At 48.7% G+C, this 57671-nt stretch carries 41 protein-coding genes, 1 pseudogene and 1 riboswitch (2 of these 43 cut by a window edge); of the genes and pseudogenes, 23 read left to right on the top strand and 19 right to left on the bottom strand.

Annotated elements, in window-relative coordinates; genetic code table 11:
- The 6 genes from BLS44_RS03850 to BLS44_RS03820 all read right to left on the bottom strand — a co-directional run.
- Positions 1-1422, bottom strand: the 5' end (the start) of a protein-coding gene (locus BLS44_RS03850; protein WP_090388731.1) for a choice-of-anchor Q domain-containing protein. The gene continues 1500 nt to the left of window position 1, outside the view; only the first 1422 of its 2922 coding nucleotides appear in the window; it begins with the start codon at positions 1420-1422; its stop codon lies off the left edge, out of view.
- Positions 1423-1573: 151 nt separating this feature from the next.
- Positions 1574-3298, bottom strand: coding sequence for a tetratricopeptide repeat protein (locus tag BLS44_RS03845; RefSeq protein ID WP_143019650.1), 1725 nt, complete (start codon positions 3296-3298; stop codon positions 1574-1576).
- A 67-nt stretch (positions 3299-3365) separates the two neighbouring features.
- Positions 3366-4442, bottom strand: a complete 1077-nt coding sequence (locus BLS44_RS03835) for a hypothetical protein (RefSeq protein ID WP_090388728.1) — start codon at positions 4440-4442, stop codon at positions 3366-3368.
- A gap of 12 nt (positions 4443-4454) precedes the next feature.
- Positions 4455-5438: an SPFH domain-containing protein gene (locus tag BLS44_RS03830; protein ID WP_090388727.1), complete on the bottom strand. Its 984-nt coding sequence runs from the start codon at positions 5436-5438 to the stop codon at positions 4455-4457.
- A 204-nt stretch (positions 5439-5642) separates the two neighbouring features.
- Entirely contained in the window at positions 5643-8381 is a 2739-nt protein-coding gene (locus BLS44_RS03825; RefSeq protein ID WP_090388726.1) for a choice-of-anchor Q domain-containing protein, read from the bottom strand.
- 314 nt (positions 8382-8695) lie between these two features.
- On the bottom strand, positions 8696-9868 hold the full coding sequence (locus tag BLS44_RS03820) for a helix-turn-helix domain-containing protein (protein ID WP_090388725.1): 1173 nt from the start codon (positions 9866-9868) through the stop codon (positions 8696-8698).
- Between the two features lie 307 nt (positions 9869-10175).
- Between BLS44_RS03820 and BLS44_RS03815 the strand changes: the two genes are divergently transcribed.
- A complete protein-coding gene (locus BLS44_RS03815) occupies positions 10176-10373 on the top strand; it encodes a hypothetical protein (protein ID WP_090388724.1) in 198 nt (65 codons plus the stop codon).
- Between the two features lie 34 nt (positions 10374-10407).
- Here the strand turns inward: BLS44_RS03815 and BLS44_RS03810 are convergent, their stop codons facing one another.
- The 3 genes from BLS44_RS03810 to odhB are packed head-to-tail and all read right to left on the bottom strand — an operon-like array spanning position 10408 to position 13111.
- Positions 10408-10566: an AAA family ATPase gene (locus BLS44_RS03810; RefSeq protein ID WP_218127687.1), complete on the bottom strand. Its 159-nt coding sequence runs from the start codon at positions 10564-10566 to the stop codon at positions 10408-10410.
- 55 nt (positions 10567-10621) lie between these two features.
- Positions 10622-11818, bottom strand: coding sequence for an RsmB/NOP family class I SAM-dependent RNA methyltransferase (locus BLS44_RS03805; RefSeq protein WP_090388723.1), 1197 nt, complete (start codon positions 11816-11818; stop codon positions 10622-10624).
- A 39-nt stretch (positions 11819-11857) separates the two neighbouring features.
- Positions 11858-13111, bottom strand: coding sequence for a 2-oxoglutarate dehydrogenase complex dihydrolipoyllysine-residue succinyltransferase (gene odhB, locus BLS44_RS03800; protein ID WP_090389155.1), 1254 nt, complete (start codon positions 13109-13111; stop codon positions 11858-11860).
- 344 nt (positions 13112-13455) lie between these two features.
- Between odhB and BLS44_RS03795 the strand changes: the two genes are divergently transcribed.
- Complete coding sequence (locus BLS44_RS03795; protein ID WP_090388722.1) at positions 13456-14103, top strand: response regulator transcription factor; 648 nt, start codon at positions 13456-13458, stop codon at positions 14101-14103.
- Positions 14104-14169: 66 nt separating this feature from the next.
- Here the strand turns inward: BLS44_RS03795 and BLS44_RS03790 are convergent, their stop codons facing one another.
- A complete protein-coding gene (locus BLS44_RS03790) occupies positions 14170-16911 on the bottom strand; it encodes a 2-oxoglutarate dehydrogenase E1 component (protein WP_090388721.1) in 2742 nt (913 codons plus the stop codon).
- Between the two features lie 234 nt (positions 16912-17145).
- On the opposite strand from BLS44_RS03790, the gene rpsT reads away from it, so the two are divergent.
- The gene (gene rpsT / locus BLS44_RS03785; RefSeq protein ID WP_090388720.1) at positions 17146-17406 is read left to right on the top strand and encodes a 30S ribosomal protein S20; all 261 of its coding nucleotides are present in this window, start codon (positions 17146-17148) and stop codon (positions 17404-17406) included.
- Positions 17407-17476: 70 nt separating this feature from the next.
- On the opposite strand, the gene murQ is transcribed toward rpsT, so the two are convergent.
- Complete coding sequence (murQ, locus tag BLS44_RS03780) at positions 17477-18304, bottom strand: N-acetylmuramic acid 6-phosphate etherase (RefSeq protein ID WP_090389154.1); 828 nt, start codon at positions 18302-18304, stop codon at positions 17477-17479.
- Positions 18305-18332: 28 nt separating this feature from the next.
- Positions 18333-19175 carry an N-acetylglucosamine kinase gene (locus tag BLS44_RS03775; RefSeq protein WP_090388719.1) on the bottom strand — a complete coding sequence of 281 codons (843 nt, stop codon included), beginning with the start codon at positions 19173-19175 and terminating at the stop codon, positions 18333-18335.
- Between the two features lie 157 nt (positions 19176-19332).
- Here BLS44_RS03775 and BLS44_RS03770 point away from each other — a divergent pair, with 157 nt between their 5' ends.
- The 3 genes from BLS44_RS03770 to BLS44_RS03760 all read left to right on the top strand — a co-directional run bounded on the left by BLS44_RS03770 (position 19333) and on the right by BLS44_RS03760 (position 22852).
- The gene (locus tag BLS44_RS03770; RefSeq protein ID WP_090388718.1) at positions 19333-20922 is read left to right on the top strand and encodes a S41 family peptidase; all 1590 of its coding nucleotides are present in this window, start codon (positions 19333-19335) and stop codon (positions 20920-20922) included.
- Position 20923: 1 nt separating this feature from the next.
- A complete protein-coding gene (locus tag BLS44_RS03765) occupies positions 20924-22282 on the top strand; it encodes a pyridoxal-phosphate dependent enzyme (RefSeq protein ID WP_090388717.1) in 1359 nt (452 codons plus the stop codon).
- 138 nt (positions 22283-22420) lie between these two features.
- Positions 22421-22852, top strand: a complete 432-nt coding sequence (locus BLS44_RS03760) for a hypothetical protein (RefSeq protein WP_090388716.1) — start codon at positions 22421-22423, stop codon at positions 22850-22852.
- Positions 22853-22859: 7 nt separating this feature from the next.
- On the opposite strand, the gene BLS44_RS03755 is transcribed toward BLS44_RS03760, so the two are convergent.
- Together BLS44_RS03755 and BLS44_RS03750 are read right to left on the bottom strand one after the other, a co-directional pair.
- The gene (locus tag BLS44_RS03755; protein WP_143019649.1) at positions 22860-23459 is read right to left on the bottom strand and encodes a DUF922 domain-containing protein; all 600 of its coding nucleotides are present in this window, start codon (positions 23457-23459) and stop codon (positions 22860-22862) included.
- Positions 23460-23634: 175 nt separating this feature from the next.
- A complete protein-coding gene (locus tag BLS44_RS03750; RefSeq protein WP_090388714.1) occupies positions 23635-25347 on the bottom strand; it encodes a hypothetical protein in 1713 nt (570 codons plus the stop codon).
- A 342-nt stretch (positions 25348-25689) separates the two neighbouring features.
- Here BLS44_RS03750 and BLS44_RS03745 point away from each other — a divergent pair, with 342 nt between their 5' ends.
- Entirely contained in the window at positions 25690-27051 is a 1362-nt protein-coding gene (locus BLS44_RS03745) for a dihydroorotase (protein ID WP_090388713.1), read from the top strand.
- Between the two features lie 118 nt (positions 27052-27169).
- The gene (locus tag BLS44_RS03740; RefSeq protein ID WP_090388712.1) at positions 27170-28486 is read left to right on the top strand and encodes a MutS-related protein; all 1317 of its coding nucleotides are present in this window, start codon (positions 27170-27172) and stop codon (positions 28484-28486) included.
- A 1416-nt stretch (positions 28487-29902) separates the two neighbouring features.
- Here BLS44_RS03740 and yihA read toward each other — a convergent pair.
- Positions 29903-30535, bottom strand: coding sequence for a ribosome biogenesis GTP-binding protein YihA/YsxC (yihA, locus tag BLS44_RS03730; protein ID WP_090388710.1), 633 nt, complete (start codon positions 30533-30535; stop codon positions 29903-29905).
- 10 nt (positions 30536-30545) lie between these two features.
- Positions 30546-31568: a GntR family transcriptional regulator gene (locus BLS44_RS03725; protein WP_090388709.1), complete on the bottom strand. Its 1023-nt coding sequence runs from the start codon at positions 31566-31568 to the stop codon at positions 30546-30548.
- A 147-nt stretch (positions 31569-31715) separates the two neighbouring features.
- On the opposite strand from BLS44_RS03725, the gene BLS44_RS03720 reads away from it, so the two are divergent.
- The 10 genes and pseudogenes from BLS44_RS03720 to BLS44_RS26765 all read left to right on the top strand — a co-directional run.
- Positions 31716-32750: a DUF6600 domain-containing protein gene (locus BLS44_RS03720; protein WP_143019648.1), complete on the top strand. Its 1035-nt coding sequence runs from the start codon at positions 31716-31718 to the stop codon at positions 32748-32750.
- A gap of 156 nt (positions 32751-32906) precedes the next feature.
- Positions 32907-33467, top strand: coding sequence for an RNA polymerase sigma factor (locus tag BLS44_RS03715; RefSeq protein ID WP_090388707.1), 561 nt, complete (start codon positions 32907-32909; stop codon positions 33465-33467).
- Positions 33468-33522: 55 nt separating this feature from the next.
- On the top strand, positions 33523-34572 hold the full coding sequence (locus tag BLS44_RS03710) for a FecR family protein (RefSeq protein WP_176954307.1): 1050 nt from the start codon (positions 33523-33525) through the stop codon (positions 34570-34572).
- A 234-nt stretch (positions 34573-34806) separates the two neighbouring features.
- Positions 34807-38382 (top strand): SusC/RagA family TonB-linked outer membrane protein, encoded by a 3576-nt coding sequence (locus BLS44_RS03705; RefSeq protein WP_090389153.1) that lies wholly within the window; start codon positions 34807-34809, stop codon positions 38380-38382.
- Between the two features lie 24 nt (positions 38383-38406).
- The gene (locus BLS44_RS03700) at positions 38407-40350 is read left to right on the top strand and encodes a RagB/SusD family nutrient uptake outer membrane protein (protein WP_090388705.1); all 1944 of its coding nucleotides are present in this window, start codon (positions 38407-38409) and stop codon (positions 40348-40350) included.
- A 170-nt stretch (positions 40351-40520) separates the two neighbouring features.
- Complete coding sequence (gene ubiE / locus BLS44_RS03695; protein WP_090388704.1) at positions 40521-41264, top strand: bifunctional demethylmenaquinone methyltransferase/2-methoxy-6-polyprenyl-1,4-benzoquinol methylase UbiE; 744 nt, start codon at positions 40521-40523, stop codon at positions 41262-41264.
- A 158-nt stretch (positions 41265-41422) separates the two neighbouring features.
- Positions 41423-42151: an ABC transporter substrate-binding protein gene (locus BLS44_RS03685; protein WP_090388702.1), complete on the top strand. Its 729-nt coding sequence runs from the start codon at positions 41423-41425 to the stop codon at positions 42149-42151.
- Between the two features lie 105 nt (positions 42152-42256).
- Positions 42257-43237 carry a hypothetical protein gene (locus BLS44_RS03680; protein ID WP_143019647.1) on the top strand — a complete coding sequence of 327 codons (981 nt, stop codon included), beginning with the start codon at positions 42257-42259 and terminating at the stop codon, positions 43235-43237.
- Positions 43238-43398: 161 nt separating this feature from the next.
- Positions 43399-43947, top strand: a complete 549-nt coding sequence (locus tag BLS44_RS03675) for a DMT family transporter (RefSeq protein ID WP_218127686.1) — start codon at positions 43399-43401, stop codon at positions 43945-43947.
- Between the two features lie 15 nt (positions 43948-43962).
- Positions 43963-44169: pseudogene (locus BLS44_RS26765) on the top strand (hypothetical protein); the annotation flags it as partial.
- Here BLS44_RS26765 and BLS44_RS03670 read toward each other — a convergent pair.
- Together BLS44_RS03670 and BLS44_RS03665 are read right to left on the bottom strand one after the other, a co-directional pair.
- Positions 44166-45929 (bottom strand): RagB/SusD family nutrient uptake outer membrane protein, encoded by a 1764-nt coding sequence (locus BLS44_RS03670; protein WP_090388700.1) that lies wholly within the window; start codon positions 45927-45929, stop codon positions 44166-44168. The pseudogene BLS44_RS26765 and the gene BLS44_RS03670 overlap by 4 nt on opposite strands.
- An 18-nt stretch (positions 45930-45947) precedes the next feature.
- Positions 45948-49217 (bottom strand): SusC/RagA family TonB-linked outer membrane protein, encoded by a 3270-nt coding sequence (locus tag BLS44_RS03665; RefSeq protein WP_090388699.1) that lies wholly within the window; start codon positions 49215-49217, stop codon positions 45948-45950.
- Positions 49218-50010: 793 nt separating this feature from the next.
- A riboswitch (SAM riboswitch) is annotated at positions 50011-50114 on the top strand.
- Between the two features lie 147 nt (positions 50115-50261).
- Here BLS44_RS03665 and BLS44_RS03660 point away from each other — a divergent pair.
- From BLS44_RS03660 to BLS44_RS03640, 5 genes are all read left to right on the top strand, one after another.
- A complete protein-coding gene (locus BLS44_RS03660; protein WP_090388698.1) occupies positions 50262-51431 on the top strand; it encodes a trans-sulfuration enzyme family protein in 1170 nt (389 codons plus the stop codon).
- Between the two features lie 347 nt (positions 51432-51778).
- Positions 51779-52309 (top strand): DinB family protein, encoded by a 531-nt coding sequence (locus BLS44_RS03655; RefSeq protein ID WP_090388697.1) that lies wholly within the window; start codon positions 51779-51781, stop codon positions 52307-52309.
- A complete protein-coding gene (locus BLS44_RS03650) occupies positions 52310-53227 on the top strand; it encodes a hypothetical protein (protein ID WP_090388696.1) in 918 nt (305 codons plus the stop codon).
- Positions 53224-53904, top strand: a complete 681-nt coding sequence (locus BLS44_RS03645) for an ABC transporter ATP-binding protein (protein ID WP_090388695.1) — start codon at positions 53224-53226, stop codon at positions 53902-53904. Before BLS44_RS03650 ends, BLS44_RS03645 begins: the two co-directional genes overlap by 4 nt.
- 1321 nt (positions 53905-55225) lie before the next feature.
- Positions 55226-55810 carry an alpha-ketoglutarate-dependent dioxygenase AlkB family protein gene (locus BLS44_RS03640; RefSeq protein ID WP_090388694.1) on the top strand — a complete coding sequence of 195 codons (585 nt, stop codon included), beginning with the start codon at positions 55226-55228 and terminating at the stop codon, positions 55808-55810.
- A 175-nt stretch (positions 55811-55985) separates the two neighbouring features.
- On the opposite strand, the gene BLS44_RS03635 is transcribed toward BLS44_RS03640, so the two are convergent.
- Positions 55986-57671, bottom strand: the 3' portion of a protein-coding gene (locus BLS44_RS03635; protein WP_090388693.1) for a M13 family metallopeptidase. 363 nt of this gene lie beyond the right edge of the window; 1686 of the gene's 2049 nt are visible here — the last part of the coding sequence; the start codon falls outside the window, past its right edge — the gene reads right to left on this strand; its stop codon occupies positions 55986-55988.

Genomic DNA, 57671 nt, shown 5'->3' with positions numbered 1-57671 from the left:
CACATCGTAATTGCCTACAGCCACAAATACCTTCTGCACACCAATGGTATTGATGGCTCCCTGCAGATCACTGGTGGCGTCATCCCAGCTGGTACCATCCCCATTACCGGTAGCAACCGGTTTTACATATATAATAACCTCGGCGCCGGGTGTATAGGGACTCTCATAGGCTCCCATATCGATTACACCGGAGCCGGCATAATCAAATACTCTTACATAACCGGCAAGGTCTTTGGTGCCGGCATTCAGACCGGTAAACAGGTCATTGCTGCCTTTATTAACAGCAGGAGAAGTGCTTAATAACCGGTAATCCCCGTTTGCCGGGTTGGCGAACAAAGGGTTTGCGCCCACCAGATTTGTGGGATCTGCTGAACCATATACCTGCACTATGCTGTTCTTAAGTACCGTATTGGCTCCCTGTATATCCGCGCCGGGCGTGGTTGCACTGCCACCTGCAGTATTGGCCCATATAATGCTGTTGTAAATGCTTGCATAACCGGCCAAAACGTACACACCGCCTCCGGCGGCGGCGGCGTTATTGCTGATTGTTACATTGATCAGTTGTGGTACGGCCGCGCCGTAATTGGCAGTATAAATGCCGCCTCCCCTGCCCGATGCGGCTGTAGCACTGTTGGTGATGATCAGTGCGTTGGTAATGCGTACGCTTGTGGTTGCGGTCTGTCCGCTTTCGATGGCTATTCCGCCGCCATAAGAGGAAGTAGCCGTGTTGTTACGAACGATCAGCTCGCTTATGTCTGCGGCCGAATTGTAGGTATACAATCCGCCACACTGATTGCCGCTATTGCCATCAATAATGAGCCCGGTAATTTTAGGTGCACTGTTTTTTATATTCATTCCCCCTCCCTCGTACCGGGTGATGCCTTCCCCGTTAACAGTTAACAGGGAAGTACCGCTGGCATTTCCGCCGGTAATGGTAAACCCGCTCAATTCGGCCGTACCGGCCGCGCCCGCGACAATAACAACATGGTAAGCATTGTTGCTAAGGTTATTGTTGCCATCAATATCTCCGCTCAGCGTGGTAACTGCGATGCGGGGGTTCCGGGTGGCGAAAGTACCCATCTGGTTATCCGGATCAAAGCCGCCGTAAACTTTTACATTTTGAACCAGTACAAAGGAATTATCGCGGTCGGCCGGGTTTGCTCCACTCAGATTATTGGCCCGGTAGAGGGGCTTGTAAGTGCCTTTGGCCACCCATATCTCTTTAATATTTGTGTTGGTCTTTGCAGCTTTCAGCGCATCGGCCAGTTCCGAAGTGGGCGATGCCCAACCGCTGCCATTGCCCCCGGCATTCTTTTTCACATACACGATGCCATTGGCATCGGGTGTTTGAGCTGCTGCAAAAAAACGGAACAGGATCAACGAAGCAAGGAAGCATTTGCGCAAAATAGATGTATTGTTCATTTGAGAGGGAGTTGTTTTGTTGCCCTTCAAAATAAACCCGTGCAGCTCATTAATGCCCTAAACAGAGCGTCACAAAAACGTCACAACAAAAAATAAAACTGATAATGAACACATTACAACTACAAAACAACCCATCGCCGGCACAGGGTGTTTAAACATTGGCCACCAGTTCATCCACATTCAGCGATTCGGGCAGGTCCAGTTTTTTCCGGATGCGATACCAGTTGGTCCGGATACTCTGGGTAGAAACCCCCAGTGCCGCCGCCATTTCCCTGGTGGAAAAACGGAGCTTGGCCAGCGTAAGATAGCGGATTTCGGCGGGAGAAATTTCGGGGTACTTTTCCCGAAGCCGAAGCAGGAAACCGGAATGCACCTGCTCAAAAAGTGTTTTGAACCGCATCCAGTCGCTGTCTGTCAGGATCGTAGCCTGGTGCAATTGCTGCAACAGGCTGTTGTCCGTACCCGGGTGCTGCTCCAGCTTTTCTTTCATGTCGGCTACCAGTTTCGATTTCTCCTGGATCTGTGCAGCAAACTCATTCAGTTTTAGTTCGGATAGTTTCAGGTGATGCGCTGCTCTTTCAAGCCGGGCCCGCAGCAGCACCTGCCGGTTCCGGAAAATAAGCAGCGATAGGATGAAGAGGACCACCAATGAAACGATGATCATATTCCGCACCCGGCGCTGTTGCTCATGTGCCAGCTCTTTTTTTTGAAGCGCCACTTTTGACTGCAGCAAGGCCAGCTTGCCCGATGCCATTTCTACCTGCAGTGTATTGTATTTCTGATCCCGGATCCTTTCGGCCTGGTGCAGGCTGTCCGCATATAACAACGCTGTTTTATAATCGTTGCATGCCAGGTAATACCGGTAACCCAGATCATAATAATTCAGTTTGGCCAGCTCCAGCAATTGCTGGTTCCCAAAAGTTGTGGTCTTTGATTTGGGGAGGAACTGCCCGGTCAGCTGCAGGTAATAGTGGGCTTTATCCAACATATTCAGCCGGAGATAATTTTTAGCCAGGTTCACACAGATATTTTGCTGCACGTCCGGGAAATCGCTGTGGATATTGAACCGGTAATCTTCCAAAAAATAGCGCAGCGCGCGCTGGTATTCGCCCTTTGCATACAGCACTTCGCCTATATTGCCGGCGCTCAGGCCTATCCAGAAACTGTCTTTATACCCGCTGGCTTTTTGATAGGCCGTATCTAGGTACCGGTAGGCGCTGTCCAGCCGATCCAGCTTCAGGTACGACATGCCCAGTGTATTGTAGCGCTGTATATCAAGATTATCGTTGTACCCGGGCAACTTTACAGATTCCTTCATATACAGGATCGCTTTGTCATATTCCCGGAAAAAGAAATAATCCAGTGCAAAATCATGCAGGTACTTTCCTATTTTAGGTACCTGTGCATATCCTAATTTTTTGAAAATTTCCGCGGCCTCCAGCAGGTTTTCAAAAGCGGCTGCGTATTGCTCATTGGCGAACTGTATCTGACCTATTGCCACCAGGCAATCTCCGACATGAAGCCGGTCATTCTTCCGCTGGTAAGCTTCCTGTGATCTTTTGATCAGCGCTATTCTGGTTTCGCTGTCCTGTTCTTTAAAAATGGGGATGCCATTTATTAAATAATTGGCCTCGTCCAGCAATAATGCGTCCTTTTTTTTCTCCGCAAATACCTTCACCTGGTGAAGGAAGGAATCGAACCGGGGCGTATTGACAATATTTTTCACTTCTATATACCCGCTCACATAGCGAACGCGCTCAGGCGGAGAAAGAGGAGCCAGCAAGGTTTCAAGATCCTGCGCCCCGCAGTGCGTAAAAGGAAGCAGGTTAAAGAAGAGAAAACAAAAGAGAAACTTAAACGTTATTGTTGGTTGCACGCAGGTGAAGATACCTATTTATTATTTTGCATGGCAAAAATTATCGGGTGCATTGATGCCCTGACCGTCATCCTGATCTTGTGAAAAAATATATCGCTGCAATGATCAGAACGGCAATCACAACAGCTGTTGCTATTTTGGATACCGACAATGGTTTGGTACCGCTGATGACCCCGGTCTGCCCGTTGATGATGAACTGGTATGTTTTCCCCTTGAACAGGTACTGGCACAACCAAACCGGCAGAATGATCTGTTTAAAGGTTTCCCCGGAATAGTCTGTTTGCACCCGCAGATCGCGATAGGTATCCTCTGCCAGCCGGGAAATGGCCTCCTGTTCTATTTTCCGGTCCATGATCGTCCGCGCCAGCCGGTACGTTTCAGACAGGTCCTTATCATATGCCCGGGCATTCCAGCCAAGCAGGTATTCATCATTAAAGACCACCACATCATTTAAGAGATAGGGATATATATCATTGATCCGGTCCTGGGGGATGGCCTTGTTACCGCAGACCAGCACATCGTCAAAAAAAAGTTCAAAAGATCCGGTACGCCAGGTCCAGTTGGTATGCCGCACCTGTTCCGTTACTTCCTCGCCGCTGGCATTCCTGCGGCGCACGGTTTCGTAATAATACCTGCCGGAGTAACCGCTCCATTGATTACCGGTCTGGCAATCGAAGGTCCAGAACGGCACATAATGCCCTTCCAGTTTATCGGTCAGCGAAAGTTTTTTCAGATCGCTGTCATTCCAGAAGCCTTTGCCGATCCACTGCGCAAACCGGTCCAGCGCATCCTGCTTTGATATTTTAAACGGGATGATGCCGGCGGGGCTGATGCTGCGGGTTGTATAGGCCGCAGGGTTGACCACATTATTGCCACAATTGCGGCATTCAAAAAAAGCCACATCCCCTGCTTCCTGTGTTTCCTGCCCACACTTGCTGCACCGGTATACCGCAACCTGTATGGGGGCAATAGGGATCGTTTCCGCATCCTTAAAAATGCTGATATTGCGCTCCTCGATCACCTCCGTACTTTTCTGGATGGCGAACACCGCACCACAATGGAGACATTTTAAACTGCTTTTGGCTGCATCATAGTTCAGCTCCGATCCGCAGTTGGGACAGGGATATTCTTCAAACGCCTGCATAAAATATTTTGATTACAGCCGGGCCAGGATGTCTTTTTTCTTTTCGGCAAACTCTTCCTCGGTGATGATCCCCTGCGCTTTCAGCTCTCCAAGCTGCTTTAAAACATCCATCAGGTTTGTTTTATTTTCTGCAGCAGGTTGTTGCGGCTGTGTTGCCTGGGTCATGAGGTTGGTGAGCACCACGCCTGCACCCACGCCGCCCATATTGCCGGCCGCATCGTTATTCGAAAGATTTTCCAGTGCTATACCACCCTGCATCTGGTTAAACTCATTCAGGTTGCCTTTGAGAATGTTCAGTTCGGTCTTCTTGTCGAGGATCTTCTCCACTTCTTCCGGAAGTGAAATATTCTCAATAAAGAACTTCTCCAGTGAGAGCCCGTAGCTATCGAGCTCTTTCTGGAACTCCGGTTTTAACTGCTCGCCCAGCACCTGGTAATTGGCCGCCAGCTCCAGTATCGAGATCTTTGCCTTGGCCAGTACTTCGGCAAAACGGCTGGAAAGGATCCCCTGTAAAACTTCCTCCACTCCTTCTGCACGCACAAAAGGATTGGTACCGGCAAATTCGGTAATGAATTTCCTGGCATCTGCAATACGGATCGCAAAATTACCAAATGCCTTCAGCCGCACCTGTCCCAGCTCCGCATCGCGGATCAATACAGGACCGGAAGTGCCCCATTTAAGATCCGTAAACTGACGGGTATTAACAAAGTAAATATCAACTTTGAACGGCGACTCAAACCCATATTTCCAGGACTTTAACGTGGTGGTAATGGGCATGTTGCTGGTAGAGAGGGTATGCAATCCCGGCTGATATATATCTCCGAACTCGCCTTCATTCATCAGCACCACCACCTGGCTTTCCCTTACCGTTAGCTTTGCGCCATTCTTAATATTGTTCCCTTTATCCTGAAATTTCCATACCAGGGTGTTCGCAGAAGTATCCACCCATTCAATAACTTCAATAAATTCGTTCTTAATAAAGTCAAATAGTCCCATGAGGTTTCTGTTTTATTTATTGAAATTAAGGGAAAATCGCTATATCAGCTATGACTGTTTTTAAGGCTCCCGACATTGGTGGGTGAAAATTGATTATTGAGTATGTCAACTGTTGGCTATTTTATACAGAGCAGCAGAATATTCAATAGGCAATGTTCAATATGCAATATTCATTGAAAAGCCATCATTCAACTACTTTCAGCCCTACTCCCGCACCACCTGTATTACTTTTGATACTTTTTCTGTACCATCTTTATCTACCTGTACAATGCGTAGGAACAACTTACCATTTTCTATATTTTTGAAGATATCCTGCCTGCTGCAGGAGTAGGCCAGCACACTCATGGCAACCACGGCTATTGCAAGAACATATCCATAACGGCGGCGGCCGGCCATTGCACCCAACAGTAAAAATCCCGCACCAAGACTTAGTCCCGTTAATGGGATCGCGTTACTATAGTTCAGTCCGGTATTGCTGTTACCGCCCGGGGCCTTGCTCTGTACGGTTTCCACGGTTTTCCAGTTGTTACCGTCAACAGAAACCTGTATTAAAAAGTGGTCATTGTTGGTTTCGGTTTCGGTGGTCCAGTTTACCATTAGTTGCCCGTTTTTGATCAGGGCCGATAACGAGTTAAGCGTAACAGGTAGCGCCTCTGCACCCTGGTATTCGTAAGCGCCTAAATCAATAGTGCTGTTAAAAACACGAGGGTTTCCGGCCAAATCTTTTGAATTGGCAAAATCGGCAAAGTAGCTGTTGCCGCCCGCATTAATAGCGGGGCTACCGGTTTTGAGCGTATAATTGCCCGCGGCATAATTCACGAAAACATCCCATTCTTTCAGACCGTAGGAATCCACATTCTCAACCTCCACCACTATTTCGCTGATTTGTTTGATAAGGCAATTGTAGAAATTGGCAGCATAGCTATGGTTCACAATCAGGTAATCCCAAAAAATGGTGTTTCTAAATGCATGTTGTGGCGCACCAACTCCTTCTTCTGTATAGAAAAATGATTCGCCGTTATTGGCAAGTGTTGAATTTAAAAAATACAAACTCCCATATGCGGCTTCAATACCATTAATACCGCTGACAGCATCGTTATCTGTAATGGCGCAATTGATGAAACTGGCATAAGTGCCGTAGGTGTAAATGGCCCCCGCTGCCTTCGCTATATTCTTGGTAATTGTACAATTTTGAAAAATAGTCCTGAAATCTCCCCCAGTGCCGTTCCAATACATGCCGATTGCTCCGCCTTGATTACCGTAATTTTCTTTTATAATACAATTATTAACTGTCATGCTACCCATGTGTACCATGATAGCCCCGCCAGTTCCATCCCATATGTATTTGTTGCCATTTACTGTTTTATATACTTCATTTTCTACTCCTGTGTTATAGGCCCCTTTAATCGTAAATCCATCGAGAATGGCATTTTGCGTACTACCTACCCTTACCACCAGGTGATTAGCATCTCCATTGGAAAATGTATTGCTATTGTCAAGATCGCCACTTAGTATGGTTTCATTTACTTTCCAGTTTCTTGCGCCAATACTGCTTTCTCCCCCGGCAAAGCCTCCATATATCTTCACGCCCCGTACAATTAGGAATGCATTTTCGGATCCTTTATCAACACCGGTATTGTCATCTTCATAACTATACATAGGTTTGTAGGTTCCCGCAGCCACCCAAATTTGTTTAATTTCCGTATTTGTTTGGGAAATTCTTACTGCATCTGCCAGCTCACCCATGGCGTTAGCCCAACTGTCGCCTGCGCCCATACTGCCCTTCTTTACATACATGATACCGTTTGCCGACACAGCAAATGTTTCTGCAGCGCCTATATCTATTGTTTCAGATATTAACCTGGGGCTGCCCCAGAAATCACGGTCGCTGCCCGGGTCGCCCCCATATATAGTGTAAGGGGTAGTTGCAGCCTTGTTTATACAGGGGCTTTTCAGCTTCAGACGGTAATCAACATGAGTTTCTTCACCAGGCGCAGTGCTAATGGGCATGGCCAGGGGTAATTCAAATAATGGATTCGTAGTATTTCCGTTCAGGTTGCCGTTGCTGGTTGAAGTAAGCCCCTGCACCAACGAGGTGGAAATAACAGGCGCAGCACCATCGTTATTGGCAATGCCACCATCGTTACCATAAATAATGGTATTGGCAATAACCGGATCCGAATTTGAATTGCGCATACCCCCACCGCCGTGATTATCGTGGTTGCCCGAAATGGTACAGTTAATATAGCGGGTATGTGCGTTAGCGTAGTTAAAAGCTGCCCCACCGTAATCGGCGTAATTGCCCCAAAAAACACAGTTCATAAATAGAGGCACAGAGGCCTGGATGTACACCCCGGCGCCGGTATTGCCAGCGTAATTCGCAGCAATTTCACAATTGCGGAAAATAATTTTTTCCAGGTTGGCATTCCCGGAAATAGCAATGCCGCCGCCCGAATTATTGGGAACAGATACGCCATTGTAACTAAAATTGGCGCTTCCATCGGCTCTTCCGGCCCGAAAGGTAAAGCCGCTGATCTCTACCGCTCCTGCATTGGCGGGTAACCCGGCAATGACCATTATATGATAGAGAGACCCGGCGCCTGCCAGTACCGAGGTTTGCCCGGGTACAGGAGAAGCCGATCCGCCCGCAGCAAACCCCCCGGTTAGTTTTAATCCGCCTCTCGAAATCAAAAAAGTATGATTGACATTGCCGGAAGGCGGACTGTAGGAAGCCCCCGTTGCGCCACCCGCCACCCGGATTTCCTGTATAGCAGTATTTGCGTTTGCCGCATTCAGCGCATTGTATAGGCTTTTATAAGCAGTTGCCCATGAAGCGCCATCTCCGTCAGCCGGCCTGGTTGCATCTACAAACAAAGTTTGTGCATTTAAAAACAAGATCCCCGATAAAAATAAGAAAAAAAGCAGTATGGTTTTTCTATACATGTCGTTTTGATTTATAGCCTGCAATCTGATAAACGGTCGTCGATTAACGCGGGTAAGAGTAAAGTTTAGTTCAAGGCAAACATAGCTGTGAGCGCCGTAATTACCTCTCTGGCAACCCTAAAATTTCTATAACCGTTGAATCGTTATAGAAATTTGTGGGGGTTTTGAGCTCTTTTTCCACAAAAAGAAAGATAAAGCCAAAATTGATAGCCTTTCGAAATAGCATTCAGCAACCATTTTCTGATGTACCTGAAATAGGATAGGGGCGCGGAGATACGGCGGATAGAGATGATTTCTACTATTAAATATATTTTTTATTCGGCCAGAATATGTTCAAAATACGTTTTTGGCATGTGGCCGGTTTCTTTTTTAAATGCATTATAAAAGGTAGTAATATTTCTAAAGCCCGACTGAAAAGCTGCGGCTTCGATCGTTATTTGATCATTGGCCAAACGGTACAATTCAATAAAATGCCGAACCCGGTATCCATTCAGCCAGTCGCGAAAGTTTCTCCCAAAATGCTGGTTAATGGTTTGCGAGCAGTGATGCACCGGTATCTGAAGGGTTTGCGCCAGGTGTATGATCTGGTAATCGGCCGACAAAAAAGGTTGTTCCACTTCCATCAGCCGGGCAATAGCATCTGCATGGGTTGCCTGATTGGCAATGCTTAATTTGGCTGCGGGTGCGGCAATTTTTTTAGATACGGATACTTCTACCTCTATTGGCTCTTTGGTTGTACCGATTTTCTTATTGATTAAAATATACCCATATAAAATGCCGGGCTGGTACAGTACAAAAGTCATCATAAATAAAAGTACCAGGCAACTTATAATAAGAAATACAGGGTTGTTTACATAGGCTATCCCCCTTATTTTTAACAGCACTGCAGCAAATCCCAATAGCTTAAAAAACGAGGAGCTCGACAGATAAAAGAACAACCATCGTTTATGGGCGTTCCATTTACTTTTTCTAATTATACCCGATGACGATACTATATACCAGGAGGCTATTAAGTAACCGGCAACCAGCACGGCCAGTCCATAGCTATAAAATGCGGCGGGGAAAAAGCCGGTGCTTTCGGTTACTGAAAAATGCCCACCGGCTATAATTTCGTCAGAAACAATATGCCAGTTTACAAACTTGACGGGTAGCAGAAGGTGAATCAGCGCCAGCAAAAATGGGATAAAATGAATGGCATCTGATTTCTTTAGCTTGTTTTGCGCCCGTACAAAGCAGCGTACATATAACCAGGAGCAGGCCGGAGCTACAAAAAATAGCGGTGTAAATACGACCTGGAAAAATGGATAGACATGATTGTAACCCGAAACAATGAGCAGGAAGATGCAGATCTGTCCGAACCGCATGAGCAGCGGAACCGACAATAACCTGTTCAGCAATAAGTTTCCCTGCCGGGCATAAAGAAGATGGCAGGCAAAGGCAAGCAGCAAAAAAGCAATGGCACTAAGCAAAAAGTTGAACACCTGCATATCGTTTGCAATATAAATGTTTATTAGGGAAATGGCAACGGAAGCTGGAAGTCAAAAGGTTGGGAGGGTTGATGTATACAATGCCTGATGTAAGATACCTGACTTAGCAACCTCTCACTACTTCCTGCTCGCCAACCGCGAGGCCGGTAGAAAAGCCCTGCCGCCGTTACCCGTTTAGGATGCGCAAACTGGTAAACAAAAGGGGGGGTGTGACTTTTTATTTTTAGCCACTGGGGCTATAAGGCAAGAAGTTATTTATTTTGACATTCCCGCTTATTTAGCTAATTTTTCACAAAATTAATGCGTGATGAAAAAATGGCTGCTGCTTGCTACTTTTAAAACTGCTTTTGTGGTCTTTTGTTTTTCGCAAACAACTTTCCCTGTCAACGGTGTTGCAGATGTACCTAGTAAATACTATGCGTTTACCAATGCAACCATTGTAAAGGATGCCGAACATACAGTTTCCAATGCCACGCTGATTATAAAGGATGGAAAAATTGTGTAGGTAGGCAGCGCCTCGCCACCTGCGGAAGCGGTGGCTATTGATTGTGATCGGCCATCCTCGACAACAACAGCAACGCATCAAACAAATTGCTTTTGCCCGATGCATTTGCTCCCGCAATAATCGTAAAAGGTGTAAATTCCATTTCAAATTTGTGAAATGACTTAAACCCATTTATCTTAATATAAGTAATCATTTTAACCAGTCATTTATAGCACGAATTCAGATCATAATATAAAACAGAAACACTTTTATATAAAGTTAGCTTTTTTTTGCAGCAATGCCCCGAACATCGTATCTGCTTTCAGCTTATATCCTTCCAGCACCTGCTGATCCTTTACCACCCATCCCCGTTGTTGCAGCCATGCTACCTGGTCTTCATTTTCAGCACGGAATACTGAACAGGTAATGTAAAGAAAAAAACCGCCCGGCTTTACAGACTGTGTTACATTGGCCAGGATTCTGCGCTGTAATCCTGCGTAGGTTTTTATTTCATCCGTACTGAAATAATGCAGCCGTTCCGGTGTGCGGCTCCAGGTTCCGCTTCCGGAGCAGGGTACATCTGCTATTACAAGATCAAAGCGCTCACGGGAAAGCTGCCCATCCGGTTTTGTGGCATCAGTCACCAGCGACCGGAAATTTTTTATACCGGCCTCATGAAAGCGCTTTTTTAAATTGGCAATAATGGAGGGCCGTATATCCGAAACCGTCAGCGTGATGGTTCCCAGCACATCCGCCGCCAGGATCGATTTACCACCACTGGCCGCACAACAATCCCATACTGAGACCCGGGATCCCGGTCCCGGAACATCGGGGGAGATCTGAGATACATCCAAGGCCAGGGACTTAAACCTGTGCAGGAAACCTGCTATTCTTTGTGAGCTCAGGTCCTGGATAACGGCCTCTGAATTCAATGCAAGCACTTCTCCTGCTTTCGCAGTGTTGGGCAATCTTAATGCATCGCCCTCCTTTTGAAAAGGAAGGGCAGCCTGCTCCAGTTTTTTGATAACGGGCGCTTCATTTCCCGGGCGGATGCGCAGGAACAGGTCCGGCTGCACAAAAAAGGAATGCTCAAAAGCAGCCGGATCAATACCACCGCTGAGCTGGTCTTTCCAGGGAAAAACGGCCCCGGAAAAGGTTTCCGGTACCTTATAAATGGCCAACAACGCATTCCATGGAGCAGCGATCTCTTTTGAAGAAAGGCGCAACCCCAGTAATACCCGTTGTTCAAAAGAAAGGTCTGCAAAATCCTTTCCCAGCCGGTAATAGGCGTAGCATAGCTGCGTTACCTGTTTACGGTCGCTGCCACCATACTTTTTTTCCCGGGAAAAATAGTTTTTAAGAAAATGCGCCAGCGGCTCATGGCCCTGGTATGAGCCGATGATCTTTACAGCGCTGTTCAGGTAGGAGTAGTAGCGCCCTAATCCTTTTTGCGGATCTGGTAACATCGTTAACCAGATCTGTGAGCTTTTAAAAACCTCACAGATCTATAGCTCCAGTAATGTTTTTATCGGATCCTGTTGAATCAGCAACAGGGTCGGGTTTTCCAGCAATTCTTTTACCCGCACCAGGAAGCTAACCGATTCCCGTCCGTCCACGATCCGGTGATCGTAGCTTAACGCAATGTACATCATCGGGCGGATGACCACCTGCCCGTTCTCTGCAATGGGGCGCTCCACGATATTGTGCATACCAAGGATAGCGCTTTGCGGCAGGTTGATGATCGGGGTACTGATGAGAGAACCAAACACACCACCATTGGTAATGGTAAAAGTGCCCCCGGTAAGATCTTCTGCCGTTAATTTGCTGTCGCGTGCTTTTTTAGCCAGGTCCAGTACGGCTTTTTCTACTCCGGCCATGCTCAGGCTCTCCACGTTGCGGATCACCGGAACGGTGAGCCCCCGTGGTGTGCTTACTGCAATGCTGATATCAGCATAGTCATGAAAAAGGATCTGGTCCCCATCAATATATGCATTAACGGAAGGCCATTCTGCAAGCGCAACGGCACAGGCTTTGGCAAAGAAGCTCATAAAGCCCAGGCCTACGCCATGCGCCTCCTTAAACTTGTCTTTGTATTTGGCCCGTATATCCATGATCGGCTTCATGTTCACCTCGTTAAAGGTGGTGAGCATGGCCGTGGTATTTTTTGCTTCCACCAGGCGGCGGCTGATGGTCTTGCGCAGGCTGGTCATTTTCTGCGCCCGCTCGTTGCGGCTGTATAGTTCACCACCGGCAACAAAGGCTTTGCGCCCGGGGTTGGCCAGGGCGGCGAGTACATCCTCTTTTACGATCTTTCCCGAAAAGCCGGAGGGAGTTACATCTTTAGGGTTTACACCCTTATCCGCAATAATGGCCGAAGCTACCGGGGTGGCTTTTACGGCCGGGGCTCCTGCATTACCCGGGGTAGCCGCCGGTTTTGCCTTTTCAGGATCAGGCGCCGGTTTCTTTGCTTCATCAGGCACTTTATCGGTGGGCGCCTGCTCCGGCGCAGCCTCCGGTTTAGCGGCGGTATCGTCAATGGAGGCAATGGTATCACCTATATTTAACGTATCCCCTTCGGCAACATTGGTGGTTAATACCCCCGCTTTTTCCGCATTCACTTCAAAAGTAGCTTTCTCGCTCTCCAGTTCTGCGATCACCTCATCCCGTTCTACATATTCCCCTGTATTTTTTACCCATTTCAGCAGGGTCACTTCACTAATCGACTCCCCTACAGTGGGAACTTTTATATCAATTGCCATAAAAAAATGCTTTTTAAAAAGGTATGGCAAAGTACGGTAAAAAATTGTAAATTCTGAAGGCTGATCTGAGATTTGAGCGGTCTGGTTTGAGAATTGGGACCTGAGCATTGAGAATCCGGATTTCAGAATCCAGAACCGGGCGCTCAGCATCCGGTTTTTAGTGCCAGCATTCCTGTTGGCACTAAAGCTCCCTGCCTGCACAGGTATCCCATACCCTGAACGTCGTATGCCCGGACCAGGTGCCTCCTGCCCCAAAATCTCAGATCCGGATCCTCGATGCTCCCCTCCAAAATATCACACAAATTGGCGATAGGCAACTGTTTTTAATACCTTAATTTTATAATATGAATATAACAACCATACGTGTGGCTGTTTTTGATGATAATGCGTACAGGAGGGACAGTTTAAGTATGTTGATCAACGCATCGCCCCATATGACCTGCACGGGAACCTTTTTTGATTGCAGTAATGTGATCACGGATGTGCGGAAAGCCGATCCGGATGTTGTATTGATGGATATTGATATGCCCAACGTAAACGGGATCGAGGGCGTAAAGATCATAAAGGTCAATTTCCCGAAGATACAGGTGCTGATGCAAACGGTTTATGAGGACGACAATAAGATCTTTGCTTCCATTTGTGCCGGTGCTTCCGGTTATATTCTGAAGAAATCACCTCCGGCCCAGCTGCTTCAGGCCATCGAGGATGTATATAACGGGGACGCAGCCATGACTGCTTCTATTGCCAAAAAAGTATTAACTGCTTTTCAGAAAAACGTCTTCTTTGAAAACAATGAGGAGCTGGAACTAACCGGAAGGGAAAAGGAGATCCTCAACCTGCTGGTAAAAGGTTATACCCGTAAAATGGTGGCTTCAGCCTGTAACCTGAGCATCCATACGGTAAATACCCATATCAAGAACGTGTATGAAAAGCTGCAGGTGAATTCTGTTTCAGAGGCTGTTGTAAAAGCACTGAACCAGAAACTCCTATAAACGCTCATGTTTAGTTTTGAATAGATAAAAAAAGGGCGGAATTTCTATTCCGCCCGCTATTTCCTGTTACATTGAAAAGGCGGTATTGATGATCTCTTCCTGTTCCGCTTTATGTACTTTCATAAACCCGGAAGCCGGTGCTGCACTGGGCTTGCGGCCAATGATACCATAGTTAATATCTTTCAGGTTCATCTGGAGGAATGAGGCAGCGCCCATGTTCAATGGCTCTTCCTGCACCCAATACCAAACAGCATTCTTGTATTTTGCATACAGGGCATCCAATTGTTTTTTGGGAAGCGGGTATAATTGCTCCAGGCGGACAACCGCTACATTCTTCCGGTTGTCTTTCTGTTGTTTTTCCGCCAGGTCAAAGTAGATCTTACCGGAACAGAACAATACGGTCTTTACCGCCACGGGGTCATCCGCATACGCATCATCGATCAGCTCCCTGAATTTCCCGTCTGTAAACTCCTCTTTTAAGGAATAACTGCCGGGATGCCGCAGGTTGGCCTTGGGGGCAAAATTTACCAGCGGTTTACGGAACGGCCATTTTAACTGCCGGCGCAAGGCATGAAAATAGTTGGCCGATGTAGTAATATTGGTTACCACGATATTCATCTCTGCGCAGGATTGTAAAAATCGCTCAATGCGGGCGCTGCTGTGCTCCGGCCCCTGCCCTTCAAAACCATGCGGCAATAACATTACCAGCCCGTTCATCCGGTTCCACTTCTGTTCTGCGCTGGTAATGAACTGGTCGATCATGGTTTGGGCGCCGTTCACAAAATCACCAAACTGGGCCTCCCAAAGTACCAGTACATTGGGCGATGCCAGGGCGAAGCCGTATTCAAAACCCAGTACCGCGTACTCGCTCAGCAGGGAATTAAAGATGCGGAATTTTTTATCGGTGGGTAAGTCGCTCAACCGGTTATATGCGGTATCCGTAACCTCATCTCTTAATATGGCGTGGCGGGAGCTGAAGGTACCGCGCCCTACATCCTGACCGGTCATACGCACATCAAAACCATCCATCAGCAGGCTGCCAAAAGCCATTAATTCACCGGTAGCCCAATCCACCTTCTGCTCCGTTTCGAGCAACTTCACTTTATCCTGCAGCAGCTTGGCTACTTTTTTTAATGGGGTAAATCCTTCCGGGATGGCCATGAGGCCATCAAATACGGTTTTAAACAACTCCTTGCTGATAGCAGTATCCGGGCTTTCATCAAAATCGGTGCTGGTTGCTTTCCGGAGACTTTTCCACTGAAGCTCCGGTTCCTGGTACGTATAGGGCAATGGCTTCTGCTTTACCTCATCCAGGCGATCCTGGAGATCGGCCCAGAACTTTTTCTCCATTTCTTTTGCCAGTTCCTTTGCATCTTCTTCGCCGTTATCCAGCAAATATTTTACATATACTTCCCTGGGGTTGGCATGCTTATCGATCAGGGCATACATGGCCGGCTGGGTAAACTTGGGATCATCCCCTTCATTATGGCCATGGCGGCGGTAGCAGACCATATCAATAAATACATCTGCATGAAATTCGTTCCGGTAACGGGCGGCAATCTCTGCACATTTTACCACAGCCTCGGGATCGTCTCCGTTCACATGCAGCACGGGCGACTGTACCATCGCCGCCAGGGAAGTGCAATAATCTGCGCTGCGGGCATCGGAGAAATCGGTGGTGAACCCGATCTGGTTATTGATCACAAAATGGATCGTTCCTCCTGTATAAAAGCCATTCAGCTTTGACATCTGCAGCAGTTCATATACCACACCCTGCCCCGCTACTGCCGCATCTCCATGGATCAGGATCGGCAACACGCTTTCATAACGCTCGTCATGCAGGATATTGGCGCTGCTCCTGGCAAAGCCCAGTACCACAGGGTCCACAGCCTCCAGGTGCGAGGGATTGGGCATTAATTTCAGATGTACGGTTTCTCCATTGGTGGCCTGGATCACACTTCCAAAACCGAGGTGATATTTTACATCCCCGCTTCCCATGGTTTGGTTAATTTCACCCGTACCTTCAAATTCACTGAAGATCTGCTCGTAGGTCTTCCCCAGGATATTGGCCAGCACATTCAGCCGTCCGCGGTGCGCCATACCGATCACTACTTCTCTTACCTCCAGGGTGGCCGCCTTGTTAATAATGGCATCCAGGGCTGCAATAGTGGTTTCGCCCCCTTCAAGCGAAAAGCGCTTTTGCCCTACATATTTGGTATGAAGGAATTTTTCGAACATTACCCCTTCATTCAGTTTTTGCAAAATGCGTTTCTTCTGCTCCAACGGAAGCGGATTGGTAAACTTCTTTTCCATTTCATTGGTCAGCCAGTCTACCTTTTTCTGATCACTGATATATTTGAATTCGATCCCTACATGACCCGCATAGCATTTTTTGAGGTGCAGCAGGATATTCTTCAGCGTTGTTGTGCCCAGGCCGATCAGGTTACCGGCCTCATATTCCGTATCCAGATCCGCCTCGGACAGGCCAAAAAAAGGCAGGTCCAGGTTGGCTCCGCGGTCTTTCCGCTGTTTGATCGGGTTGGTATCCGCCAGCAGGTGACCCTTATTCCGGTAACCTAAGATCAACCGGTATACAGCTATTTCCTTTCTCCAGTCAGATCCCCCGGTTGCTGATGCGGCGGCAGGCGCTCCGTTCTTTTGAGCCAGGCCGTTTCCCACTGCAAAATCAAAACCCTCAAAAAATTTTTTCAACTCGGTGTCTACGCTATCAGGGTTGGTCACAAACTCCCTGTACATGTTTTCAATAAATTCAGGCGAGGAGCTTGTAATGTACGAAAAATCCTTCATTGTAAATCAGCTATTTATATATTATTTATCTTATTATACCTTTACCGGAAAACCTTTCAAAAATTGCCCCACAAGATACGCAATATTTACGCAATCCCCGTGCTCTATTTTTCCAATTTTAAGGTATGTTTAGAGATTGGCCGGCCTGTTCCGGTATTTCCGGAAAGAAAAAATGAAGATTTTGCCGATAATTGATTTATTTCCGTTACTTTTGCCGTCCAAAAAAAGAGATCAATGGCGAATCATAAAGCTACAAAGAAACATGCACGTCAGGCCTTAAAGCGTCGCGACAGAAACAGATATTATGGTAAAACCACCCGTAATGCCATTAAAACCCTGAGAGCGGCAGAAGGTAGTGCAGCAAAGGAGCAATTATCCTCTGTTGAAAGCATGATCGACAAATTGGCCAAGAAAGGGGTTATTCACCGCAATAAGGCTGCCAATTTGAAAAGCAAGCTGGCTAAGAAAGTAAACGCTGCTACAGCGGCTGCTTAATTAAGATATTTCTTTTAATAAGAAAAGGAAGAGCATCCACTCTTCCTTTTGTCGTTATGATAAAGATCTTTTAGTGCAGCTCTGCCCGGCTATAGGCCATTACGGCATTCTTTACACTTTTGTTTTCCAGCAACAGCTGTTTGGCCCGCTCATAATCCTGCAACCCGGTTTTTTCCATTACCATTTTTGTACCCCGGTCTACCAGCTTCTCGTTTGTAAGCTGCATGTTCACCATCCGGTTCCCTTCTACTCTTCCCAGCTGGATCATTACGGTTGTGGAGATCATGTTCAGCACCAGCTTTTGCGCGGTACCGCTTTTCATCCGGGTACTGCCGGTAACAAATTCAGGCCCCACGATCACCTCCACCGGGTAGTCGGCAACAGCGCTTACCAGTGCATTAGGGTTAGAGCTGATGCTGCCGGTAACGATCCCCCTTTTCTGACATTCGCGCAAAGCACCGATCACATAGGGCGTTGAGCCGCTGGCGGCAACCCCTACCACCACATCTTTTTCATTCACGCCATGCGCTTCCAGGTCTTTCCAGCCCTGCTCTTCGTCATCTTCCGCATTTTCAACAGGAGTGGTAATGGCTTTCCAGCCACCGGCAATAATACCAATAACGACACCTGCCGGTAACCCGTAAGTAGGCGGTATCTCACTGGCATCCAAAATACCCAGGCGCCCGCTGGTGCCGGCACCAATATAAAACAGGCGTCCGCCGCCAATCATATTTTCAACGATCGCCTCAATCAGTCTTTCTATATCGGGGATCACCTTCTGCACGGCTAAGGGCACCGCCTGGTCTTCACTGTTTATAGAGGTCAGCAATTCCTGTACGGACATTTTTTCAAGGTGATCATATCTGCTGGCCTGCTCCGTAATCTTTTCTCCTGCCATATAGCCGATTAATTTCTTTTTAAAATTTTCAGGAATGATACTCAATAAGCCCCTTCATAGGCTTTTGAAGCACCTTACCCAGCTCAAAACTGTAGCTGCTGCAAAGTTCCTTTAATACATCTTTAAAACCAAATGCAATACTTCCAACGAAGCTGATCGGGTATTTCCAGGCTTCCTGGAATTTGCAAAGGTGCGTAAAAAAGAAATCATTTAAACCATCTTCAATAATATTCTCCACCATATAATGCCCCCGGTTGTCTGCCAGGAACTTTGCAAAGCTGGCCAGGTACCGGTTCGGCAGGGGTTGCTTGTATACCCGCTCCAGTATTTCGGTAGCGTTGGTCACATAGGCGGCATCAAAGCGGGCACGCAGGTCCTCATCAAATGTATTGTAGAGAAAGTACTGGATCACTTTCCGGCCCAGGTAGGCCCCGCTTCCCTCATCGCCCAGCACATAGCCCAGGCCGGGACTGTTCTTCTGAATTTTTCGCCCGTCGTAATAACAGGCGCTGGCGCCTGTGCCCAGGATGCAGGCAATGCCTTTGGTGCGGCCGCAGAGCCCGCGGGCAGCGCCCTCCACATCATGCCATACCTGTATTTTTGCCTCCCTGAACAAACGGCGCAGGCTTTTCTGCACCATTTTCCGGTTATCCGGGTTCAGGCAACCGGTTCCGTAGTAAAAGACCTCTTCGATGACCACATTTTTCAGCTTCGGAAGCAGCGCTGTTTCCAGCAATGTTACGATCTGGTCACCGTTCAAAAAATAAGGGCTCACCCCGCTGGTCAGAACTGTTTTCGTTTTCCCGTTGTTTAGAAGACACCATTCTACCTTCGTAGACCCCGCATCTGCGATAAGTTGCACTTTTGACATTTGGACAGGAGTTTAGTACTGATCGTTACCAGGAGAGCTTTCCTCCCCGATATACGTATCAAAAATAGCTTATTTATAAAATAATCAGAAAATGATTTGATTTCTAAAATAAACAGTAAAGATTGGCTATTTTGCAGACCTGGCATAAATCATACGAATGAAAAAGAAATTTGAGGTCTGGCTGCCCTTGTTATTCTCCCTGGTAATGATTATTGGAATGTTTATCGGTTATAAACTGCGGGGAGCACAACCCAATGGAGGTTTTGCAAAATCCGGCCGCAGCACCTCACTGGAAGAAGCGCTGGAGATCATCCGCCAAAAGTATGTCGATTCTGTAAAGATCGACACCCTGGAGGCCAACGCAATCCGGGAAATGATGAATGAGCTGGACCCACACTCCATATACCTGCCCCCCATTGATCTGAAGGAAGCCAACGAAGAGCTTTCAGGGAAGTTTGAAGGCATCGGGGTTGAGTACAACCAGATCCGGGACACTGTAAACATCACTTACGTATTAAAGGACGGCCCCAGCGAAAAGGCCGGGCTTAAAATAGGCGACCAGATCATCCGGGTAAACGACTCCCTGCTGGCCGGTAAAAAAACGACCAGCGCCACGGTCCGCAACCTGATCCGGGGCGAAAAAGGCACAACCGTAAATCTCCAGATCCTGCGCAACAAAGCCCTGCTTACCGTTCCGGTGGTCCGCAATAATATTCCCACACCTACACTGGTTGCATCCTATATGATCGATCAGAAGGCGGGTTATATCAAGCTGGATAAATTCGGCTCCAATACCTACCGCGAGTTTATGGAAGCGATGGAGCAACTAAAAAAACAGGGCCTCACGGAACTGGTACTGGATCTGCGGGGCAATGGCGGCGGCTATATGGACCAGGCCATCCAGATCGCCGATGAATTCCTGAGCGGTGATAAGCTGGTGGTCTTTACACAAGGAACCAACAGCCCCAAAAAAGAGTACCGCTGCAAACGGCCGGGAGTTTTTGAGACCGGCCAGCTGACAGTGCTGGTAGATGAGCTGTCGGCAAGTGCCAGTGAGATCCTGACCGGTGCCCTGCAGGACTGGGACCGTGCTACCATCATTGGCCGCAGAACTTTTGGCAAGGGGCTGGTGCAGGAGATCTTTCCGCTGAGCGACGGCGCCGCATTAAAACTGACCGTATCCCGCTATTACACGCCGCTGGGCAGAAGCATCCAGCGCCCTTACAATAAAGGGAAGAAAGTGTATATGGATGATATCTGGGAACGGTATGCCAACGGCCAGGCTTATTTTGCAGACAGCAATAAGGTCAACAACGGCAAGCAATATAAAACCCCTTCGGGGCGCATCCTTTACGGAGGCGGAGGCATTATGCCCGATATCTTTGTAGGCCTGGATACCTCGCGGATCTCCAAGGAGGTTAACCGCTTATTTTTTAATGGAGCCGTTACAGATTTCGTATTCCATTATTACCTCGATCATCAAAAAGTAATGGAGCCCTATACATCGCCCCGCTCTTTTTCCCAGGATTTTGACCCCGGAAAAACCATGTGGCCGCTGTTTGTAACCCGGGCTCAAAAAGATACTGTAAATTTAACCCATATTCCGGAGGCTGAAAAGCTGCGGGTATCCAACCGGATGGAAGCCTACCTTGCCCGTTTCAAATGGAGGGATTCCGGGTATTACCAGATCCTTAACCTGACCGACTCCATGGTACTGAAAGCCGTTGATCATTTAAAAACAAAATAAGATGGAGATTAAAAATAATATACTGGAAACCATTGGCAATACGCCTTTAATCCGCCTGAACCGGATCACAAAAGCATTACCCTGCACCGTGGTTGCCAAAGTAGATTATTTTAATCCCGGCAACAGCATTAAGGACCGTATGGCTATTAAGATGATCGAAGTGGCAGAAGCTGAAGGTCATTTAAAACCCGGAGGAACCATCATTGAAGGCACCAGCGGCAATACAGGGATGGGACTGGCCCTGGGTGCCATCGTAAAAGGGTACAAATGTATTTTTGTTACCACAGACAAACAATCCAAGGAAAAGGCAGACGTGCTGAAGGCCATGGGTGCCGAAGTGATCGTGTGCCCCACCAACGTGGAACCGGAAGATCCGCAGAGCTATTACAGCGTTGCAGCGCGCCTGGCAAAGGAAACACCCAACGCTTATCATATGAACCAGTATGATAACCTGGCCAACCGCCAGGCGCACTATGAAACCACGGGGCCTGAAATATGGCGGCAGACGGAGGGAAAGATCACCCATCTCGTATGCACAGCCGGAACGGGTGGCACCATAACCGGTACGGCAAAATACCTGAAGGAGCAAAATCCCAACATCAGGGTATGGGCCGTAGACGCTTACGGATCGCTCCTGACCAAGTATTTTAATACGGGGGAAGAGGATCTGAATGAAGTATATCCCTACTTCAGTGAAGGGTTTGGCGAAGACTTTGTACCGAAGAACTACGACATGAGCGTGATCGACGCCTTCACCCAGGTAACTGATAAAGATGGCGCCGTAATGGCCCGGAAGCTGGCGAAAGAAGAAGGACTGTTTTGCGGGTACAGCGCCGGGAGCTGTATCAAGGGACTGTTACAGTTAAAAGACAGCCTGACCAAAGACGATCTTGTGGTATGCATCTTCCATGACCATGGCAGCCGGTATGTAGCCAAGATCTATAACGACCAGTGGATGATGGAACGCGGCTTCCTGGAAGTAAAAACATTTAAGGACATTATCAGCAGCCGCAAAAACCGGCAGCTGGTGACCATACCTTCAACCGCCGCCGTATCTGAGGCCGTTGAGCTGATGCGCAAATATGATATCGAGCATATACCGGTGATGGACAATGGAGCCGTTGTGGGCGCGGTAAGCGAAGGGGGCCTGTTCCAGAAGATCTTTTCGGATCCGAACATTAAAAACGAAAGTCTGCAGAACATCCTGGAGCCCGCCTACCCCATCGTGGCCTTCGATACACCGGTAGAGCGCATCGGATCGCTCATCAGCAAGGCAAACGGAGCTGTGCTGGCGCAGGATGAAGCAGGGAATTATCATATTGTTACCAAGTACGACATTGTGCAGAGTGTGGCCAAATAAATACGGTACTTTTATAAGATGAAAATAAGCAGGCAACAGGATGTATAACAACGGGGTCATCCTCAAACTTTAAAGCGCTAACCCAAAACCTTAACGGGAAACCCCTACCTTTGGCATCAAAATTAAAAATCACTTTGTATGAAAATTGCCAACCCCACCGGGAAAACACTGGAATCTCTGTTCGATCATCTGTTGCCCCACTATCCCGGCGCTAAAATCAGGAAAGCTGTTTTTAACCTCTTCGGCCCGCAGCACCTGATCCTCCCCTCTGGTAATATGAAGCATATTGTACGGCCTGTAAAAAATAATACCCTGATCATTACCGACTTTATTCCTCCCGTTCTCATTACCATTGCAGCCCTCGTGGCAAGCGTCCTTATCATTTCACTGATCTTTACATTGATCCTTGGAGTACCGGTAATAGGCGGTGTTGGAGGACTGGGCTTTATCCTGCTATTCCTCCTGATAAAGGCCCTTTACAAATCGGCCAATAAACAAAAGTTTGAGCAATTCCATACTGATCTGAACATGGCCCTGGCAGGCTCCAGCCAGCCCGGGTCTATCTTTTAACCCCGCATCAGCGGTACCCAGAAAGCATATAATCCTTTGCAGCATAGGATTCCAGCGCCTTTAGCCGCTGCGCAATAATAGCGTTCCAGTGTGCCTGCATTGCTTTGTTGCGGCCATTATTGGTTGCAGCATCGTACTTTTTTTGAAAAGCATTAAGCTCCGTAAACAGCCGGTTTGCTTCTTTGGTGATGTGGTCCATTGTTGGGTTGCCCCGTGACTGTGTCCGCAAAAAGCGCGATAGCTCCCGGGCATAGATCTCCGAAATATCAAAGTGCTTTTGTTCATGATTGAACAGGTATGCGCGGTCTGCAGCGTCTCCTTTTATCACTTTTTCCAGGATAAAGGAATGTGCAGGATCCATCTGCGCGTAAATGCGGATCATCACCGTTCCTTTACCGGTGCCGGAGCCCCGGGTAATGGAATAAACAAACCCGGTACGGGTTACGGCCATATTGCGGCCCAGGCTGGGCGGGCGCGGGCGGCCTGCTTTTACGATCGCAAAATCTGATACACGCAATACACGCGATGGCGACCACCGGATCTCAGCAGTTTGCGCCCTCACGGGAAGCATCCCAAACCAAACAATCGCCAGCAAGAGTATTCTCATAACTCAAGATAATATGAATCCGGCAAATCGTTTTGCTAAAAAACCCGATGCAAAACTTCTTTTCTCTGATCTCCTGCTGGTTGCGCAAAAGCCGCGCCGGCGCTCCGTTCGGCGGCATTCCATCAGCCCCACCGGCCAATATTGAGCCCGGCCCGTTACCCCTGGTACCTGCGGGTTAGAATACAAAATCGCGGCGTGCCATATTCCACCGCAACCCAACGGAGAGCCATTTGGTGGTATTATCCGGCACTGTTGCTACCTGGTACTTACGATACATACCCGTTACGTCAAAAAACAGGTTTTGCAGGATCTCATAGGAAACCGTCAGTGAGCCGATCATAGCCTTGTTGCTGATCCCGCCTCCGATATAATATCCGTCTTCCTGTTCACGGCCGTCCGAATAATTCCGGAAAAGATCCCCCCCATAACTTGGAGAAGCCCAGGCGGTATTATAATTGGTAGTATCCAGCCCTTTGTTATAGAGTACCAGCATCGCTTTCAGGTACAGGCGTGGAAGCGGCTGATAGTTGGCGATCCCGACAAACTCCCTGAAGTTGGCCCCCAGCGGATGTGCCAGAGGCTGGTTATAATGTATGAAATTATTCTGGGCCCATTTATCCGTGTAGGTAAACGGACGCACAAAATTGCCTTCAACCTGCAGGTCCAGGTTCCTGATAGTAAAGGCATCGGCATATTTGGCCCCGACCTGGTAACCAAATTTATTTACCCAGGGTCCACCCGACTTAAACGCTTTGCTTACCACAAATTCATTGATCAGCCATTGCCCGTAGGCCTGGAAATGTTTTGCAAAATTAGCCTTCACATCCAGCCCGATGCTGGATTTGGCGCTGTTACCTGTATACGAGGAATACGCCCGGTTAAACATCGATGGGTTCAGATAGCCTACCTGTAATCCGCCATTCTTTTTGCTGTTGTACATGGTGCTTTCAAAAAAGCCCAGCTTCAGCCAGTTGGTAGGCTGCCAGGTAAGGTAGTGGAACATCATGTAGTTCCGCGGGCGGGTGGAGTCACTGCCGAAGTATGAATTATCAAACGGGGCGATCGTTTGCGCGGCCACGGATGTCAGCTGGAAGTTCCCGGCCTGCACACCCAGTTTTAAGAATGGGTAGGGAGCGCTGAAATCACTGATGTAAAGCGTGCGGTAGCCATCGCCGATGAAAAATTTATCATGAGCGATCTGGAAATCGATATACTTCCCGGCATGAAAGGTTACGCCGCCGCGTACATCCCAGTAGTCAAATCCATCTCCTTTAAATCCCTTGTAATAGCCAATGCCCGGTACACTCACATGCGCTTTATTGTAATCCTGCACATACAGGGGATCCCGCTCCTGGTTCTCGGAGAAATACAGGTAATAACCTACCCGCTGATCGATCTGCCCGCGAAAACGGACCCCTCGTGTATTCACAAAGGTTTTGGTACCCGTAGCTTTACCCAGTTCAAAATTGATCACAGGATCTATGATCAGGCTGTACTGATCACGTTTATCTACCGAATACAGATGCGCAGGATTCTTAAAAAAAGCGCCCAGGATGGGCTTCCGGTGAAAAGAGTCGGCATAGTTCGTGGTCCAGTCCGAGTTATTCATCATCATGCTCCGGATATTATACCGGTCGATGGGGGTCAGTACACCCTCCAGCCCCCCGGCTTTATCCAATGAATCGATCCGCTCCACCCGCTCTGTTGCGCGCTTGCGGCCATAGGGTTTTACGGTGGTGAACTGCAATACAGAATCGCCCCGGAGCTTGATATCCAACCGGTCGATCAGCCGGTTCTGCTTGTCGCTCAATTCAATGTTATCAGTTTGCGCACTTCCATAAAAAGGCAGCAGGATCAAAGCAAGCTTCAGGAGATTTTTGATTTGCATAAAAATCAGATAATGGTTTAATGATTTCTTTCCAGCCGGTGAAGCCGTTTAAAATTCAATTCATAAAAAACGCGTAATAAACATTAAAGGCTTCAAAAAACCTGCCCGGATGATCGTTCAGGCGGGCATAAAAAAATTAAGCTCCATTTAGAACTGCGACCTCCGGGTTATTTCTTTATACCTCAATGTTTTTTTACTAAATCTGCTTTTAAACGGCTTCTAATAGTAGCAAAGATAAGGCCATCCATAAGTTTATTATAACAGGATTGCCGCCAAATGATTAATTTCGAACGATTTTAGGGAAATTTCACCTACTATATTGTTGCACTCAATTCAAAAACCATGCAAACATTCCTGATCAGGAACATAAACGTTGTAAATGAAGGTAAAACAGTAGCTGCGGATGTGCTGATCCGGGATGAGAAAATAGAAAAGATCGCAGGCGCTATTACTTTCAACGGCAGCACAACCGAAATAAACGGGGAAGGGAAATACCTCCTTCCGGGTGTGATCGATGACCAGGTCCACTTCCGTGAGCCCGGGCTGACCCATAAAGCTACCATTTATACAGAAAGCAAGGCTGCGGTGGCCGGCGGCGTTACCAGCTTTATGGAAATGCCCAACACTGTTCCTCCCGCCTTCACCCTGGAGCTGCTGGAAGAAAAGTATGAAACAGCGCGTCAAACATCCCTGGCCAACTACTCATTCTTTATAGGTACCAACAACCAGAATGCGGCCGATGCACTGGCTGCCAACGCCTATAAAGACCGCATTTGTGGCATTAAGGCTTTTATGGGATCCAGTACAGGCAACCTGCTGGTAGATAACCCGCTGGTACTGGAAAAGCTGTTTGCGGAAAGCGAAATGCTGATCGCCACACACTGTGAGGATGAGCGCATCATTAAAGCCAATATGCAGGCGGCTGTTGAATCGGGAAGAACGCTCACCGCGGCCGACCACCCGGTGATCCGGAACGCAGAAGCCTGTTTTGAATCCTCCTTCTATGCAGTGCAGCTGGCCAAAAAACATGGATCCCGCCTCCATATCCTGCACATCAGCACAGAAAAGGAACTACAGCTGTTCACCAATATGCTTCCGCTTAAAGATAAACGGATCACGGCCGAAGTCTGTGTGCACCACCTGCATTTTACGGCGGCAGACTACACCGTTCAGGGTAATTTTATCAAATGCAATCCCGCTATTAAAGCCCCCCACAACCGGGAAGCGCTCTGGAATGCGTTGCTGGATGACCGCCTGGATGTGATCGCCACTGATCATGCCCCGCACACCCTTGCAGAAAAACAGGAGCCCTACCTCAAGGCACATGCCGGTGTACCCCTGGTACAGCATTCCTTACCGCTGATGCTTTACTATGTAAAACAGGGAAGGATCAGCCTGGAAAAAGTGGTGCAAAAAATGAGCCATGCGGTAGCCGACTGTTTCCAGGTCAAAAACCGCGGCTATATCCGTGAAGGGTACCAGGCCGACCTGGTAATTGCAGATATGCAGGCACCCCTTGCCGTAAAAAAAGAAAATATTTTATACAAATGCGGCTGGAGCCCTTTTGAGGACATAGATGGCAAAGGCACTCCCTTTGAATTTCCGGCAAGCATTACCCATACCTTCATCAACGGAAATTTAGTTTATGGAAAGGGGCAGTGGAATGAGTCTGTAAAGGGACAACGATTATTATTTGACCGGTAAGGGTTAAAGGGTTGAGTCAAACTTGAAAACAGAAGCATGGGAACAGAACAGTAAGCCCACCGCGGCGGGATCCGAAATCCAACGTTAAACCTGAAACCGGGAACCATAAACAAGAACTATGCAGATCGACGGTATCTCATTTAACGACATCGCCATCTTTCACCAGGAAGAGGATTACTCCATTTTTCATAAACTGAACTTTACCCGCACTTTTGGCGGAAGGGAATGGCTCCGGCATTTTTTTTCCCACCCTTTTTCCGATATCGACAAGATCCGCGGCACTCAAACCATTCTCCGGAAGCTCATCCTCCATATAGACGAATGGCCGGAAGATATCACCAACGGCACCATACTGGTAATGGACCGTTTCCTGGATTACGCGCTGGACCGGGTAAGCAACAGCCCCAATGTGGTAGATGCCGCCATTTACAGGGTACTGCACCACGCTGATTATACGATGGTCCGTTTTTCCATCAACCACTTTGCCGACTTTTTCAGGAGCATGCGGCAGATCGCAGTCCTGCTGAAAGAAGTGGAACTGCCTGCAAGCTTTGCCATCTATCTCGAGCGGATTGAACAGCTGCTGCGTATTGAAGCATTTGACCAGCTGTCGGAAACGGTAAAGGACCAGCCCTTTTCCATGAGCAGGAACCTGTATTTTGCCGGCCAGCTGCGGGAAGTGCACAAGCATGCGGTGCAGGAGTTCATGGACATCTACAGCAGGCTGGACGCCTGGTATTCCATGGCTATGGCCATAAAGCATTATAACCTGTCCTTCCCGGAGTTTACAGCAGAGGCCGCACCGGTTATTGAAGCCGAAGGACTCTACCATATTTTACTGCAGGCCCCGGTACCCTATGATCTTAAGATCAACCAGGACAATAATTTCCTGTTCCTTACCGGGGCCAATATGGCCGGGAAAAGCACCCTGATCAAATCTGTGGGAGCCGCTGTATTCCTGGCCCATATCGGCATGGGCGTGCCGGCCGCATCCATGAAGCTTACATTGTTTGACGGACTGATCAGCAACATCAATGTTGTGGACAATATCATCCGGGGCGAAAGCTTTTTCTTTAATGAAGTACAACGCATCCGGAACACCGTTGAAAAAGTGAGCAACGGTCAAAAATGGCTGGTGCTTATCGATGAATTGTTTAAAGGCACCAATGTACAGGATGCCATGCGTTGTTCGCTGGCGGTGATCAAAGGGCTGCTCAAAGTAAAAACCTCGCTCTTTGTACTGTCTACACACCTTTACGAGATCGGCGAAGATCTTGCGGAGGAAAAAAGTATTGCCTTTAAACATTTTGAAACAACGGTTAATGGTGATACGCTTTCCTTTAGCTACCAGCTGAAAGAAGGCATCAGCAAGGACCGCCTTGGGTATTTTATTTTAAAAAAGGAAAAGGTGATCGATCTGCTGGAACGGTTGTAGTATCGCTTATGATCTTTTGAAGCAACTGGGGAATGTGGGAATATGAAAATATGGAAATGTGAATCCCGATCCCGAAGCTTCGCACGCGCGTCAGGATAAAAAACAGGTTTATTGCCATAAAATGTAGTATGAATAAGCCTTTGGAGGCAAAAAAAGACCGGATCTTTTGATAACAAGCAGGCGATGGCAACAGGAACTTCCAGAAACTTGCCCGTAGCCGCAGCGCGGCGGGAATCTTTTCGGGGGAGGCTTATATTACCGGTGCGCTGCACCTCCATTCCGTCTCCTGTTCGTTGCTAATAAGCGCAACGCTGCGCTGCAGCTTTTGCTTTTGACGACTATTCCTAAAATCAACCTGACGCGCATGCGGTAACTATTGGGACTCAAAACCGAATGCTAAAACTGATCGCGCTGATCGGCAAAGAAAGTGTTTCTGGTCTACTGTTTAAAGTTTGATGTCAGATCTGTTTTACGCTTAGTGTAATGTCCCGCCCCGGTAACTATCGCATGCGCGTCAGGATAAAAAACAGGTTTATTGCCATAAAATGTAGTATGAATAAGCCTTTGGAGGCCGAAAGGGACCTCATCTTTTGATAGCAGGCGCAGCGCGCCGCAAATAATGGTAACAGGAACTTCCAGGGACTTACCCGTAGCCGCAGCGCGGCGGGAATCTTTTCGGGAGAGACTTATATTACCAGTGCGCTGCACCTCCATTCCATCTCCTGTTCGTTGCTAATAAGCGCAACGCTGCGCCGCAGCTTTTGCTTTTGACGACTATTCCTAAAATTAACCTGACGCGCATGCGGTAACTATCGGGACTCAAAACCGAATGCTAAAGCTGATCGCGCTGATCGGCAAAGGGGGGTGTTTCTGGTCTACTGTTTAAAGTTTGATGTCAGATCTGTTTTACGCTTAGTGTAATGTACCGCCCCGGTAACTATCGCATGCGCGTCAGGATAAAAAACAGGTCTATTGCCATAAAATGTAGTATGAATAAGCCTTTGGAGGCCGAAAGGGACCTCATCTTTTGATAGCAGGCGCAGCGCGCCGCAAATAATGGTAACAGGAACTTCCAGGGACTTACCCGTAGCCGCAGCGCGGCGGGAATCTTTTCGGGAGAGAATTATATTACCGGTGCGCTGCACCTCTGTTCCATCTCCTGTTCGTTGCTAATGAGCGCAACGCTGCGCTGCCGCTTTTGCCTTTGACCACTATTCCTAAAATTAACCTGACGCGCATGCGGTAACTATCGGGACTCAAATAAAAGAGTAATCTATGAGAGGTGAAACACAGATCTGAAACTGAAACGTTGAACCTGAAACAAAAGAAAACTCATTGAGTAACAAAACAGGCCTAACTGAAACATTGAACGTTAAACCTGAAACTACTTCTTAGAGAAACAACATCGCCTTAACCTTACACCTCCCCGTTAAGCGTTTGAATATATGCCAGCACCTCCTCCCTTCCGAGCCGGTCCATAGCGGAGGTAATAAAATGCGGTGGCAGTGCTTCCCAGCTCTCCTTCAGTACATCCAGGACAGCATTTACATTCCGGGTAGTGGCGCCCGGCTTATTCTTGTCCGCCTTGGTAAACACCAGCGCAAAAGGGATGCCCCATTCCCCCAATTGATTGATAAATTCAAGATCGATCTTCTGTGGCTCATGCCGGCTGTCGATCAGTACCAATAAGCTCACAAGGTTTTCCCTTTTCAGGATATAGCGCTCGATCATCATCGACCAGCTTTTCCGCTGTTTTTGTGAAACTTTTGCATAGCCATAACCGGGAAGGTCTACCAGGTACCAGGAGGATTTGACCATTTTCCCCGCTTTATCGCGCCTACCGGATGCTATTTCAAAATGATTGATCAGTTGTGTTTTCCCGGGTGCCGCCGATGTTTTGGCCAATGCCTTTTTATTGCACAGCATATTGATGAGGGACGATTTTCCCACATTACTCCGGCCGATAAATGCAAATTCCGGCCGGTCGGCTTTGGGGCATTGCGTATATTCAGCACTGCTCTTTACGTACGCCGCAGATACAATTTCCATAACTGCAAATTTACAGGGAAGGGCGCAATCGAAGATGAAAAGGTACCGGCACCTGCTGTTTCTCGCCGCTGAGCACCAGCTTTGCCGCTTCCTCGCCCATGGCGGCAAAATCGGTGGAAAAGGTAGTGATCCCCTGCAGGATCAATCGTTTCAGGGGTGTTTCGTTGTAGCTGATCACCCCCACATCCCTTCCGATCTCCAGCCGGGCCGCCATGATCTTATCCACCAGGGTCACCAGGTCATCCTCCATCAGGCAGATATAAACTTCCTTGGAAGCTACCTCCTCTTTCCGAATATGATGCACGATCTCGCCGTTAAAGGCATACTGCTGGCAGAAGCGCTTAAACCCTTTTGTGATCTCCACCGGGAAATAAGAATATTCCGGCAAAATGAGCTTCAGCGTTTCATAGTGTTTCAGGCGCTCCAGCGCTTTTTCGAGCGACTGGTAGATATCTTCTTCAAAATTCTCATACACTGCGCTGAAATCGCCGGTGACCCCCGGCACCAGTTTATCCAGCAGGATCAGTTTCTCCTTGGGCAGGGCGTTAATGACCTCAGAGGCCCCCTCACCTCCTTCCAGGAAATGCGTAATGATCACAAAATGCGTGTACTGTTTTTCGATACCGGAGGTCAGCTTTTTAAACAAGTTGAAATCATTGTTATAAATATAAAAATCGATCAGGGCCGTTGGTCCCAGCGTTTTTACAAATGCATCATAAATGATCTTTTTATGCGTGCTCAGTTTATTAAATAACAGGAATATTTTCAGTGAACTCTGGAATTCGCCGGCTTTTACAAAATAGCCCTTACCGGGTACGGACCCCAGTACGCCCATCCGCTTCAGATGTTTATAGGCCTTCTCTGCTGTGTCGCGTGAGATCTCGAACTCATAGCTCAGCTCATTAATAGACGGTAGTACCTCATCCTTGCGGAGAGTGCCATCGGCGATAGCGTTGATGATGGATTGGGCCAGCTGCTGGTATTTAGGCGTAGCTGATAAAACGTCCAGTTCAATATGCTTTAAAATGCTCATTTCAGTAATCGATAACTTGGCAAATAAAAGTAGGGAAAATCTATAACATTTCCTTCGCATTAAAGCCTCCCCCCGCACGAAAGATTTACAAAGCAATCACCGTCAAGTATAGTACAATGCATTTCAAACCCAATTAAATGTATGAACATGAAAACAAAAAAAATCCAGGCATTCATAAGGCTGCTGCTGCTTGGAATCCTGTTTAGCAGCTGCGCCACCGCCTACCGGACCCAGGCACAGGTGGCATCCCCAGCGGGCCCCATCACCTACCAGACATTTTATGATGATCTTGCTCCCTATGGCACATGGATCAACTATCCCGGCTACGGGCAGGTATGGCATCCTTCCCTGGCTGCCGATTTTCGCCCCTATGCTACCGGTGGTCACTGGGTCTACTCAGATGAGGGATGGGCCTGGGCATCGGACTATGGATGGGGATGGGCTCCTTTTCACTATGGACGCTGGCTGTATGACGATCTCTATGGCTGGCTTTGGATTCCGGGCTACGACTGGTCGCCTGCCTGGGTCACCTGGGGTTATACAGGCAATTACTATTGCTGGGCACCTCTTATGCCGGGTATCGCGGTAAACGTAGCCTTTAATACCTGGCGGCCCCATTCTGTTTACTGGAACGTTGTTGAACGGGGACATATTTATGACCGGAACCTTACGGGGGCCATACAGCGCCCGGCGGTGGTCAGCAATATCCACAACAATATTACGATCATCAATAACTTCAACACCACCAGGGCCCACAATAATTATTATTCACGGGGACCGGAAGTGGCCGACGTACAAAAATATACCAGTACACAGATCAGCCGCGTATCCATCCGGGAGATAGCCAAAAACAACAGGAGCGCTGACAACAGCCGTAGTACGGGCTACAACAGCGGTACCGCCCATAGTACGCCCGGGAAAGGAAACAGGGGCAGCCGGAATAGTAATATCCCTCAAAAAGGAGCATTGAACGTTTACAGGCCCGTGGTACAACAGCCTCAAACCGGCAGGCAGCCCCAGCCCAGGGAATTCAAACAGGTGGAGCGCAATAATACCCGCCCGGTACAGTCCGTCAATGATGGCATGATCGGGCAGCGGCAGGAACAAATGACAAATGTAAACCGGCTGCCCCGCCAGGCAGGTATGCCGGCCGGCCGGGGTGGAAGAAGAGCCCGCCGTTAAATGATCTGCTTTTGCAGCTATCTTTGAAGCGGATGCAGAGAGCAGCATCCGCTTTATTATTTCATCTGCGCGCAATCGATCGCGCAGCAATTCGCAACGAGGTTCCCTGATAAATTGTTAATTTGCCTAAATCTTCCAAAAACAAACCGAAGGAGTATGGACAAAGTGCACTTGTTATACCTGCAAAACCGCGTGGCTTACGCAAGGGATCAGGCTGCATACAAGAAGCTTTACCTTTATTTTCATCCCTCCGTTTATAAATTTGCAGCAAGCATTGTTGGTGACGACAGCCTGGCCCAGGAGATCGTTTCCGATGTAATGATCAGTATCTGGACAATGGATAACAAGCTTGCTTATGTAGAAAACCTGAAGTCCTATGTGCTGACGGCAGCAAGAAATACGGCCCTCACCTACCTGAAACGCAGGAAAATCATTTTCCGGGAGATCAGTGAAACAATCAGCGACGGCGGACTTTCCCAAATGCCGGATGACCATTTAATAACGCTTGAAATCTCAAGGATCATAAAAATGACGGTTGCCGGCCTGCCTCCAAAATGCCGGCAGGCTTACCTCCTGGTAAAAGAAGAAGGGCTCTCCTATAAAGAGGCCTCCCAGATCCTCCAGGTCTCCCAAAAAACGCTCGAAGCGCATATCTCAGCCGCTCTGAAAACACTACGCCGGGTGCTGGACGCCTATCTTTTGAAAAAAAAGTCGTGAATCCACTAAGGGTCCTTCCATTTTTTGTAGTCTTACAGGATGGATGGACAAAAAGATGGAGCATAGATTGATCAGGTTACTGGGCCGGAAACTATCCGGCGACGCCTCTTCTGAAGAGCTGGAAGAGCTGGAGTCGATCCTGAACCGGCACCCTGAGCTTCAATTCTTCTATGATGAGATGATCAAACCGGCACGGCTGGAAGAAGAGGAAAAGGAGCTGGCTGAACAATCCTATTTATCCGATCTCATGCATATGGAGCTCAGGGGATTGAGGCTCCATAGCCCGGCATCGCCTGCCCGTCAGGAGCGCCTCAAGTCACCCCGCCTGGCATACAGGATCGCCATTGCAGCCCTGTTCATACTGGCTGCAGGGCTTACATTTGTGACGTTGCGGGGCAAAAAACAGGCAGTCCCCACCGGCAATGAAACTGCTACGGCAAAGGGGTCCAAATCAACCGTAAAATTACCGGACGGTACGGTCGTAATGCTGAACACCAACAGCCGGTTGAAATACGATGAAAATTTCAAAAAGGATCAACGGGAAGTGACCCTGGAAGGTGAAGCCTACTTTGATGTGGCGCACGATGCGGAGCACCCGTTTATCATTCATACCAATACCGCGGATATTACCGTTCTGGGAACCGTATTTAACGTCCGGTCATTCCGGGACGGCTATTTTGAAACAGCCCTGATAAAAGGAAAAGTATCCATACACCTTAAGGATGAGGCAGAGGGGAATTTTGTGTTAAAACCTGGACAGAAGCTCGTAGCACAGCACCAGGAAATTAAACACAGGGACAAACGCGGTGCAGAAAATAAAAGCAGCACTGTAAAGATCGATTCGATCACGGTAGTAGACAGCCTCGTTGCTGAAACTTCCTGGATTAAAGACCGGCTGGTTTTTGCCGATAAACCTTTTATTGAAATAGCGAAAGAGCTGGAGCAGGTCTTTAATGTGACCATAGTATTTAAGTCTGACAGGACCAAGCAATACCGCTATAACGGGGTCTTCAGCGATGCAGATCTGAATGAGATCCTGAGGATATTGGACCTGTCAAAACCCATCGACTACTACCGGCAGAAGGATTCCATCTTCATCCGGTAACTGCATAATGATTCGTGAATTAAAAAATAAAAAATATATGAATAAAAACAAATAAGGATCCTAATAAAGAAGAGAGGAGAATATAGAACATTCTCCTCAGGTAATGCCCGCGGAAGCGCCAACTTCCAGGGGGTTGTTTCATCAACTCAAAACAAATATATGCAAAAAAGTACTTGCCATCAAGCGCGGGGTGGAAGCCGTATGCACCTGCGCTTGGGGAAAACCCTATTGATTATGAAGTTATCTCTGGCCTTTTTACTTCTCGGATTACAGCTGTCTGCCACAAATTACGGGCAAAACACGATCAGCCTGAAGGAGGAGCATGTGTCGCTGACCGAGATATTCAAGAAAATTGAAAAGAGATCACCCTACCGTTTTTATTTTAGCAGCGATGTGGTGCCAAAGCGCTACTTCACCTCCGTTTATGCAAAAGATGCCACTATCAGCGAGGTATTGAACAAAGTGCTCCAGGATGCCGCCCTTGCCTGGAAACAGCTCCCCAACAACCGGATCATTGTTATAGCCCGCGAATCCGGCGCGGATAGCACAGCTGTTGCCAAACGCACCATCACCGGTGTGGTAAAGGATCCTGCCGGTTTACCGCTGGCAAACGTTTCGGTAACGATCAAAGGCACTGCAAACGGCGTAACCACTTCGGAAACCGGGCGTTTTTCTGTTAGTGCCAACCCGGGTGATGTACTCGTATTCTCTATTGTAGGATACGAAACAAAAGAAATAACCATTGCAGACCAGGACAGTTTCGATATCATACTTGCCCCGGTGGAGAATAAACTGGAAGAAGTGGTAGTGGTAGGATACGGCGTTCAGAAAAGGGTCAACCTGACCGGCGCTGTTGCCACAGTGTCTGCAGATAAGCTGGAAAGCCGCGCCACCATGAATTTATCTTCGTCCCTTTCGGGGTTGGCCTCCGGGGTATCCGTTAACCAGGGATCGGGGAAGCCCGGCAGCGATGGGGCCAGTATCCGCATCCGGGGTGTTGGCACCTTTAACAGCAGCTACCTTTCGCCCCTGGTCATTGTTGACGGTTCCGAAGCAAGCATCAACTCTGTTAACAGTGAAGATGTTGAATCCATCTCGTTTTTAAAGGATGCGGCCAGCGCCGCCATCTACGGCTCCCGTGGCGCAAACGGGGTATTGCTGATCACCACCAAAAAGGGAAAGAAGGGCCAGGCACCCAGGATCACCTATACCGGTTTGCTGTCCAATACCAAAATGAGTGGTAAAGCCTTCCGCTTTGAAGACAATTATGCCGAGTACATGGAAATGGCCAATCGCTGGTACACCAATGCCAAATGGGATGCCACCACCAAATATACAAAGGAGGCCATTGATGAATGGAGGGCCGCAGAAGGAAAAGATCCCAACAGCACAGATAACCCCTATGGTGTACCCAACTACCTGGCTTATCCCAGCACACAATGGTCCGACTATCTTTTCTTGCCCAGTACCTCACAAAAACATACGGTATCTGTTTCCGGGGGTAGCGAAAATACCACCTACCTGCTCTCGTTCGGTCATTTAAATAACCCCGGCACCCTGCAAAATACCGGTTTAAAAAACTACCAGGGCCGCGTGAACCTTGAAACCCGGATCAACAAATTCCTGAAAGTAGGTACGCAAACCTATGCCACCTTCGAAAGGACGCAGCCGGGGAATACAGACTTCACCTATATGTTCCAGAATACCCCCGCCATGACGCCTTATTATGATGGAATGTATGGTATTGCTGTAGACAATTCTTCATCCAACAACCTGCTGGCAACGGTTGTAAGCAGGGGCGGCTCCTACGATGACACGAGGCTGAATACCACCTGGTATGCAGGAGTGGATATAACAAAAGGGCTTTCTGCACAGGTGCGGTACAACTACCAGACCTTATTCAGCGAAACTGCCACCTACAGCAAAAAAGTGGATAAGAAGAACTTCCGTACCGGGGAAATAAAGCCCGGCGTGGGCAGCAGCGACGCCACCACCACACGCGGTACAACCCGGTACGCCAACAATACGGCAACCGCAACCCTGAACTATATGAGATCTTTCGGAGATCATAGCATTACGGGCCTGCTGGGAGCGGAAAGATATTATTGGAATGTAAAAGGATTCAGTGCCACCCGCACAGGGTTACTGGACCTGAGCCTGCCGGATTTTACAGCCGCACTTGATAAGCTCCCTCCCACGTTAGGCGGCACTGCCGAACAGGATTATGCGGTGGTTTCCTATTTCGGGCGTTTGAACTATGCATACAAGCAGCGTTATTTGTTTGAGGCCAACGTACGCCGGGATGGTTCTTCCCGCTTTGGCCCCGACTACCGCTGGGGTATGTTCCCTTCATTCTCCGCAGGCTGGCGTATCAGCGAGGAAAAATTCATGGAGGGCACAAAAGATGTTCTCTCCAATCTGAAACTGAGAGGCTCATGGGGACAGCTGGGTAATACCACCTCAGGCTATTACGAGTGGCAGGCTACTTACGGATCCGTTAACTACTCCTTCGACGGAAATGTTTATGACGGGCTGCGTAAAGGCAAAATTGCCAACTCGCTGCTGCATTGGGAGTCCGCTACATCTGCCGACATCGGTATTGAAGCGGCATTCCTGAACAACCGCCTCACCCTGGAAGCCGATTACTACTCCCGCCTCACAAAGGGAATCCTTGCCGCACCTTCCGTATACCTGACCATGGGAACCATCGGCGCTCCCACCACAAATACATCGGACATGCGTAACAGCGGTTTCGAATTTTCGCTGGGCTGGAGAGACAGGGTCAAAGAATTTCAATACAGCGTGAACGCAAACTTTTCGGTTAACAAAAATATCATTACCCAATACAAAGGAAAATTCACGGAAGGCTGGGTTACGGATGAAACAGGTAACCGCACATGGGTTACCAACCGCGGGGATGTAGCCGATGTATCGGGCAATACCATACGCGTGGAAGGCCATCCCTATAATGAATACTACATCTGGCAACGGCACCAGGGCAACGGTAATATTTATTTAGCAGACGGCGTAACCCCCGATCCCAACGGCGGACCGCTGGACGGCATGATCCGTACCAAGGCCGACCTGGATTGGGTAAAGGCCATGCTTGCACAAAAAGATGCGAACGGAAAGCCCCGGTATAATTTCAACAACCAGAGCGTGGGCCAGAACGGGGGCCTGTGGTACGGTGAAGCCATTTATGCCGACCTCAACGGGGATGGCATGTATGGCACCAATGATAACGACCGCTTTTTTACAGGCAAGTCTTCCATGCCCAAATTCTCTTTTGGCTTAAACCTCTCAGCCGCCTGGAAGGGCATTGACCTCAATATGACCTGGGCGGGGAACCTCGGCATGTACTACTATATTTACGAGCGCGGGTTTAACTCCATGAGCAGCTCCAGCTGGCAGGAAGGAACCATTGTAGCGCTGAATGCCCGTAACATTTATTATTACAGCGATCCTCAAAAAGCCGCAACCGATCCCAATTATGACCCGGCCACTGATCCCAATGCCAATATCAATGCGCCCTATCTGCGCATCGGGAACATAGCCTCTGCGTACCGCAGCAACACAAACGACCTGTATAATGCTTCTTACGTAAAATTAAAAACATTGCAGATCGGCTATACCTTCCCGAAACCCTGGACCACCAAAGCATATGCAAACAGGGTGCGCTTGTTTGCTTCGGCGGAGAATGTGTTCACCATCACCAACTTTCCGGGTGTGGATCCCGAGATCGGTGGCGGAGGGTTCCAGTCTTACCCCATCCCCCGCATCATTTCCGGAGGTCTGAACATTACTTTTTAATTAACGAATTCAAATGATATTGATATGAAACAGTTCATCTATTCTTTATTTTTTGCAGCGCTCTGTACATCGCAGGCGTGTACAAAAATACTGGATACAGCACCCTATAATTCTGTTGCTTCCGGCAACATGTGGACCAACGCGGCTTTAACCAACCAGGGCGTTGCCGGCATTTATGCAAACCTGCGTGGCTGGGGCGTTTATGGCTCTGCCACTTATGGATTAACGGTCATCCCGTTTGAATGCCTGGGAATGACAGGGGAAGCCTATCGTTCGATCCCCTATATGAATGGCACGGCCGGTTCCGGAGACCAGTTCTTCTCAACCATGTGGAAAACACTTTATGAAGGCGTTCACCGGGCCAATGACGGGATCTTCAACCTCTCCCAGCCCGGCGGCGGCGGAGTAGACGATGAAACCCGCACCCGGCTGCTGGCCGAAAGCAAATTTCTCCGGGCCTATTATTATATGCGTCTGAACGAACTTTACGGGCGCTACGGAACCGGTGTTCCTCTTTATACCGAGCCACTGGCATCGGTGGAGGAAGCCACCAAAACACAATCGTCAGAAGCAGCAGTATGGGACCAGATCATTAAGGATCTTACAGATTGCATCAACGAGCCCAACTTCCCGAACCGTTACCGGGAAAAAGGACGGGCATCCAAGGGAGCTGCATATGCGCTGAGGGGCAGGGCATACCTGATGCAGGGCGCCAAATACAATTACAACAATAATACCGGCGTCGTTGAAGGCACAACCATTGATAAACCCCTTTTACAAAAAGCAGCCGATGATTTTGCAAAAGTGCAAAGCTGCGGCTACGATCTTTTCCAGGCAGGATATGCAGCATTGTTTACAGAAGCAAACGAGGCAAGCGTGGAAATGATCTTCTCCCTTCAGAACATCGCCAAACCGGGCTATGGATCGCGGATGCAGCTGATGGCAGGAACAAGATCCGCAGGGGATAAAACAGGATCAACCGGTTTTTCCCAATACAGTGCGCCCCCTGCAATGGTTGATCTGTATGAATATAAGGACGGAACCCCGTTTAACTGGGAAAACGTGATCCCCGGTTATTTTGCCACTCCTGAAAAAGACCGGCTTGTATACTTCCTGCGGGATAAGGAAGCGAACGGCCAGCCCATTGTAAGCACGGCCATGGCTACCCTGATCAACAATAAACTATCGCCGCTGGCCACCAAGAGCAGGTACCTCGCGGAGGGCAATGAGGCCCGTCTTAAGAAAGCATGGCAAAACCGCGACCCGCGTTTCTATGCCAACCTCATCGTTCCCTACGGCGATCAATATTTGGGTACCGATGCCAACCAGGCCACCAATGGCAACCTGACCCCCGTTCCCTACGTTTACCGCTGGCCGGTGGGGGCCACTAACCAATCGGTTGCAGCACAGACCACGATGGGGATCTCCTCCCCTTTTGATCTGCGCCAGGACGGAACCAGCGAAGCGGAATTTGCTTTTCGTCACCGCAAGTTCGTTATGAAAGGTTACGAAGCGGATTATATCAATGATAACCCGATCGACGAACCCATCCTCCGTTATGCATATGTTCTGCTGATGTGGGCCGAGGCGCTGGCACAACAGGGCGACCTGGATGGAGCCGCTCAGAAAGTGAACCTCGTCCGGGCCCGGACATCCGTAGAAATGCCGGCCTATACCTTCTCCAACCTGGAGGATGCCATGACCAAGATCCGCGATGAATCCCGAAGGGAACTCATGAACGAAGGCGTTAACTTTTACGAAGAGCTGCGCTGGGGCACCTTGCGCCAGACAAAGTATTCCAAATATATGGGCTACATACCGGCAGCACACACCTGCAACGGGCAGCAAAGCAATGGCAATGGTACCATACAGTGGTCCTCCACGAACGACTTCAGCATTTTCCCCGTACCAAGCGCAGAAATAGAAAAAAACCCGAGCCTGAAAAAAACTCCGGGCTGGATCTACTAAGTCTGTACCGGATCATTTTCTACAGGATCCGATAACAAACGGGCCTGCATCCTTAATAATAAATACGGATGCAGGCCCGTTTACCGTTCAAAACAGGAAGCGTTCCCTGCCGGGGTTCCTTCCGGGATCCGCTGCGCATCACTGCCTAATTCTTGTTACCTTTGCAGTTTATGACTGAATTTTCGCACGATCATATCATCCCGTATAAAGAATCCGGAAAATCGAAAAAAGAACAGGTAGCAGAAATGTTCGACCGGATCGCCCCCCGGTACGACCTCACTAACCGGGTACTCTCCGGCCGCACTGATGTAGCCTGGCGCAAAAAAGCCATCGGGATGCTCAAAAAATACCAGCCGCAGCAGATACTGGATATTGCCACCGGAACCGGTGACATGGCGCTGCGTGCCTGCAGGATGCTGGCCCCCCGGCACATCACCGGCGTTGACATTTCTGCCCAGATGCTGGAAGTGGGCCGCCAGAAGATCGCAAAAGAAGGATTAAGCGACAGGATAACACTGGAGCAGGGCGATTCCGAAAACCTCCGGTTTCCCGATCATTCTTTTGATGCCGCTATGGCCGCATTTGGTGTGCGCAATTTTGAACACCTGGAAAAAGGGCTTTCCGAAATGCATCGCGTATTAAAACCGGGAGGGCAATTGCTGATCATCGAATTTTCGCGCCCCCGCCCGGGTATTTTCAAAGGACTGTACCAGCTTTATATGAATGTGGTGGCGCCGCAGATCGCCGGCCTGTTAAAACAGAATAAGGAAGCGTATCAATACCTGAATCAATCGGCCCGTGCCTTTCCGGAACGTAAGGATTTTACAGCGATCCTTGAAAAAGTGGGCTTTTCAAAGGCCCGGTATACCGCGCTTACACTGGGGATCTGCTGTATTTATACGGCGGAGAAATAGGAACCTTTCAAATTTGAGGTTTCATATTTCCTGTTTTGCAGCCCACCTACCGGACAAGCAGGCGGCCGACAGGCTGACCTGATTTTATTTCCGAAAGCCTGTTGTTCCTTCATTTTCGAATTTCCAAATGCTCCCATTTCCAAATCAGCTTCAGAACCATGCAACTCGTATCCCTTGTTCCTTCCATAACAGAGCTGTTGTACACCCTGGGGTTGGAACAGGAGGTAACCGGCATCACTAAATTCTGCATTCATCCGCAAACATGGTTCCGGACCAAAACAAGGATAGGCGGCACCAAGACCCTGGACATGGCAAAAATCACCGCCCTTCAGCCGGATCTGATCATCGCCAATAAAGAAGAAAATATAAAGGAGCAGGTGGAGGCATTGCAGGATCGCTTTCCCGTACTGGTAACAGATGTAAATAATTACACAGAGGCTATCAGCATGATCCGCACCGTTGGCACTGCCACCCTGCGTACTGCCAATGCGGCGGCACTGATCTCTGCTATAGAAAAGGCATTTGCAGCCCTCAGGATCCCTGCGCAAAAAACGGCCGCCTATTTGATCTGGAAGGACCCCTGGATGACGGTAGGGGGAGATACTTTTATCAGTGATATGATGCAACGGGCCGGCTTCAAAAACCTTTATGCCCCCCGGCGCCGGTACCCTGTTGTAAACCTGCCCGAATTGCAGGCTCTTGCCCCCGAATACCTCCTGCTGGCTTCAGAGCCCTATCCGTTTAAAGAAAAACACAGGGTGGCACTGCAGCGGCTTTTCCCGGGGGCAAAGATCCTGCTGGCCGATGGAACCCTGTTCAGCTGGTATGGCAGCCGCATGCTGGAAGCGCCGGCTTATTTCCTCGCTTTGCAAAAGACGGAGCCATGATGCGCTTAAAAGCCCGGGGCCGAGACCGCTCTTTACATTTTAAGGTTACCTTTGAAGTACAAATTTTATCTTACAGAATCCGACCATCAAACAACCATAGCCGGCATGAAAAAAGCAAAACAGTACACAGGAATGTTTCTTGCAGCCGCAGGCATTGCCGCTGCCGTTTCCTGCAGCGGCATCAAAAATACGGCGCTGCGGGCACAGCTGGAAAAAAGCAATTGCAATCAACAGAATGTCTATACCTATACGGTTGCTGATATGCCCAGGCCCATCCACGAGATCATCATTGACACAGCCCTTCTTTCCAAATTCAGCTTCAAAAGTCTCAATATGGCACACGCCATCGGTGTACTGGATGACCTGGGGCGCTATGCGGATGCCCAAAAGAAATATCGTATGCAGCCTTCAGCAGAAAGCCGGCTGCACCTGCTGGAGCTGTCCCAGAAAATAGCGAACCGCATCAATATTTCTTCCCTCGAAGTTTCAGCCGTTTCCTCCGAAATGGATTGCGAGGAAGAGCGTGCCAGCCAGATCGCCAACTATTTAAGCGGCAAACAGGATGCGCTCGAATCAAAGCTGACGGTGGGCGCTATTGTAGTGGGCGCCACGGGCGCTATTTCGACCGGCGCCCTGCTGAACAGTGGCAACTCCGGCGATTATATCGGTGTGGGTACGGGCGTTGCCGAAGCCACGCTGGGCTTGCTCATCCTGTTAAATAAATCAGGCACTGAATTTCATCACAAAAGAAATGCCTTAAAGGAGATCTGGAAGGGGCAGGCTACCTCATCGATCTTTCCGCCTTCTGTCTGGTATTATCTCAATTATAAAAATCCCGCTCAACAAGGTGCAGGATCATTAAGAGAGCTTTTGATTGAAAAATGGATCAGCTTTGGGCAGGTAGCGCACAATCCCTCGAAGAAGCAGCTCAAAAAAACGCAGCTTTATTTCGGCAACGGTGGAAAATATTCGGCCGGGCAGCTCAACAACCGGGCAGACATGTACGATCAGCTGGAGTCCAATATCAACCTCATGAAGCAGGATCTTAAAGGACTGTTCACAGAACTGGAGCAATTACATTACTGATCATCCTCCGTAACTTGAGGGGCTATTGCTTCCTGTCCCTTTCGGACCACAGGTACCCCCTTTTTGAATTCTTTTTTAAAAGCTGTAAAAACAGGGACCTCATCAGGACACCTGCGCGTACTTTTGCAGCTTCTTTCATTTTTACAACACATATCAGGATCATGAGTGAAAAACGGACCAAGAGGGGAATTGTCCTGGCATTGCTTGCCGCTTCATTGTGGGGCATTTCCGGAACCTTCAGCCAGTTCCTCTTCCAGCAACGGAATATAAACGTAGAATGGCTGATGGCCGTGCGCATGCTGGTTTCCGGCATCCTGTTGCTGGCCTTTTCCGGGATAAAGAAAGACAGTGATCTCCTTAAAATATGGCGAACTAAAAAAGATAGGCTCCAGCTGTTATCATTTGGGCTTACCGGCATGCTGACGGTGCAATACACTTATTTCGCCGCCATCCGGCATTCCAATGCTGCTACGGCTACCATCCTGCAATATGCAGGTCCGGTAATCATTGCAGGGTACCTGGCACTTAAAAACAAAAAAGCACCTGCATGGCCCGGGTGTCTTGCGATCCTCATGGCCGTGTCCGGTACTTTTTTGCTGGTGACCCATGGCAATGTCCATACCCTGAATATCTCAGGAACTGCTCTTATATTGGGCATTGCCTCCGCCATAGCCCTGGCCATTTATACGCTGCAGCCGGTGTCCCTTTAAAAAAAATACAGTGCGGTAACGGTTATTGGCTGGGGAATGCTGATTGGCGGCCTGGCCATTTCCGTTGTAAAAACGCCCTGGCAGATAACCGGGATCTGGGATGAATACACTTACAGCTATACCCTGTTCATCATCATCCTGGGCACGCTGGTGCCCTTCTACGCCTATCTCAGCGCCGTTCAGATCATCGGCGGACAGAAAGCCAGCCTGCTGGCTGATTAATGCAGCGTGGGATCAAAAGAACCACCCCAATCTTTATTTTGCTCCAGCTTCGTCGTTTTATTGATGATACTCTGGGCTATCGGGTAAAAATAATATTTATCCGGAACGATGTTCTTTTGTACGCCGGTTTGCGGTACCTGTACCACGGAGTACTTAAAATTGTCCTCAGACAGGCTAAAGGTGCTGGCCTGCTGCTGTGCCTGCTGTATGGGCATTTCTGAACCATTGGTATTAATAGCAATGGCCTCCACGCCGTTCTTCGTCTTCTCGTCCAGCAGGCTGAACATCCTCCAGCGACGCAGGTCATTGAAGCGATGGCCTTCAAAACAAAGTTCAATATTCCGCTCATTCATGATCGCCAGCCGCACCTGTTCCCTCGAAGCTGCCGTAATACCATAAGTATTGCCGGCTCCCGGTTCAATTCCGGCGCGCTTCCGTATTTCCCTGAGCAGTGCCAGCGCCACCGCGGTATGCCCTGTTTCGTTGGCAGTTTCTGCATAGTTCAGCATCACTTCTGCAAAGCGCATCAGCACAAAATCAATATCATACTGCTGTACATTGGGCTGGGTAAGATTCAGGTTGCAGTTCTTCAGGATAAAGAAACCGGTATAGGTATTGTTGTTGGTGGATTTGTCTCCCACATGCGGATTCACACCAAAATTATCATTGGCTGAAGCGATGCCCACACTGGTATACTGTTTATAACCTTTGGGGGTACCTGCAACAGGGAACAGCCGGGCATTCCAGAGAATGGATTTTTCAAAACGGGGATCCCGGTTCTTCCAGTATGCCTGCAGAAAGTCGGCATCTGATTGATGGTAGATACCTGCGGGGTCATTGTACAATTTACCATCCTTCATCGGAAATGCTTTTACAAACTCCCAGGTGGGGCACGCAGATGCATTGCCCCTGCTCAGCGAGCCCGGCCTTGCACCAAAATCCCAGCCGGCCGTTTTTCCCGGGAACTTATTGATGACGGGAAAAACGATCTCTGCATTTTTTTCAGACAGGGCGATCTTGCCATAATCCTCGATCAGTCCATACCCCTGGCTTTTCAGGCTTTCATAAGCTTTCTTGTTCTCCATATACGCATTGTCCCAGTAGGCATTATCCCAGGGATTGCCGGGGTTGAACTGTGGTGAGGCCTTATACAAAAGCACTTTTGCCTTAAATGCCTGCGCAAAATTGCCATCGATATGGCCCCAATCGGTAGCCGTAACATCGATCTTTGCCGGCAGCAGCGTCAGGGCCTTATCCAGGTCCTCTACAATAAATTCAAAGCATTCTTTTGTAGAATTACGCGGCAGGTCCAGGTCGTCCTGGTACCGGTCCAGCGGTGTTTTAACAATCGGCACACCACCATATTCTTTCACCATTGAAAAATACGTATAGGCACGCATAAAATAGGCCTGAGCCAGGATGCCATCTTTTTCGGCCTGGCTTAGTGTGCCGGCCTGTACATCACGGATGGCCAGGTTGGCCAGCCGCACATTGCCATAGTCCCAAAAAGCAGTGGAAGCGCCGGTTACCGTAATGGCATCTTCACCAAAAGGGATACCGGAAAGCTGCTCACTGTTACGGTCTGCCGCCACACTCCAGTTCCCGAACTTATTGTAAAGATTGGCCACAAAAGCGTTGGCCTGCTGGGGGTCGTTCCAGACCTGTTCCGGCTGGTAGTTGTTTACATCTTCTATATCCAGCACTTTGGAACAGCGGACGCCCAAAAGGATGATGCATAAAAACAGGAATATCTTTTTCATTTGACTACTGGTTTAAATTTAAAAGGTTAGGTTCAATCCGGCAGTAAGGGTCCGCATCACCGGGTACGAATCGTAGTTCTTCTGCTCGGGGTCCTGGAACTCCTTCAGCTTTGAAACGGCAAAGAGGTTGGTCCCGTTTACAAACACCTGGGCATTGGTCAGCTTCATGCGGCTGATCCAGCGGGCCGGAAGCGCATAGGCAATGTTCAGGTTCTTCAAACGCATATACGCACCATTCCGGATCCAAAAGGTGGAGCCGTCGCTGCCGGATTCCAGCCAGTTCTGTCCCACCACCCGCGGGTACCTGGCATCCGGGTTTTCCGGGGTCCACACATCGCTGGCCCAGATGGGATAATAGACGCGGAAATTGCCGCCCCACTGGCGGATGCCCGGTCCATCCTGGTTACTGATCATTACATCATAAGCCGTTACTCCCTGGAAGTGCGCATCCAGCGAAAATCCCTTCCATGATACACTGAACCCAAACCCATAATTGACCCTCGGTTTTCCGTTCTTGCTCAGCAGCTGCACATCATTCCCATCGATCCTTCCGTCGGCACCGGGTGTAAAACCATCGCCTCTTACATCCTCATAAATGATGGCACCCATGTACGGAGGCCGGTCGTAATAATTATAGCCTTTGGCGATGAGCTCATCCAGCTGTTGCTGTGTACGCACAATCCCCAGCGCCTTAAAGCCATAGATGCGGTCCTCGGGCTGGCCGATGCGGGTACGGAAATGCTCCACACCATCCGGGCCGTAGGCCACCGGTTCATCCAGCACATCCCAGCGATCGCGGGCATAACCCATATTTGCATACACCCCATAGGTAAATTCTTTCCCCGCCTTATCGTTCCACTGCAAGTCCACCTCCGCGCCTTTGAAGGAGCGTACCGCGTAGTTCTCCGGTGCCGGCATGGCGCCATACACGTCGGGGATCGCTACTACCCGTGACGCCAGGATATCCTTCATCCGGTTGCCGAAAAAATCCAGTCTTCCCGAAAGCCGGTTGCTCAACGTGGCAAAGTCCAGACCAATATTCTTATTTTCTACTGTAGCCCAGGTCAAACCAGGTACCGGCACCGGGCTGGGCCGGATGGTCTTGTACAACCGGTCGCCAAACACATAGGGCGTACTGTTCTGATAGGTTTCCCGGTAATAAAATCCCTGGATGGTTTGTGGGTCTGCAATGGCGGTATAATCCAGGTCGTTCCCCGTGGTACCATAAGAAGCCCGTATCTTCAGCTCATTCAGGAAAGCGACATGGTCTTTAAAGAAAGACTCCTGCGAAAGCCGCCAGGCCAGTGATACGGACGGATAAGCGCCCCATTTGTGTCCTTTGGCAAAGGCGCTGTTGCCATCGTACCGGAGCGATGCCTCTACGATATAGCGGCTGGCATAGTTGTAATTCAGTCTCCCGATCCAGGACTGCGCGGCCCCCAGCCCTTCCAGCCCGTCGGCAAACCGGTCTGCAGGATCGGCAGAATAGGGAAAGAACTGGTCAATATCGGCAATGGGGTTATAGGCAGTAGCAATGGACCGGTAAAAATGATCCTGCCGCTGCTCAAACACCGCAAGGGCATCGATGGCATGTTTACCAAAACTGCGGTTATAGGTCAGGAAGGCATTGAACTGGTACTTCCAGCCATTGTCCTGCCGGTATCGTAAAAAGGGGGCCTGCTGGCTGAAATTAAAGGTATTGGTCTTGTTAGGATCCGGCGGGCCGGGTACAAACCGGTTATTGGGATCGCCCTGTATAAATACATAATTCTTCTGGAAGGTCATGTACCATTTCCGCAAGAAATCATTGGCTTCGTAATTGCCCACGATCTTGGCCGCCAGCCCCCGGGTGATCTTGTGCAGGTTAATGTCCAGGGTTGCAATCGTATTCAGCTGCCGTTTCCTGGTTTTGATATAGCGGTCGCCCATCACCTGGTCGATCACGCTCCAGGCCTGCCAGCTGCCCATGGGGGTTTGCACCGGGTAGTCCGTTATATGATCCGCCGGCGCGCCGTCTGCATTGATATAAAAGGGATATAGCTTGGGCCAGTTAAAGGTTACGCGGTAAAAATCCGATACATCATAATCATCATCCGGAGAAAAGGGCCAGTAAAACTTATCGGAGTTTTGCTGTGCCGCCGCAATATTCATATTCAGCCTGATATCGTCGGTGATCTTTGCCGTGATATTCGAACGCAGGTTAAATTTTTTATACCCCAGGTTCTCATAAGAACCATTCTCCCCGGTATAGCTGATCATATTATAGTAATTCAGCTTTTCGCTGCCCCCCGAAATATCGAGCAGGTACTTTTGCACGGTTGGGTTGCGCCACACCCAGTCATTCACATTATAGTTCTTGTCCTTAAAATAATTGAACTCGGTTTCACCATTGGGCAGCGGATCGTTCCTCTTGTTGTACTCGTTATTGAACTGCACTACCCGGTTCTGATAGATCAGTTCATCCGTGGCCGTGGTCAGATCGCTCAGCAGCGTTCTTGTAGGAGTGGATCCCGAAAAAGAGGTTTGAAAATGCAAAGCAGGTTTCTGCACGGTACCTTTTTTTGTGGTAACCACTACAACGCCATTCCCCGCTCTTGAACCATATATAGAGGCCGTCGCCGCATCCTTTAATACGTTCATCTGATCGATCTCGTTCGGATCCAGCGCATCAAACTCAGCCTTGCTCTTGATAACGCCGTCTATCACATACAGGGGCTCGCCATTGGCCCCCCGGATGCGGATGCTGGAGCTGGCACCCGAAAGACCGGAAGAGTTGGTGACCGTTACCCCGGGGGCCCGGCCCGCCAGCGTGTTCGACATATTGGTTGCCGGTATATCAGTAAGTTTCTTTGTACTGACACTGGTAACAGCACCTGTTAAATTAGAACGCCTTTGTGTGCCATAACCCACCACAACTACTTCGTCCAGTGCAGCCGCAACGGCTGAAAGCCGTATCTGGAGCGTGGTTTCATTACCTGCCGTAATTTCCCGGGGCTGATACCCGATGGCGGTTATTTCCAGCACATCGCCGGCGTTCACATTGATCCTGAACGAACCATCTGCGGCTGTGGCAACCGCAGTGGATGTTCCTTTTATCTTAATAGTAGCACCGGCTACGGGATTGCCGGCGGAGTCGGTCACCTTCCCCTCAACAGGCATTGCCCGGATCAACAGCGGAAGATGATAATGGGCCGCAGGCGTTGCCGCCTGCAGCGTACCCGGTTTTAACAACAGGCAACACAGCAGCAACGGGAAGCCTGCAACATACTTCTGGAATCTTGTTTGCATAAGCGCTCGTGATTTTAAAGTTTAAAGAATGGGATCCGTTTGAGGGCAGCAAAAAAAGGGGCACGAATGGCAACAGGCGGGCAGAACGCCACCGTACAAACAATAACGTTTTACATTCTCAGGTATCTATTTCTACATGCTTCAGAGCATTCCTTTTTTTACCAGGCAAAAGAAGGAACTACGTTTGATTTAGAGGGTTCATTGTAGGTTTCGAGGGTTTATTGAAAAAATAGAGAATAGCGAGACAAATGTTATCGAAAAAAATGCGTAAACAAAATTTTTTTAGTATTTTTTTAAATAAAGTCAACAAAAGGCGATTATTTAAGCAGTAGTCATCAGTCTTTATTAAAAAAATAAATAAAGTTTTTGATTACATTCGGCAGAACTTCATGTAACCCCTTCAAAAGGCGAAGGCCCCATCACGAAACAAAACAAGGTTTTTAAACAGACCCGGTACATTCTTATGAGCCCTGCTGCAGTACAAATGGCAGCTTCCTTGCGTCGCACACCCGTGCTTCTGTACAGGTATTTTTATCGATTACCCATATGGTGCATAGGTAACAACCGGTTCCTGCACAATGCCTCTACGGGGCGCCATCCGGGGGCCCTGATCCCAATATTAAGCGTTCTGTAAACACGATGTTTCTGCACAGCAGTAATGATTAAGATCCCGACGTCTGCCGGTTAGCAGACCTGATCCGGTGGGTTGCACTCCATCACATTCAAAAAAAATCCCCGGAAATTTGGAAGTCTCCTCAAATAGTCTATAATTTTGCCATAGTTCTTGAAAGTATTCTTATCCAGAAAGACCGAGGGACTTGACCCGATGACGTCTTGGCAACCTCCGCATTGCGCGGGAAGGTGCCACCTTCAACCACAATTGTGGAAAGATAAGTTAGAAAAAGCCTTTTCATTTATTGACAAAATAACTGGATGCGCTTCTGACTTGTCGGGAGCGCATTTTTTTTGCGTCCCCGGCATCGCTTCTTTTGTTTTTCCGGATGGATTTTTCAGGTGTATTCTTCACAGTTAAAAACAAAAAAAATGAAAGAGCAAACAAAGATCTTACACAGCATTCCTGTAGATGAACTGACCGGCGCCATTTCCACGCCTATTTACCAGACCTCTACTTTTGTACAGGAGGCCCCGGGCCTGCACCGCGGCTATGACTATTCGCGCACCAACAATCCTACACGCGCCACACTGGAACAGCTGATTGCAACATTGGAGGGCGGCAGCAGCGGGTTCGCTTTTGCCAGTGGTTTGGCGGCAATTGATGCCGTTGTAAAACTGCTGAACGCAGGAGATGAGATACTCGCCGTGGATGATATCTATGGCGGCGCCTTCCGGCTGTTCACTCATATCTATCAAAAATTTGGCATCCGGGTAAATTATACCGATACCACCAATACGGAACAGGTGGCCAAAGCCATTACCCCAAAAACGAAACTGATCTGGATCGAAACACCCACAAACCCCACATTGAAAATCTCGGATATCCGCGCCATTGCGGCCATTGCGAAAACACATAATATCCTGCTTTGCGTGGACAATACCTTTGCCTCACCGGCCGCCCAGAAGCCACTGGAGCTGGGAGCCGATATCGTGGTACATAGTGCCACTAAATATCTTGCAGGACACAGTGATGTGATCGCCGGGCTGGTGGTTACAAAAAATGACGACCTCGGAGCACAGATCAAATTTATTCAAAATGCCTCCGGCGCCATACTGGGGCCGTTTGACAGCTGGCTCACCATCCGCGGAATTGAAACCTTATCCCTGCGTATTGTTCAGCATTCAAACAATGCACAGGCCGTTGCTGAATTTCTGCAAACGCAGGGGCTGGTCAGGAATGTTTATTACCCGGGGCTCCGCTCCCATCCCAATCATGCCGTTGCAAAACAACAGCAAAAATACTTTGGCGGCATCGTCAGCTTTGACCTGCAGGCAGACCAAAAAGCAACCGCCACGCAGCTGGTAAAAGCAACCCGTTACTTTCAGCTGGCGGAAAGCCTGGGTGGTGTCAAAAGCCTGGTTTGTCTGCCCAGTGAAATGACCCATAAATCCATCCCGGCTGCCATCCGCCACCAGTCGGGTGTTACAGACAGCCTGGTACGTCTTTCCGTAGGGCTGGAGGATCCGGAGGACCTGATCCAGGACCTGGAGCGGGCCCTGCGCATCGCTGCGGGGCGGTCAATACCTGTTAGGTCTTAAGACCTAACAGGTGAGCGTTGCCAGCGCAGTAACAGAAGGCCGGGCCAGCAGCCAGGCCAGGGGCACTATCACCTTTGTTATGTCTGGCGTATTAGTGCCTCCTATGTTTGCCACTGAAGCACTGAAACAAGGAAGGTCTTAGGTTATTGCTGAATTAAAGTCAGAGAACTGCTCAAACAGTAAGGATCTTTGCCAGAGAAGCATCAACAATCGGTGTATCTGTGGCAAAACGCGTTGCCCTTCGTGTGTCTTGGTCTTTCTGCCTTCGTAACCCAATGACTTTAATGATGTACAGAACCCTTCTTTAAGTTATATTTGTACCCCCACTCATTTTAAATCCTGATAAGATGAATAAATCAGCCATTGACCCGATGCCGGAATACTTTGACCGCTATATTAGCCAGGTGCCGGACGACCTGGAGCTTGTGCCTGCCATTCAAAAAAGTATCCTGGATATTTACCAACTGGACAAAGAAAAGATCAGCAGCCTGGGCGATGATGTATATGCACCGGGCAAGTGGACGATCAAGCAGATTCTTTTACATATCGCCGATACAGAACGGGTGTTTATTTACCGCGCATTGCGTTTTGCCAGGAAGGACAGTACTCCGGTACAATCCTTTGATGAGAACCTGTTTGCCGAAAATTCAGCGGCCGGTGAGCGCACGCTTGAGTCCCTGCTGGATGAGCTGGTGGCGCTGCGTCAAAGTACGCTTGCGTTCTACAAAAACCTGAGCGATGAACAGCTGCTGGCTACCGGGCATACCTATAAATCGGAAATGTCTGTACTGGCAATGGGTTTTACGATCGTGGGACACCAGGCACATCATTTCAGGATCATTGAAGACCGGTATTTCCCATTGCTGAATGCGCAATAAATGAGCTTTTATTTTCGGTTACAATTCCGGTTGCTTAACCGGCATATACAGGACTTTGGCCTGTCGCCCCTGTGGGGATGGCTTTTAGGGGCCACAGGGTTCTTTCTTTTTTCCTGGCTGCTGTTTTCAAAAACAAGCTTTGCGTTGTACCTGTACCTGCTGCTGGCCGCATCCTGGCTGTTACAGCTCAGCAACAGGAAAAGAGCCGATTTCCTGAAGGTTATTTTTCCCGCATACACCCTGCGCAGTATTCGAATGACCGAAAACCTGATCGTCGTTGCCCCCTTCGTATTGTTCCTGTTATACCGGCAATATTTTCTTGCAGCGCTGTTGTTGTTACCGGCCTCCCTGGTACTTAGCTTTTTCCATTATTCAGCGGTTATCCGCAGCGCCATCCCCACCCCTTTTGGCAAAAAACCTTTCGAGTTCGTTACCGGGTTCCGGCAATCCCTGCTCTTTTTCCTGGCAGCTTACCTGCTTGCCGGCATCGGTATCTTTGTTGACAACTTTCATCTATGCCTGTTTGCCTGCGGCGTCAATTTCCTGCTGATCCTTTCCTTTTATACCAGGCCCGAGCCCTTGTTTTACCTGTGGAGCTTTGCCTTTACCCCCGCCGGTTTCCTGAAAGAGAAGATCAAAACAGCCCTGCTGCACACAACCTTTTTAACGTTCATTCCCCTGGCGGCGCTATTGATCGCTTACCCTGGCAAATGGTGGCTGATTGCAGGTATCCAGTTATTGGGATACCTGTATATTATCCAGGTCATCCTGGTCAAATACACGGCTTATCCCGGAGAGATCCCGGTGATACAGACGCTCATCTTCCTGGGCAGCATTTTTTTTCCACCACTGCTCCTGGGTCTGATCCCTTTTTTTTATTCAAGATCCGTTAACCGGTTAGCAACTTATCTTACATGATCAGCATTGATTCCCTTTCCAAAAGTTTTGGCAGCCACCAGGTGTTAAACAACATTTCCATCTGCTTTCAGAAAGGAAGGGTATATGGCATCGTGGGCGAAAATGGTGCAGGTAAAACCACCCTGTTCAACTGCATAGCCGGCATTGAAGACCACCAGGGCCGCATTACTGCAGATCGTGCTCCTTTGAAGAACCACCTGGGCTTCCTGCAAACGGAACCCTACTTCTTTTCAAAGATCACCGGGGAGGAATACCTCCGGTTGCTTTGCCACGCACGGCACAAACCAGCAGAGCGCGCAGCACAAAAGAACATCTTTGAGCTTCCGTTAAAACAATATGCGGCTACCTATTCTACCGGGATGAAAAAGAAGCTGGCCCTGATGGCGATCCTGATGCAGGAGAACGACTATTTTATCTTAGACGAGCCGTTTAACGGGGTGGATATACAAAGCAACCTGCTGATCACCGCCATCATTCATAAACTCAGGGAACTCGGCAAAACCATCCTCATCTCCTCCCATATTTTTTCAACACTTCATGAGACCTGCGACGAGATCCATCTGCTGCAGAACGGGGTCTTTAGCAAAGCCGTGGCCCGGGCCGATTTTGACCTGCTGGAGCGGGAAATGAAGCAGGTGTCCATTGGAAATAAAATTGAACAAATGGAACTAAAATAAGCAGGACCTATTCTCCCTATGCAACAGCCTTCCTGCTGCCGGAACAGCGTTCTTCACTGCGCGTATACCCGCATAGCTACTATAAGCCGGCGTACCCAACCTCAGCGTCGGGTCCGGTGATCTGAAAACCAAGCAGTATATAACCGATCCATTTTACCCCCCGGCAATTAAAAACCGGAAGGCGGGCATTAATTAACCTGAGTTAAGCGTTTTGTAAAAGAAAAACAGCAGTTTTGCACTGCAAACAAAGACACAACTGGCTGCTTTAAAAAGGATTGAATATACCATTATTCCAACATAAAAAATTGTGGATCTATCAAAGACAGCCGGGAGTGTTCAACAGAACACTCTTTTTTATGGCTTTGCCCCAATCAGGAGCAACGCAGGAAACATTAAGAATCCCGGGCTTTACCGCCAGTTGACGAAAGCGTCTATCAACAGCATTTAAAGATGCGAACCGGATACTTTTACCGGCGGCCATACCCGGATTAACAATAAGCGTTCAGACACCAGCAGCTATAAGGACATCATCCGGGGCCATCCTGAAAACGCAGCGCCGGTCAACTTGTTGAAAACATGGTGCGCCCCACTATTTCCCCTGATCAAAAACGGTACCTTACCGGCAGACATGGGTCAATAGTTCCCGTTGTTTCTTACCTGCGAATCATTCACAACATGAAAATAACAGGATCATTATACTTTTATTCTTTTCAGCCATGGTCTATTCACAGAAGATCACCGACACCGCAATCCTGCGGCGATCGTTAGACAAAGCCATTTCAGTTATCAGGTCTGTCATTGAAAAAGGTGCAAGGAACCGGCTTTAGTACGCAACCGTAACATTTATCGAAAACACGGTTGAGAACACGGAATTTGTGGAAAAACGGCGATACCAACAGTGCTCCTTTCCATTAAAAACAGCGCCAAAAAAACAGCGGGCCTTTCACCGTTAGCCGGGGACGTTCCCGGGTCATTTATATCCGGGATAAAAGCAATCCTGCTGGTTGCTCACACTGCGTGAAATAGCGCAGGATGCAACCCCTGAACCGCCAGGCAGCGGTACCCTGTCAATAGCGCAAGAATCGGGTTCCCTTTTACATCCTCAACCCTCAATTTTGTGTTATAAATTCGCGGGATGAAGGTACAGGAAAAAATAAGCTTCAATAAGATAGTCACAAGCATCAAATACATCCACAGCAATTTTAAAGAACAACCGGACCTTTGTGCCATTGCAAAAGCGGCTGCGGTCAGATGCTGAATACCGGATGCCAGCGTGCGAAAGTAATGAGTATGATTTTTACACTTAAATACCCTTTCCTTTATGTATAACCTGTTGCCGTACGACGGCATCGTTCATTATTATGGCAGGGTCCTGGGACAGGACACCGCAGACTTCTGTTTTGAAACGTTGCTAACCTCCATCGAGTGGCGGAATGACGAAGCCATTATCTTTGGTAAAAGGATCATTACGAAAAGAAAGGTTGCCTGGTATGGCGATCATAATTTTGAGTACACGTATTCCAAAACCACAAAAACGGCGCTCCCCTGGACAAAGGAGCTATTACAGTTAAAAAAAATATGCGAACAAAAAACAGGTGAGGACTATAATTCCTGCCTGCTTAATCTTTATCATACCGGTGCAGAGGGTATGGCCTGGCATTGCGATGAAGAGCGTGAGCTTAAAAAAAATGGCGCCATTGCTTCATTGAGCCTTGGCGCCGAAAGAAAATTCGCATTCAAACATAAAAACAGCGGTGAGCGGGTAGACTGTTTTCTTGAACATGGAAGTCTGCTGGTAATGAAAGGTACTACACAAACCCACTGGCTGCATCGTCTTCCGCCCACTAAGAAAACGCATACAGCCCGTATCAATCTTACGTTCCGGTGTATACACGACAATCGCTGAGCTGCCAGACCTGAGATTTCAGGATTGAAACCTAAGACTTCTCATCAAGTATAAAAAACCAGCTTCCCATTTTTTACATAAACCACTGAAGGCTGATAGCCGATCGCTGAAACCCTAAAAAAGCCATCCTGATCGGATCAGGACGGCTTGCTGTAACAAAATAAACAAAAACAAATCACCAAATCTTTGCGCGTTCGCTTTCCGGCTTATACATTTTATCGCCCTCCTTCACATTAAAGGCTTTATACCAGGGTTCAAAATTCGTTAACGGGCCGTTCGCTCTCCATTCAGCAGGTGAATGGGGGTCTATCTTGATCAGTTGCTTTGCCCGCTCCGGTGTTGCCTTGCCCCTCCATATCTGGGCCCAGCTCAGGAAAAAACGCTGATCGGGAGTAAACCCGTCAATCAGTTCATTGCCCTGTCCCTGTTTCGTTTTTTTAAATGCATCATAGGCAATGGTGATACCGCCCAGGTCCGCAATGTTCTCGCCCAGGGTCAGTGAGCCGTTTACGTGCACTGAATCCAGCACGGTGTATTTATTAAACTGGTCTTCCACCATTTTCGTTTTAACCTTGAACTTCTTCTCATCCTCCGGTGTCCACCAGTTTTTCAGATTACCGTCGGCCGCATATTGCGCACCCTGGTCGTCAAAGCCATGGGTCATTTCATGCCCGATTACGGCACCGATCCCCCCGTAATTCACGGCGTCATCCGCCCCGAAATCAAAGAAGGGAAATTGCAGAATCGCAGCAGGAAAAACGATCTCGTTAAATGCCGGGTTGTAATATGCATTGACCGTATTGGGGGTCATTCCCCATTCTGACCGGTCCACGGGTTTCCCCAGCTTTGCCAGCTCCCGTTTATATTCAAAAGCCGCAGCGTTCAGTACATTCTGCGCGTAATTATCCGGTGTAATTTCCAGGCCGGAATAATCTCTCCATTTATCCGGGTAACCGATCTTTTTCATAAAGGACGCCAGTTTTGCCTCCGCTTTTTGCTTGGTGGCATCGCTCATCCAGTCCAGGTTCCTGATGCGGTTATTGAAGGCATCCTGGAGGTTCTGCACCAGTTCCATCATCTTTTGTTTCGCTTCGGGCTTAAAATACCGGTCTACATACAGCTTACCCAGCTGCTCCCCTACTGCGTTATTAATGATCTGCATAACCCGCTCCCAGCGCGGCTTCTGCTCCTTTTGTCCACTCAGGGTCTTATCGTAAAAGTCAAAATGCGCCGCATCAAAATCCTTTCCCAGGTACGGCGCCATATCGGAAAGCAGCTTGTAGGTCAGGTACGCCTTCCAGGTATCTGCCGGTACCGATGTAAGCAAACCGGAAAGCGTTTTATAATACTGCGGCACTGTTACCAGCAAGGTGTCCTGCCCGTTAACGCCCATTTTTGCAAACACATCTTTCCAGGAAATACCCGGCGTTTGCTTTGAAAAATCCTCAAGGCTGAATTTGTTGTACATTTTTTGCGGGTCCCGCATTTCCTTGGGATATAATGAAGCGGCTGCCAGCTTTTCCTCAAGGGCAAAGATCGCCAGCGCGTCCCTGCCTGCCGTTGCGGTGTCCGTTCCGCCCAGGCTCAGGATCCTTTTTATATACGCCTTATAGGCCTCCCTGTTCTTTTCGGCTCCCGCATCTTTGTCTGTATAATAATCCTTCGAGGGTAAGCCCAGCCCCCCCTGTGTAAACTGCAGGATATTTTGAGTTACATTCTTATCATCCGGCCCGATATAACTGGGCAATACTGTTGCCAGTCCCGTTTTACCGTTCTCTATGATCACATCCAGCAACTGCCCGGGGGTAGCAATGGCCTTAATGGCATCCAGTTGTTTTTGCAGCACCGTAGCACCAGCCTT

Origin of the sequence: Niabella drilacis, from assembly GCF_900101395.1 — a bacterium.
Classification (GTDB): Bacteria; Bacteroidota; Bacteroidia; order Chitinophagales; family Chitinophagaceae; genus Niabella; species Niabella drilacis.
The sequence above is the reverse complement of the archived record's forward strand: the minus strand, read 5'-3'. Positions and strand labels throughout refer to the sequence as shown.

Excerpts from the sequence above, each read along its gene's own strand:
- BLS44_RS03770 (WP_090388718.1), top strand. The coding sequence starts at position 19,333 with ATGAAAAAGAAATTTGAGGTCTGGCTGCCCTTGTTATTCTCCCTGGTA.
- BLS44_RS03815 (WP_090388724.1), top strand. The coding sequence starts at position 10,176 with ATGAAAAAATGGCTGCTGCTTGCTACTTTTAAAACTGCTTTTGTGGTC.
- BLS44_RS03830 (WP_090388727.1), bottom strand. The coding sequence starts at position 5,438 with ATGGGACTATTTGACTTTATTAAGAACGAATTTATTGAAGTTATTGAA.
- BLS44_RS03660 (WP_090388698.1), top strand. The coding sequence starts at position 50,262 with ATGAAAGAGCAAACAAAGATCTTACACAGCATTCCTGTAGATGAACTG.
- yihA (WP_090388710.1), bottom strand. The coding sequence starts at position 30,535 with ATGGAAATTGTATCTGCGGCGTACGTAAAGAGCAGTGCTGAATATACG.
- BLS44_RS03755 (WP_143019649.1), bottom strand. The coding sequence starts at position 23,459 with ATGAGAATACTCTTGCTGGCGATTGTTTGGTTTGGGATGCTTCCCGTG.
- BLS44_RS03710 (WP_176954307.1), top strand. The coding sequence starts at position 33,523 with ATGGAGCATAGATTGATCAGGTTACTGGGCCGGAAACTATCCGGCGAC.
- BLS44_RS03750 (WP_090388714.1), bottom strand. The coding sequence starts at position 25,347 with ATGCAAATCAAAAATCTCCTGAAGCTTGCTTTGATCCTGCTGCCTTTT.
- murQ (WP_090389154.1), bottom strand. The coding sequence starts at position 18,304 with ATGGCAGGAGAAAAGATTACGGAGCAGGCCAGCAGATATGATCACCTT.
- BLS44_RS03680 (WP_143019647.1), top strand. The coding sequence starts at position 42,257 with ATGAAAAAAGCAAAACAGTACACAGGAATGTTTCTTGCAGCCGCAGGC.
- BLS44_RS03650 (WP_090388696.1), top strand. The coding sequence starts at position 52,310 with ATGAGCTTTTATTTTCGGTTACAATTCCGGTTGCTTAACCGGCATATA.
- BLS44_RS03715 (WP_090388707.1), top strand. The coding sequence starts at position 32,907 with ATGGACAAAGTGCACTTGTTATACCTGCAAAACCGCGTGGCTTACGCA.
- BLS44_RS03675 (WP_218127686.1), top strand. The coding sequence starts at position 43,399 with ATGAGTGAAAAACGGACCAAGAGGGGAATTGTCCTGGCATTGCTTGCC.
- rpsT (WP_090388720.1), top strand. The coding sequence starts at position 17,146 with ATGGCGAATCATAAAGCTACAAAGAAACATGCACGTCAGGCCTTAAAG.
- BLS44_RS03810 (WP_218127687.1), bottom strand. The coding sequence starts at position 10,566 with ATGATTACTTATATTAAGATAAATGGGTTTAAGTCATTTCACAAATTT.
- BLS44_RS03820 (WP_090388725.1), bottom strand. The coding sequence starts at position 9,868 with ATGCAGGTGTTCAACTTTTTGCTTAGTGCCATTGCTTTTTTGCTGCTT.
- BLS44_RS03825 (WP_090388726.1), bottom strand. The coding sequence starts at position 8,381 with ATGTATAGAAAAACCATACTGCTTTTTTTCTTATTTTTATCGGGGATC.
- BLS44_RS03640 (WP_090388694.1), top strand. The coding sequence starts at position 55,226 with ATGTATAACCTGTTGCCGTACGACGGCATCGTTCATTATTATGGCAGG.
- BLS44_RS03795 (WP_090388722.1), top strand. The coding sequence starts at position 13,456 with ATGAATATAACAACCATACGTGTGGCTGTTTTTGATGATAATGCGTAC.
- BLS44_RS03720 (WP_143019648.1), top strand. The coding sequence starts at position 31,716 with ATGAAAACAAAAAAAATCCAGGCATTCATAAGGCTGCTGCTGCTTGGA.
- ubiE (WP_090388704.1), top strand. The coding sequence starts at position 40,521 with ATGACTGAATTTTCGCACGATCATATCATCCCGTATAAAGAATCCGGA.
- BLS44_RS03740 (WP_090388712.1), top strand. The coding sequence starts at position 27,170 with ATGCAGATCGACGGTATCTCATTTAACGACATCGCCATCTTTCACCAG.
- BLS44_RS03685 (WP_090388702.1), top strand. The coding sequence starts at position 41,423 with ATGCAACTCGTATCCCTTGTTCCTTCCATAACAGAGCTGTTGTACACC.
- BLS44_RS03705 (WP_090389153.1), top strand. The coding sequence starts at position 34,807 with ATGAAGTTATCTCTGGCCTTTTTACTTCTCGGATTACAGCTGTCTGCC.
- BLS44_RS03805 (WP_090388723.1), bottom strand. The coding sequence starts at position 11,818 with ATGTTACCAGATCCGCAAAAAGGATTAGGGCGCTACTACTCCTACCTG.
- BLS44_RS03790 (WP_090388721.1), bottom strand. The coding sequence starts at position 16,911 with ATGAAGGATTTTTCGTACATTACAAGCTCCTCGCCTGAATTTATTGAA.
- BLS44_RS03655 (WP_090388697.1), top strand. The coding sequence starts at position 51,779 with ATGAATAAATCAGCCATTGACCCGATGCCGGAATACTTTGACCGCTAT.
- BLS44_RS03725 (WP_090388709.1), bottom strand. The coding sequence starts at position 31,568 with ATGAGCATTTTAAAGCATATTGAACTGGACGTTTTATCAGCTACGCCT.
- BLS44_RS03745 (WP_090388713.1), top strand. The coding sequence starts at position 25,690 with ATGCAAACATTCCTGATCAGGAACATAAACGTTGTAAATGAAGGTAAA.
- BLS44_RS03775 (WP_090388719.1), bottom strand. The coding sequence starts at position 19,175 with ATGTCAAAAGTGCAACTTATCGCAGATGCGGGGTCTACGAAGGTAGAA.
- BLS44_RS03835 (WP_090388728.1), bottom strand. The coding sequence starts at position 4,442 with ATGCAGGCGTTTGAAGAATATCCCTGTCCCAACTGCGGATCGGAGCTG.
- BLS44_RS03665 (WP_090388699.1), bottom strand. The coding sequence starts at position 49,217 with ATGCAAACAAGATTCCAGAAGTATGTTGCAGGCTTCCCGTTGCTGCTG.
- BLS44_RS03700 (WP_090388705.1), top strand. The coding sequence starts at position 38,407 with ATGAAACAGTTCATCTATTCTTTATTTTTTGCAGCGCTCTGTACATCG.
- BLS44_RS03670 (WP_090388700.1), bottom strand. The coding sequence starts at position 45,929 with ATGAAAAAGATATTCCTGTTTTTATGCATCATCCTTTTGGGCGTCCGC.
- BLS44_RS03760 (WP_090388716.1), top strand. The coding sequence starts at position 22,421 with ATGAAAATTGCCAACCCCACCGGGAAAACACTGGAATCTCTGTTCGAT.
- BLS44_RS03765 (WP_090388717.1), top strand. The coding sequence starts at position 20,924 with ATGGAGATTAAAAATAATATACTGGAAACCATTGGCAATACGCCTTTA.
- odhB (WP_090389155.1), bottom strand. The coding sequence starts at position 13,111 with ATGGCAATTGATATAAAAGTTCCCACTGTAGGGGAGTCGATTAGTGAA.
- BLS44_RS03645 (WP_090388695.1), top strand. The coding sequence starts at position 53,224 with ATGATCAGCATTGATTCCCTTTCCAAAAGTTTTGGCAGCCACCAGGTG.